Raw genomic sequence first — 57148 nt, 5'->3', positions numbered from 1 at the left:
AACTGCTGCAATGCAAACGCTTGCTGCCGGCCGAAGCACGGCTTCGGCTGGTGATCGGAAAAGGGGTGGCGGCATCGAGCGGCGTGGCGTCCACGCAGGCGCAGACTTTCGATTTCAAGGTGCGTCCACCGTTCCAGGTGTCGACCAGCTGCCAGCGGGAGAACGCCAATGCGCCCTGCACGCCGGTGCTGCCGATCGTGGTGCTGTTCAACGCGCCGGTGCCGGCCGAGCTGGCAAGCCGCGTGCGACTGCGCAGTGCAGGCAAGGAAATCGAACCCGATCGGCCGGACGAAGGAGACGCGCAAACCAGCACGCAGCGCCTGGTGTTTTCGGGCCCCTTCGAACCGGAGTCCGAATTGCAGCTCGTGCTGCCGGACGACCTTCGGGACGACGCCGGCCGGCCGCTGGGCAATACGGATCAATTGCCCTTGTCGCTGCGGACGGCCGCCTATCCCTCTTTGGTCAAGTTCTCGTCCGGCACCTTCGGCACCATCGAGCGTTTTGCCAACGTGCCGCCCGGTGTCGACGAAGACGATCATTCGCCCACGGTGCCGCTCACCGTCCGCAATGTCGAGCGGGAACTGCTGGCCAGGGACCTGTCCAGGCCGTTGGGAACGGTGCGGGACTATGTGCCGGGCGACGACGAGGAAGTCCTGCGCTGGTATGCCGGTCTTCAGCGCCTGGATGGGGGGCGATGGACCAGGCAGCAGATAGGCCGGATTCTGGACGGAGACGAACCGGGCGAGGGCGGCGACGATGCGCTGGACGTGCGAGGCTATTCGGTGCTGCGCGACCGCGACGGCGTGCGCGCCCTGACGCTGCCCGGCGCCCAGCAGGGCGATGACCGGCCGTTGGAAGTGATCGGCGTACCGGTCGCCGAGCCTGGCTTTCATGTGCTGGAGGTCGAGTCCGCGCGGCTGGGCGGGGCTCTGCTGGGCGACGAACGGCCCATGTACGTGCGCAGCGCGGTGCTGGTCACCAATCTGGGCGTGCATCTGAAGCAGGGGCGCGACGATGCACTGGTGTGGGTAAGCACCCTGGACGAAGGGCGGGTCGTGCGCGATGCCGAGATTCGCGTCCTGGATTGTTCGGGCCGGCTTCTGGCCGAGGGCCGTACCGACGCCGCCGGGCTCTGGCACCATGAAGGCGCGCTGGACAGTCCCGATTATTGCAGCGATACAGGCTTGAGCGGCCTGTATGTATCCGCCCGCATTCCGAAGGAGCACGAGCTGGCGCGCGGCAAGGACGACTTCGCCTTTGTGCTGTCCGACTGGAATGCAGGCATGGAGTCGTGGCGCTTCAATGTCCCGACCGACATGCAGCCGGCGCCCACGGTGGTCACCCATACGGTGTTCGACCGCAGTCTGTTCCGGGCGGGCGAAACGGTCTCGATGAAGCACTTCGCGCGGGTGCAGACGCGTGACGGCCTGGCATTGCCCGATCCGGACCAGCTGCCGGACAAGCTGGTCATCGTGCATGAGGGCTCGGGTCAAAGCCACGAAGAGAAACTCACTTGGGAGAAAACGCCCTCGGGCGGCCTGAGCGCCCGCAGCGAATTCCAATTGACGCGCTCAGCCAAGCTGGGCGACTACAGCGTCACCTTGCAAAAAGGCGATGACTACGCGATGCCCGACGGCAGCTTCCGGGTCGAGGAGTTCAAGCTGCCGGTATTGGCGGGCAGCCTGAAGATCAGCCGGGGAGATGGCGCTTCCCAGCTCGTGGCGCCGACAGTGCTGAACGCCGATCTGCAGATCGGCTACGTGTCGGGCGGTCCGGCGGCCAAGCTGCCCGTCAGCCTTTCGGCGGTGCGGCGGGACAAGTATCTGAGCTATGGCGACTACGACGACTACTCCTTCGCGCCTCCCTCCGGCGCGGAAGGCGGGACGTCCGATTCACCCGAGGACGCCGACCAGCGCCTGTTCCTCGACAAGCAGGCCGTGACGCTGGACGAACAGGGCGCGGCGCGCGTGAAGCTCGACGCCATACCCGAGATTTCGCGCGCCAGTGAATTGCGCTTCGAAGCCAGCTTTGCCGACCCGAACGGACAGGTCCAGACCCTCAGCCAGGCCGTCACGGCTTGGCCGGCGAGTATCGTGGCCGGCGTGCGCGGCGGAAGCTGGGCGCAGCAAGGCAAGCCGGTCTCGGTGGATGCGGTGGCGCTTTCTCCGGACGGACGGCCGCAGGCCGGCATGCCTGTCAGCATCCGCGCCGTGGCGCGCACCACTTACTCCACTCGCCAGCGCATGGTGGGCGGCTTCTACAGCTATGAGCATCACACGCGTTCGACCGATCTCGGCCAGGTGTGCGAAGGAAAGACGGACAAGCAGGGGCTCTTGCGATGCGAAACGAGCTTCGACCGGTCCGGGTCGATCGAACTGATCGCGAGCGTAGCAGACGACGAGGGCCGGCATAGCGAGGCCGCGACGACGGTCTGGGTCATGGGAGGCGAAGACCTGTGGTTCGACGCGGGCAACGACGACCGCATCGACGTCATTCCGGGCAAGAAAGTCTATGAACCGGGTGAAACGGCCGAGTTTCAGGTGCGCATGCCCTTCCGCCATGCAACCGCGCTGGTGGCCGTCGAGCGCGAAGGGGTGCTGTCGTCCAGCGTGGTGGAGCTGGAAGGCAGCGATCCGCGCATCCGCGTCCCGGTGCGCGCCGAGTGGAGGCCCAACGTCTATGTGTCGGTGCTGGTGTTGCGCGGCCGCTTGCACGAGGTGCCGTGGTATTCGTTTTTCTCGTGGGGCTGGAAGCAGCCCTCGGCCTGGTTCAGCGCCTTCCAGGAGGGCAGGGAGTATCAGGCCCCGTCGGCGCTGATCGACCTTTCCAAGCCCGCTTTCCGCTTCGGCCTGGCCGAGATCCGCGTCAATGACAGTGGCGGCGGCCTCAAGGTCGAGGTGAAGCCGGACAAGCGGCGCTATCAGGTCCGGGACGAGGCGAAGGTGGACATCCAGGTGACCACGGCCGACGGCATGCCGGCGGCGCATGGCCAAGTGGCTTTCGCCGCCGTGGACGAGGCTTTGCTCGAGCTGGCCGCCAACGACAGCTGGAAGCTGCTCGAGGCCATGCATCCGCGCCGCAGCTACGGTGTCCAGACCGCGACAGGCCAGAGCCAGGTGGTGGGCCGCCGCCATTACGGGCGCAAGGCGCTGCCCGCCGGCGGCGGGGGCGGCAAGAGCCCGACGCGCGAGCTGCTGGACACCTTGCTGCTGTGGCAGCCCGATGTGCAACTGGACGCCCAGGGCCGGGCCAGCCTCGTCGTGCCTCTGAACGACGCCATCACCTCTTTCCGGCTGGTGGCCCTGGCCGACGAAGGCGTCGCCCGCTTTGGCGAAGGCCAGGCCACGATTGCCACGACACAGGATGTGCAGGTGATTTCGGGCCTGCCCGCGCTGGTACGCGAAGGCGACCGCTATCGCGCCTCGGTCACCGTGCGCAACACCACCGAGCGCGACATGCGCCTGCGGGTGCAGGCCGGCTACGCGGGAAGCGGGCTGCCGGACGGTACGCTGGAGCCTCGCACGGTCCCCGTGGCGGCCGGCAAGGCCGAGACGCTGTTCTGGGAGCTGACCGCGCCGCAGGCCGAACAGCCCGATTCGGACGCCGAACTGACGTGGACGCTGGAAGCCAGCGAGGTGGAAGGTGAGGGCGCGGGCGACAGGCTGGTGGTGCATCAGGCGCTGGCGCCCAGCGTTCCCATTGCCGTGCATCAGGCGGCCCTGCAGGCCGTCGACGAGTCGAACCCGATGCATCTTTCGTTCGCGGCTCCGCAAGGGGCGCTGCGGCTGGGCGACGGGGCGCCGCGGGGCGGGCTGGAGGTCTACCTGCAATCGTCCCTGGGCGGCAGTCTGCCGGGCGTAGTGCAGTGGTTCAAGGACTACGAATACACCTGCCTGGAGCAGCTGGGTTCGCGCGCCATAGGCATGCGCAGCATGGAGCAGTGGCGCGATCTCATGCGCCGGCTGCCCGACTATCTCGATGGGGACGGCCTGGCGTCTTATTTCCCGGGGGCGCAGCAAGGCAGCGAAGTGCTTACGGCCTACCTGCTGGCGGCCAGCCATGAGGCCCGTTCCCTGGGCTTGGATTTCGCCTTGCCCGAGGGGGCGCGGGAAGCCATGCGGCAAGGCCTGCTGAATTTCGCGCAGGGCCGCATAGCGCGGCATCGATGGGCGCCCACGAACGATCTGCCGCTGCGCAAGCTGCTGGTCCTGGAGGCGCTGGCGCGCGAAGGCCTGATGCGTCCGTCGCTGCTGGACAGCATACAGATCGTCCCCGACCGCTGGCCGACCTCCTCCGTCATCGATTGGCTGTCCATTCTGACGCGAGTGCAAGACATACCGCGGCGCGCCGAACACATGAAACACGCCGAGCAGGTGCTGCGGGCGCGCATGCTCAATCGCGGCACCGAACTCGTCTTCGCGCAGAGCGACGATCAGTGGTGGTTGATGCGCAGTCCGCAGGTGGATGCGGCCCGGCTCTTGTCCCTCATGGCCGGAAGGCCGGAATGGGACGAAGCCATGCCGCGCCTTGCACAGGGCCTGATGGCGGCCCAGCGCAACGGCGCCTGGCGTACCACCACCGAGAACCTGATGGCCAGCCTGGCGATGGAAAAATTCGCCCGGACCTATGAGCAGGTTCCCGTATCGGGCCGTGTGCACGTCGGGATCGACGGCGCGGCCGGCCGCAGCTTCGACTGGGCCGCGCCGGACGCGGCCGCCGCCAAAGCCCCCGCCGAGGCCGACGGCGGGCTCCGCTCCCCGTCCGACGTGTCGGTGCACCGCCTGCTGCAGCCCTGGCCCGCGCGCGGATCGGGCGTGCTCGACGTAAAGCAGGAAGGGTTCGGCACGGTCTGGGTCTGGACCCGTTCGCTGGCGGCGGTGCCGATACGCGAACCGGTTGTGGCGGGTTTCGAGCTTCAGCGCAACATCACGCCGGTTTCGCAAGCCCGTCCCGACCGCTGGTCCCCCGGCGACGTCTACCGGGTGAGGCTTGTCATCAAGGCGCGCAGCGCGACCACCTGGGCCGTGGTGAGCGACCCGATCCCCGCCGGCGCGACCCTGCTCGGCAGCGGCCTGGGGCGCGACTCCAGCATCGAGACGCGCACCGAGGAGGCCACGCAGGGGCCGGCTCCCAGCTATGTCGAGAGAAGTTTCAGCGGCTATCGCGCCTACTACGAATATCTGCCCCGGGGCGAGACGCAAATCGACTATACGGTGCGCCTCAATACGGCCGGACGGTTCAACATGCCGCCCACCCGCATCGAGGCCCTTTACCAGCCCGACGTCCAAGGAATCCTGCCCCAGGCGGAGCCGATGGACATTCGTGCCGATTAGGGCCGAAGGGCCTGCTGACACTAAGGGGACAGCCGCATGAGAAGGGCGATCGCCGCAGCGGCAATGATGCTGGGATGGATGGCCGCCACCGCGGCGATGTCCACGTCCCTCCCAGGCTTCGAGTCGCTGCGGCGGGACTACCGGGCCTCCGATGTCCTGGTCCTCGACCGCAGCGGCATGCCGCTGCAGCGCGTGCGTGCCGATTTTCAGGGGCGGCGAGGCGACTGGCTGACGCTGGATGAAGTGTCTCCCGCCTTGCTTCAGGCCGTCATCGAGTCCGAAGACCGGCGGTTCCACTCACACAACGGCGTGGACCTGCGGGCCGTCGCGGCGGCGGCCTGGGACGGGATCTTCGGCGCAGGTCCGCGCGGCGCCTCCACGCTTACCATGCAGTTGGCCGGCCTCATCGAAGGGCGTCATCGGCGGCCCGCCCAAGGCCGCGGCTTGCTGCAGAAGCTGGACCAGGCGGTCTATGCGCAGGCGCTGGAGCGCCGCTGGAGCAAGGACCAGATTCTCGAAGCCTATCTCAACCTGGTGCCGTTTCGGGGGGAGCTCGTCGGCGTGGACGCCCTGGCAAGAGTGCTTTTTCAGAAACACGCCAGCGGCCTGGACGCCCGCGAATCTGCCATTGCGGCGGCGATGCTGCGCGGCCCCAATGTGTCGTCCGGCCTGCTGGCGCGGCGCGCCTGCGCCTTGCTGCAGCGTACCCGCGAGAAGGCCGACTGCTTCGATATGAAATTGTTCGTCGAGGCCAGGTTGAGAAATCGTGCTTCGCCCCGGTTCGACCGCGACGGGCTGGCGCCGCATTTCGCCCGCTGGGCGGTGGCGCAGGCTAAGCCCGGACCGGGCGAGGCGCTGCGCACTTCGATCGACGGCGCCTTGCAGCGCCAGGTGCTGCAGATCATGAACCGCCGCTTGCACGAGCTGGCCGGAAGCAATGTCAGGGACGCGGCAGTGGTGGTGCTGGACAATGCCAGCGGCCAGGTGCTGGCTTATGTGGGATCGTCGGGCGGATGGTCGGAGGCCGCCTGGGTCGACCATGCCAAGGCGCGCAGGCAGGCGGGCTCCACACTGAAGCCTTTCCTGTATCAGCAGGCGATCGAGCAGCAGCGGCTCACGGCGGTTTCCTTGCTGGACGACGGCCCTTTGAATCTTCCCACCGGCAATGGTCTCTACATTCCGCGCAATTACGACGAACGTTTTTCAGGCTGGGTCAGCGTGCGCACGGCGCTTGGGTCTTCGCTGAACATTCCGGCCGTGCGCGCCCTGACCATGGTGACGCCGGATGCCTTTCGACAGCGTCTCGCGAGACTGGGCCTGCCGCTGGAGCATGGCGGCGATTACTACGGCTACAGTCTTGCGCTGGGCAGCGCCGACGTGAGCCTGCTGACGCTGACCAACGCCTATCGCGCCTTGGCGAATCTGGGCCGCTATTCCGCTGTGCGGCTGGACCGGGGCGGCGCTGAAGAGGCGGCGCGGGTCATGGATGCCGAGGCATCCTGGATCGTCGGCGACATATTGTCCGACCGACAGGCGCGTGCGCGCACCTTCGGGCTGGACAGTCCGCTGACCACGCCGTTCTGGACGGCGGTAAAGACCGGCACCAGCAAGGACATGCGCGACAACTGGACGATAGGGTGGTCCGACCGCCACACCGTGGGCGTATGGGCCGGCAACAGCAGCGGCGACAGCATGCGCGACGTATCGGGCGTAACGGGCGCCGGCCCGATCTGGCATGACATCATGGTTTATCTGCATGGCAGGCAGGGCAGCCGCCAGCCGCCCATGCCCGAGGGGGTGCGTGGGGGCCGGGTGGGCTTCGAGGATGGCATCGAACCCCCGCGCATCGACTATTTCGTGGGCGACACGGCGCTTGCACAGGTCAGGCGCGCCCGCGGTTCGCAAGACGGATGGCAAGCGCCGATACGCATCGCGGCGCCGCAGGACGGAACCGTGCTGGCCCTCGATCCCGACATTCCGCCGCGCAACCAACGGGTGGTGTTTCGCGCGTCGGCTGCAGCGCCGCTCTCGAGGGAAGAGGTGGGCTGGCGCATAGACGGAGGGGAAGCCGTGCAAGGCCAGGAGATGCTATGGCTGCCCAGGCCGGGCAGGCATCGTGTGGAACTGCTGGGGAAAGAGGGAGAAGTGCTGGACAGCGTGACGCTGACGGTAAGGGGGGCCGTGCTGGCCGCCCCCGTGCGCGAAGGCGATTATTTGGACTGCGCGGCCTCGACGCCGTCGTGTTGATGGATGCCGTCCAGGCCGTGCAGGGTGACCAGGCCGAAGACGATCAGCCACGCCAGCGTGACGATGCCGGTGACCAGGCCCGCCGAAAAACGGGGCGAGTTTGAAGCGCTGTGGGTGGTGGAATGCGTATCAGCCACGAAAAGGTCTCCGTTGCGAAAAGAGGTTCTGCGAGAAAGCGGCCGCCAAGGGCGCCGCTGGGGTAACGTATTTTTGTAATTGAACCATAAATTGACAATTGTTGGCGTGCCCCGGGCAGGCTTCCTGTTAGAATTTTAGCCTTGTAACAACCAAAAGAAGGGGCATCTCATGAAAGCAGTACGCACGTTGGGTCGAATCCTGTTGCCGGCCAGTCTGGTTCTTTTGGCTGCTTGCCAATCCATGCCCGGCAAGCAGACTACCGAGGCCAAACCCGAGGCTCCGGCCGAGACTTCCATGCAGGCAAGCAGTCAGGGCGCCCCGGTCGCGGTGTTCCTGGCCGACACCGTCAACCAGCAGGGTTGGACGCCTGTGCAGATCCAGGCCGGCACGCTATATGTCAACCCGCAGCCGGTCATCACGCGCGACGACCTGGTCGGCGTCCAGGCCGGCACCAGCCAAGAAGGCACCGGGCTGCTTGCTCTGGCCTTGAACAACGTAGGCCAGAAGAAGATCACCGACATCACCACTCAAAACCCCAACAAGCGCCTGGCGCTGGTCGTGGGCCGCACCATGCTGGCCGCGCCCAGCTTCACCACCCCGGTCACCACCGACCAGCTCGTCTTTGCAGTGGGCACCGAGCAGAACGCCACGGCGGCTGCGCGCGCCATCGCCGGGGTCGACGAGAACGGCAATCCCGTCGCGGCGCCGGACGGCGCGCGGCAGAACGGCAGCGGCGCGGGGGCTCCCGGCACGCCGGCGCCGGGCACAACGGCCCCGTCGGCACCGTCGGGTAACTGAACCGGATGTGTCGCCCGGGTTTCTCGCGAACCCGGGTGCCGATCCATTTCGGGGCGACACCCTATGAGTGGACCGTTGGTCCGGCGTCATAGGGTGTCGTTTTTTCATGGGTACTGAATACAAGGCGGTCCACGAAATGTTGAACGAAGACCACCGCCCGCAGGCGGTGGATAGGACCTTGCCCGACGTCCTGACGCTGGGCTTCAGATTTCTGGCCTGGATCAATGGGGTGGGCGTACTGCTGGTGGTGCTGTGCGCGCTGGGTATCGTGCCCACCGAGGTACCGGCTTATTTCCTGCGCATGCCGCTGCTGGCCTTCCTGTGCGGACTGGCGTTGGCGGGGCTGGGCCTTTTGTGGGTCTATATGGCGCAAGCCAGCCTCGGCCTGCGCGCTCGCGACGGACGGCGGCGTCCTCACTGGATTCCGGTGCTTTGTGTGCTGGGCTCCTACTGTGTCAGCATGGTGACGTTTGCAGTGGGGTGCTGGCTGCTGGTCGGCATGGGCAGCCTGGCCAACGACGACTGGTCGTACGATGAAAGCTGGCCCGAAGGCCCGGCCGTGCCCCAGCATCAGTCGGCCGAACCGCCGCAGATGCCGCCTCAGCCTGCGCTGCTGCAAAAAAACACCCCCACGCCGCGCGGGCTCGCGCCCGCTTGCTGCCCCCCGGGGCGCTTTTTGCCTTGAGGCGGCCCGGCGGCTCGGCGCCCCCGGCAAAAAAACATTTCACCTTCATAGGCTCTTGAAATAAAATATACGCTTTGCGTATATTTATAGCGAGGCTGAGCCATGTCCGTTTCCCAGCAAGTGTTTCTGCGCGATGCCATGCGTCGGCTCAACCTGACGCGCGACGTTTTCGCAGCCCGCATCGGGGTCAAGCGACGTGCGCTGGATACATGGCTGTTGCCCGAGGGCTCGCAGGAAGCCCGCAACATGCCCGAAGTCGTGTCCCGTTTCGTCACTGAGATCGTCGAAAACGAAGCCCTGCTGCAGAAGTATGCGCAGAGCGCACAGTCCGGGCCGCTGCGTGACCGCATCTCGTATAACGGCAAGCATCAGTTGTTGTCGGTGGACCAGTTTTCGCGCGAATCGGTCGAAGAGCTGTTTCGCATCGCCGACCAGATGCAGCCCATCGCCCGGCGCCAGAAAGTGTCGCGGGTGCTCGAAGGGGCGGTGCTGGGCAATCTGTTCTTCGAGGCCAGCACGCGCACCCGCGTCAGCTTTGGCGCCGCCTTCTGCCGGCTGGGCGGTTCGGTGTGCGATACGACGGGGTTCACCTTCTCGTCCATGGCCAAGGGCGAGTCCATCTATGACACCAGCCGCGTCATGAGCGGCTACGTCGATGCGCTGGTGATCCGCCATCCCGAGCAAGGTTCGGTAGCCGAATTCGCCGAGGCGACGAACATTCCCGTGATCAACGGCGGCGACGGCGCCGGCGAGCATCCCAGCCAGGCTTTGCTGGACCTGTACACCATCCTTACCGAGTTTTCGCGCCTGGGCAAGCTGCTGGACGGCGCCCACATCGCCATGGTGGGAGACCTGAAATACGGTCGCACCGTGCATTCGCTGATCAAGCTGCTGGCCTTGTATCGCGACCTGAAGTTCACGCTGGTCGCGCCCAAGGGGCTGGAGATGCCCGACTATATCCTCGAGCAGGCGGGCAAGCGGGGCCATGTCATCGAGCAGACCAGCTCGCTCGCGGAGGGGCTGGCGGGCGCCGACGTCGTCTATGCGACCCGGGTGCAGAAAGAGCGCTTCGCCGATGAGCAGCTCGAGGGCTATACCGCCGACTTCCAGGTCAACAAGGCCATCGTCGATCGCTACGGCCGTTCCGACGCCATCATCATGCATCCCTTGCCGCGCGACAGCCGCGAAGGGGCGCACGATCTCAGCGTCGACCTGAACCACGACCCCCGCCTGGCCATCTTCCGCCAGGCCGACAACGGCATACCGGTACGCATGGCCATCTTCGCCGTGCTGCTTGGAGTCGAAGGCCTGGTGCAGCATTCCCTGCGCGACGTCACCTGGAATCCGCCCTCGCACATAGGGCCGGACGACAGCGTGTTCCACGGCATCGATTGATCCGTCGCCCGAGCCGGCCGGGGCGGGGGTGCGAGCGGGACAAACAGCGCCGCCGGACGGCGCGCCTCGGCAGGCAGAGGGCAATGAACTCGCGAAGCAGGGCGAAAAAGGCCCTGACGCGTGCGCGGATCAGGCCATTTTCTTCTCGCCGCCCAAGGCGCCGACCAGGTCGTCAAGAAGGCGCGACAGTTCGCCTGTCATCAGGGCCAGGTCGGAATCCAGCTGATCGGCCTCGTTGCGCGAGACCAGGTCCTGGTTTTCCTTCAATACGTCCAGGGGGGCGACGCGCTTGATGTCCAGGCCGTCGGTCAGCACGAAAGACACCCTGTCCGCCCAGGTCAGGGCCAGGCGCGTGCACTGCTTGCCGGCCTGAACGTGCTTGCGCACATCGTCGATGTCTATGCTCTGGCGCAGGTAGCGCACGGCGGCCCGGCTTTCGCTGGTCGAGCGCAGTTCGGTGTCCTGGTCCACTGAAAAGCCCGCCGGGGGTTCGTCCTGGATCAGCCAGTTCGTCATGCTGCTTGCCGGCGATTGCTCGACATAGAGCTGCAGGCCCGGAAAGGGATCGATGGACTTGGCCAGCATGCCGAGCACTTCGTCGCTCTTGGCCGCCGCCGCGGCGTCGACGACCAGCCAGCGGTTTTTCGTGTCGATCCAGACGCGCGTGTCGCGATAGACGCTGAAGGCTTTGGGCAGGAGCTCGTCGGTGATCTGTTCCTTGATCTCCTTCATTTGCTTGCGGCCGGGCTTGAAGCCCTGCTGCTCTTCGATCTCTTGCGCGCGGGCCCGGGCGAACTGATTGATGACGGTGGCGGGCAGCAGTTTCTTTTCGGCGCGCAGGCTCAGGAAGATCTGCCCTTGCAGCGCATAGGCCAATCCCGAATTCTCGAAGGGCGGAACCCAGCCCAGGTTCTGCATCTCGAGGCTGTTGCCGGGACGGTAGGCTTGTTTTTCAAGGGCGGACGCAAGGGAGTCTAGTGAGATCGACCACGAGGGGGCAAGGCGGAATACTTTAAGGTTCTTGAACCACATTGTTGATGCAACTTTGATTGAGGCGAGGCCTGGGCCCGCGCTGGATGAGACGGACCGACGATTGTAAACCGCCGCGTCCCGCCTTCGGAAAAAGGGGGCTTTTTTTGCCGGGGGCGCCGAGCCTTGGGGCGGCCCGGCGGCAAAAAATGCCCCCACGCTGCGCAGGCTGACGCCCGCTTGCTGCCCCCCGAGGGGGCTTTTTTCGCCTTGGGGCGGCCCGGCGGCAAAAAAAAGGCCCGGATGCGTATGCACCGGGCCGGTATAACACATCGGCTTGCGCTTACTACAGTTCGCGGGGCGCGCAATACCGATGAGATAGCAGCACTCGGGCGAATGAACCTTGGCGCGAAGCCTGGGGCTTCAGTCGCGGGAATGCTTTCTATGGATTCGATTGTAGGGAAACGACCTGACGTGGGCCTGAAAGATCATGTCAGGTCGGACCGGCCATGGCCGGGCTTGCCGCCCGGCCATGGCGCTAGGCGTTGATGTCGTTGTGGCGCGTCTCCTTGACGAACAGCATGCCGATGACCAGCGACATGGCGGCGATGATGATGGGGTACCAGAGCCCGTCATAGATGTTGCCCGTAGCCGCCACGATGGCGAAGGCCACCGGGGGCAGGAAGCCGCCGAACCAGCCGTTGCCGATGTGGTAGGGCAGGCTCATGGAGGTGTAGCGGATGCGCGTGGGGAACATCTCGACCAGCATGGCGGCGATGGGGCCGTACACCATGGTCACCAGGATGACGAGGAAAGTCAGCAGCACCACCACCATGACGTAGTTGATCTGTGTCGGGTCGGCCTTTGCGGGATAGCCGTGGGCCCGGATCGACTGGGTAAGGGCCTCGCGCAGCTCGGCCGACTTGGCGGTGAAGTCGGCCTTGCTCATGCCGGCTCCTTCGAATGCTGGAAACTCTTCGTCGCCGATGCGCGCCACGGCCAGGCTGCCCGCCGGTGCGGATTCATTGTTGTAGTTCACCGAGTTGCTGGCCATGAAGGCCTTGAGGATGTCGCATGAACTGGTGAACGATGCCGTGCCCACCGGATTGAATTGGAACGAGCACGTCGCAGGATCGGCCACGATGGTGACCGGCGCGGTGGCCTGTGCGTGTTCCAGGGCGGGGTTGGCGAAGTGGGTGATGCCCTTGAACACCGGGAAGTAGGTGAGGGCGGCGATCAGGCAGCCCGCCATGATGATGGGCTTGCGGCCTATCTTGTCGGACAGCGCGCCGAACACGATGAAGAACGGCGTGCCCAGCAGCAGGCCCAGGGCGATCATGATGTTGGCGGTGTTGGCTTCGATGCCCAGTGTCTTGGTCAGGAAGAACAGGGCATAGAACTGGCCCGTGTACCAGACCACGGCCTGGCCGGCGGTCAGGCCGAGCAGGGCCAGGATGACGATCTTCAGGTTTTTCCACTCGCCGAAGGATTCCTTGATGGGCGCCTTGGACTGGGTGCCTTCTTCCTTCATCTTCTTGAAGGCGGGCGATTCGTTCAGCCGCATGCGAATCCACACCGAGATGATCAGCAGCACGGCCGAGATCAGGAAGGGCACGCGCCACCCCCAGCTCAGGAAGGCTTCTTCTCCCAAGGCGCTGCGTATGCCCAGAATGAGCAGCAGGGAAAGGAACAGCCCCATGGTGGCGGTGGTCTGGATCCAGCTGGTGTAGAAGCCGCGCCGGTTCTGGGGCGCATGCTCGGCCACGTAGGTGGCCGCGCCCCCGTACTCGCCGCCCAGAGCCAGGCCTTGCAGCAGGCGCAGGATGATCAGGATGATGGGCGCGGCCATGCCGATGGAGGAATAGGACGGCAGGACGCCTACCAGGAAGGTGGACAGGCCCATGATCAGGATGGTGATCAGAAAAGTGTATTTGCGGCCCACCAGGTCGCCCAGGCGGCCGAACACCAGCGCGCCGAAGGGGCGCACGGCAAAGCCGGCCGCGAAGGCCAGCAGGGCGAAGATGAATCCCGCGGTGGGATTGACGCCCGAGAAGAAGTGGGTGGCGATGATGGCGGCCAGCGAGCCGTACAGATAGAAGTCGTACCACTCGAATACCGTGCCCAGCGACGAGGCGAAGATGACTCGCCTTTCTTCAGCCGTCATGGGGCGATTGGTGGCGGCGGGCGCTCCGGTGCTGCGGCTATGCCCCGGTGGCGGGGACGCTAGTGTGTCCGATGTACTCATGGTGTCTCCTTGAAGTGTAGGCCGGGCTCGGCTCTTGTTGTTGCCGCTACAGGAGCAGCGATTACGCGTAAGGTAGAAAACCAGTCTTACGTCAAACTTACGTGGAAACACCGGGAGGCCGGGTTTTGGTAAAAAAATGTAATTTTTGGGGAACTATGGGCGCGGGGCGGAAAGCGGCGCCTGAAAAAAGCGCTCTCAGGCCTGGGGAGGGGAAACCTTGCGGAAGGTGGCGCGAAAGCAGGTGCGGGCGCCGGGCCGCGACGAGGGCTCGGTCAGTTCGATGACGGCGCCATGCTGGTCGACGATCTCTTTGACGATGGACAGCCCCAGGCCGCTGCCGTCTGCGCTGTTGCCCCATATGCGGTAGAAGCGGTCGAAGATGCGCGTCCGGTGCTCGGGGGCGATGCCTTGTCCCGAATCCTCGACTTCGATGCTGGCGGTATCGGCCGCGCCCGTCAGCCGCACGGTGGCCCACCCGCCCGCCGGAGTGTACAGCAGTGCATTGTCGATGAGATTGGTCAGCAGTTCGGCCAGCATCAGGCCGTGGCCCTGTATCCACAACGGCTGTTCGAAGGGTTCGAAGCCCAGGTCGATGCCGTGGCGCATGGCCGCGTCGACGCACTGGCGCGTCTGCCGTTCGGCCAGGGCGTTGAGTTCTAGCTTTTCGGGCACGAAAAGGCCCGGGTTGCCTGAATGTTCGGCGCGGGTCAGGGCCAGCAGCTGATTGACGAGGCGGGTCGCCCGCTGGGTGCCCTTGACCAGTTGATGCAGGCTTTCGTCCATCTTGGCGGGGTCCCGCTCCCGCAAGGCCAGTTCGGCCTGGGTGCGCATGCCCGCCAGCGGCGTCTTCAGTTGGTGCGCCGCATTGGAGACGAAGCGCCGCTGCGATTCGGTGCTGGCCGACAACTGGGTGAGGAGCTCGTTCATGGCGGCCACCAGCGGCGCGATTTCCGCCGGCGCGAGGTCTTCGCTGATGGGCGACAGATCGTTGGGCCGGCGCGCGCGTATGCGCTCCTGCAGCAGGGTCAGCGGCTCCAGGCCCTGGGTCAGGCCCAGGCCGGCCAGCAGGGCGGCAAGCGGCAGCACGATGAGCTGAGGCGTCAGCATGCCGGTCAGGATTTCCTGCTGCAGTACGCCGCGGCGGTCGTTGGTCTCGGCCACCAGGGTCAGGAAGGATTCGCCCTGCTGGTCGCGCCCGCCCCATACGTAGGCGACCCGCACGCTCTGGCCGTCGATGGTGTCGTTGTGGAACTTGAACTTGTCTTTTTCGTAAGCCCAGTTGTCGGGCAGGGGAATCTTGGCGTTGCCCGCCAGCGAATCGCCGTTGGCGTCGCGGATCTGCCAGCGCGCCGGGCGTCCGTTCTCGCCGCCGAGTATGGTCAGCGCCGAGGGCGACAGCTCGACGCCCTGGCGCACGTTCTGCTGTTCGACTTCGTACTTGAGCAGGCGCAGATGGTCGGTAAGCGTGCGGTCGTAGGGCGCGTTGGCGATGTTCTGCGCAATGAAGTAGGTGATGACGATGCCGATCGACCACAGCAGGAACAGCGGCCCGAACATCCAGATCAGGATCTTGCCCAGCAAGGTCTTGTTTTTTTGCGAACGCGCCTTGCGGGACATGAGCCGGCGCAGGGGGCTCTCGCTGGCGGTGCGCAGGCTGGCGTCGGGCATGGGGTGTCAGGCCGCCGCGGATTCGCCGGTGTCGGGCTCGAGGCAGTAGCCCAGGCCGCGTATGGTGACGATGCGTGCGCCGCTGGGTTCGAGTTTTTTGCGCAGCCGGTAGACGTAGACTTCGATGGCGTTGGTGGTGACTTCTTCGCCCCACTCGCACAACAGGTCGACCAGCTGGTGCTTGCTGATCATGCGGCCGCAGCGGGAAAGAAAGATTTCCAGCAGGCTGGTCTCGCGCGCCGAGAGCTCGAGCGGCTGATCGTCGATGCGTGCGGTGCGGCCGTTGAGGTCGAAGGTGAGCCGCTTGTGGCGCAGCAGGGCCAGGCCCGTGCCGGCGCTGCGCCGCGTCAGGGCCCGCACCCGCGCTTCGAGTTCGGACAGGGCGAAGGGCTTGGCCATGTAGTCGTCGGCGCCCAGGTCAAGGCCCCGCACGCGCTGTTCAATGGTATCGGCCGCCGTTAAAATGAGCACCGGCAGGCTGCTTTGCCGCTGCCTTAACAGGCGCAGCACCGACAGGCCGTTCAGGGCGGGCAGGTCGAGATCCAGAATCAGCAGGTCGAAGCTTTGCAATTGCAGGGCCGAATCGGCGCTTGACCCATCGTGCACCACGTCGACGGCATAGCCTTCGTAGCGCAGTGAACGGGAAAGTCCATCGGCAAGAATACTATCGTCTTCGGCAATGAGGATGCGCATGAGCTCGTAAGGGGCCATAGGCGGGTCGGGCGGGAAAGATCATTCTGACACCGGCCCGTCGCCTTGCCACTACGGGTTAATACCGCATTTTCTGGATATCTGTATATTTGTACAGTATAATTTGATGCCATAATCGCCGTCAGCCAGCCATGGGTCGCCAAGGCTTCCAACGCCAACATGCCTTGGGCCCGGCTTTCAGGTCAATTTTCGTTTTCTTAGCCAAGGGGTCCCTATGGACGACAAACAAAGCAAAGCCGCAGCCGCCGAACGCAGCAAGGCGCTTGCCGCCGCCTTATCGCAAATCGACAAGCAGTTCGGCAAGGGCTCGGTAATGCGCTATGGCGACAACCAGGTCGAGCACAACATCCAGGTGGTTTCCACCGGCTCTCTGGGGCTGGACATCGCCCTGGGCGTCGGCGGGCTGCCGCGCGGCCGCGTCGTCGAAATCTACGGCCCCGAGTCGTCCGGCAAAACCACGCTTACCCTGCAGGTCATCGCCGAAATGCAAAAAATCGGCGGTACCTGCGCCTTCATCGACGCCGAGCACGCCCTCGACGTGCAGTACGCCTCCAAGCTGGGCGTCAATTTGTCCGACCTGCTCATCTCCCAGCCCGACACCGGCGAACAGGCGCTCGAAATCACCGATGCGCTGGTGCGTTCCGGTTCGGTCGACCTCATCGTCATCGACTCGGTCGCGGCGCTGGTGCCCAAGGCCGAAATCGAGGGCGACATGGGCGATTCGCTGCCAGGGCTGCAGGCCCGCCTCATGAGCCAGGCGCTGCGCAAGCTCACCGCCAACATCAAGCGCGCCAACTGCATGGTCATCTTCATCAACCAGATCCGCATGAAGATCGGCGTCATGTTCGGCAACCCCGAAACCACCACCGGCGGCAACGCCCTCAAGTTCTATTCCTCGGTGCGCCTCGACATCCGCCGCATCGGCTCCATCAAGAAGGGCGACGAAATCGTCGGCAACGAAACCCGCGTCAAGGTCGTCAAGAACAAGGTGGCGCCGCCGTTCAAGCAGGCCGAATTCGACATCATGTACGGCGCCGGCATCTCCCGCGAGGGCGAAATCATCGACCTCGGCGTCCAGGCCGGCATCGTCGACAAGGCGGGCGCCTGGTTCAGCTATTCGGGCACGCGCATCGGGCAAGGCAAGGACAACGTGCGCGAGTACCTCAAAGAGCATCCCGACATGGCGTTCGAAATCGAAAACAAGGTGCGCGAGCAACTCGGGGTGGCGGCTCACGTGGGTCGCGCGGCCGTACAGGCCGAAGGCCCGGACGACGAAGAAGAACCGCTCGACTGATCCCCGCCCGGCCGCTGTGCTTCTGTTCGGGCACGGCTGCCAGGTGGCTCCAGCATTCATGGCCGATTCCGATCACGACGATTTCGAGCAACTGGTTCCCAAGGCCAAGCGGCAGGGGCCCTCTCTCAAGGCCCGGGCCGTGGCCATGTTGTCGCGCCGCGAACACTCCCGTGTCGAACTGGCCCGCAAGCTGGCCCCCCACGTCGACCCCGACGATCCCTCCCAACTCGACCGCGTGCTCGATGAACTCCAGCGCGACAACTGGTTGTCCAACGAACGTTTCGCCCAGAACCTGGTGCACCGCCGCGCTTCCCGCAAGGGCGCGGCGCTGGTGCTTCAAGAGCTGCGCCAGCACGGTTTGTCCGACGATCAACTAGGCGAGATCCGCCGGCAACTGCAAGGCACCGAGGTCCAACGCGCCACCGAGGTCTGGCAAAAGAAATTCGGCCGGGCGCCGGTCGATGCCAAAGACTATGCGAGGCAATTCCGCTTCATGGCCTCACGGGGGTTTTCGCCGCAGTGCCTGCGGCAGATAATCGGCGAGCAAGAGTCGGGTGGCGCGGATTAGTTGATTGCTTTGGATGTTTTGTCTCGAAGAGTTCGATGTCATTGCCCTCGATCTCGGCGTGGCTTCGTCCTTTGTCGTTTTAAGCTTGGCTTGTGCGGCTTGATCTGTTGTATTGAATTTCCTAACTTTTACTGCACGAATTTATTGCGACGCTGTTCATTGAGTCCTTAAACGCCGCTGGAGGCGGCAGAGCTTGTACCGGGCGGTCGGGCGGTCCGAGGCAGCGCCCTCCAACGCCCGGTACAAGCTCTGCCGCCTCCAGCGGCTAGGGCTTGGGCAAGCTCTACAAGCAGCGTTCTGTTGTCGGTCGTGATCAGCCGCCAATGCAAGCCGTCGGGGGGGATGCCCTTTTGGCCGGGCGTTGGAGGGCGCTGCCTCGGACCGCCCGACCGCCCGGCCAAAAGGGCATCCCCCCCGACGGCGGTTAAGAACCCAGATCTGCGAGACTAAAGAAGAACCAGCCCGACGACACTAAAAACCAGGCCGGCGACACCAAAGAACCCAAGTAGCACTAAAAAACCAAAAGAACGCAGCATCGACAGAAAAACTCACATCATCCAAGGCAACAACGATCACACTTTATGAGCACGAGCGGCCTTGATGCCGCTCAGGGTCTTGAAGCAGATTTCCTGCGCCTTGTCGACAAAGGCTTTCAGATAGTGCGTGTCCGCATCCTCGATACGCACCGCCGCGTACAACGTTCGCCAGACGCCATGCTCGCCCAAATGGCAGACCCGCAGCCATCCCTGTCCCAGATATTCGGTCAGAGCCCAGTTGGGCAGGGCAGCCACGCCGCGCTGGCTGGCCACCAATTGCGCGATGATGGGCGTGAGTTCGGCCGTGCGCAGCGCCGCCGGCTCGACGTCGGCCGGATCCAGAAAAGCCGTAAAGACATCCAGCCGCTGCCTCTCGACCGGGTAGGTAATAAGCACCTGGTCTTCGAGCTGCTGCGCTTCAATGTAGCGATATTGCGCCAGCGGGTTGGCCGCCGCCACCGCCAGCACCAGTTCGTAGCGGAACAGCGGCAGATAGCAGACCGCGTCCAGTTCCTGGGGATCAGAGGTGATGACCACGTCCAGGTCGCCGCGTACCAGCGCGGGCAGGGGGGCGAAAGAGAATGCCGCCGACAGGTCCAGGGTGACGTCGGGCCATTCCTGCCTGAAGGCGTCCATGGCCGGCATCAGCCATTGAAAGCAGGAATGGCATTCGATGGCCAGGTGCAGGCGTCCCGTGCGGCCGGCGGCCAGGCGCTGCAGTTCGCGTTCTGTGGCCTTGAGCCGGGGCAGCACCTCGTCGGCCAGCGCCAGCACGCGCAGGCCGGCGGTCGTCAGCCGGGCGGGGCGGGTGCGCCGGTTCAGCAGGGGCGTCTTCAAGCGGGTTTCGAGGTCGCGCAATTGATGCGACAGCGCGGACTGCGTCACATGCAGTCTTTCAGCGGCTTCCTGCAGGCTGCCGGCTTCCTGGATGGCGGCAATGGTTTCGAGGTGGCGGATTTCCAGCATATCGGGTCCTGGCGAAGGGCGTCACAGCGCCGAAAGGAACGGGTCGGACGGCAACTTCATTAGCATGAGATTGACTCATATTAATGTTGTCGCATTTGATTTTGTCTCATGAAATTGTAGCGTCATAATTCATTCCGGGCGGCGCGCGCCCTGTGCGTTTTTGCACATCCGCGCCTCGATGATTTTGGTTTCACCGTTACGAGAGAAGACATGACCGTTTTTCATAGCCTGGGTTTTTCGCGCATGGGAGCCCGGCGCGAACTCAAATTCGCCCTGGAGGCCTATTGGGCCGGCAAGGGCGACCTGAACACATTGCTCGAGACGGGCCGCGAGTTGCGTCGCCGCCATTGGGCCTTGCAGGCGGGCGGCGCGCGCAAGGCCATGGTGCCGGTGGGCGATTTTGCCTGGTACGACCATATCCTGGAATGGACCACTCTGCTGGGCGCGGTGCCGGCCCGCTTCGGCCAACCTTCGGACGAGCCCGTGGGCCTGGACACCCTGTTTCGCATGGGCCGCGGGCGCGCGCCGTCGGGAACGCCCGCCGCCGCCTGCGAAATGACCAAGTGGTTCGATACGAATTACCACTACATCGTGCCTGAACTGACGCCCAAACAGACCTTCCGCATTGCGCGCAGCGATCTGTTCGATCAGGTCGCCGAGGCCCAGTCCCTGGGCCACGTCGCCAAGCCCGTGATACCCGGCCCCTTGACCTGGCTGTGGCTCGGCAAGGGCGACGCCTTCGTCCAGGGCGCGCATGACGAGGGCAAGCTGGAGCTGCTCGATGCGCTTCTGCCGGTCTATGCGCAGGTGCTGCGGCGCCTGGCCGAACAGGGTGCGGAGTGGGTGCAAATAGACGAACCCATCCTGGCGCTGGACCTGCCCCCCGCCTGGCAGGAGGCCTTCAGGCGCGTCTATGGCGAGCTTGCCGACGGCGGTCCGCGCGTCCTCCTGGCAAGTTATTTTGGCCGCGTTACCCAGAACCTGGACGTGCTTCGAGGCCTTCCTGTGCACGGCGTTCACGTGGACCTGGTGCGGGCGCCGGAACAGGCTCTGGAAGTGGCCGCCGTACTGGGAGACGACCAAGTCCTGTCGGCCGGCGTGATAGACGGGCGCAATATATGGCGCACCGACCTGGACGACCGCTTGGCGCTGCTCGAGCCGCTGCGCGAACGGCTCGGCGAACGCCTGTGGCTGGCGCCCTCGTGCTCGCTGCTGCACGTGCCGGTCGACCTGGGCGCGGAAACGCAGCTCGACCCTGAACTGAAGTCCTGGCTGTCCTTCGCCGCGCAGAAGCTGGAAGAACTGCGCTGGCTGGCCCGCCTGCTCGACGAGGACGTCGATGAAGCCACCGCCGCCGCGCTGCAGGCACAGCGCGCGGCCCTGCAATCGCGCCGTACTTCCACCCGCACGCACAACGAGGCGGTGCGCGGGCAGATTGCCGAATCGCAGGCCTTGTCGCGCAGCCGCGCGCCCTTTGCCGACCGGATCGCCAGGCAGCGCAAGGAGCTCGGCCTGCCCGACTTTCCCACGACCACCATCGGCTCCTTCCCGCAGACCACCGAAATCCGCCGGCTGCGCCGCGACTGGCGCCAGGGCTCCCTGTCCGATGCGGCCTACGAAAAAGAGGTCCGGGCCGAGATCGAGGCCGCCATCCGCTTCCAGGAGGAAGTGGGCCTGGATGTCCTGGTGCACGGCGAGCCCGAGCGCAACGACATGGTCGAATACTTCGGTGAACTGCTGGCCGGGTTCGCCTTCACCCAGAACGGCTGGGTGCAGAGCTATGGCTCGCGCTGCGTCAAGCCGCCGCTCATCTATGGCGACGTGCTGCGGCCGGCGCCCATGACGGTGGGCTGGAGCAGCTACGCGCAGTCGCTCACCGACAAGCCCGTGAAGGGCATGCTGACCGGGCCGGTCACGCTGCTGCAATGGTCTTTCGTGCGCGACGACCAGCCCAGGGAAGACACCTGCCGCCAATTGGCGCTCGCCCTGCGCGACGAGGTCACCGATCTCGAGCGCGCCGGCATCCGCATCATCCAGATCGACGAACCGGCCTTCCGCGAGGGATTGCCGCTGCGCCGCGGCGACTGGCAGGCCTACCTGGACTGGGCCGTGGACTGCTTCCGCCTGGCCACTTCCAGCGTCGAGGACGGCACGCAGATCCACACCCACATGTGCTATTCGGAGTTCAACGACATCATCGAGGCCATCGCCGCCATGGATGCCGACGTCATCACCATCGAGACATCGCGTTCGAACATGGAGCTGCTGGGCGCCTTCGAGGACTTCGCTTATCCGAACGACATCGGTCCGGGCGTATATGACATCCACTCGCCCAATCTGCCCGAGGTGGACGCCATGGTGTCGCTGATGCGCAAGGCGGCCTCCCGCCTGCCCACCGAAAGGCTGTGGGTCAACCCGGACTGCGGCCTGAAGACCCGCGCCTGGCCCGAAACCCGGGGCGCGCTCGAAGCCATGGTGCAGGCGGCGCGGACGTTGCGCGCGGCGGCCTAGGCGCCGCATGGCGGCGCTACGGCGCGGGCGGCACCGGTTTTCGCCGGCCTGCGCCCGCTCGCGCTCAGGGGCCGTCCGGCCCGCCCGGCCGCCCGGCGCTGTCGGCCCGGCCAGGGCGGGCGCGAGAGGGGGACGGCTTCGCTCGCTCCGACGGCCTGCGTTATACTTCTTCAGTTTATCGTCATCGTCCGTCCCGCTTTTCAATGCCGCTGCCACCGCCAGACGTTTCCCGCGAATTGCTGCACACGCGCACCCTGCGCGTGGACGCCTATGCACGCGACGACGGCTTGTGGGACCTTGACGCCGAACTCGTCGACGTCAAGGGCTACGACTTCCCGCGCGAGAACGGCACCGTCCATAAAATGGGCGATCCGGTCCACCGCATGCATCTGCGGGTCACCATCGACAACGACTTCACCATTACGGCCGCTCAGGCGGCCTACGATGCGGCGCCCTTCAACGAAAACTGCTTCAGTATCGCCCCGGCCTACCAGCAACTGGTGGGCCTTAATCTTTTGCGTCGCTTCCGCAACGCCGTCAAAGAACGGTTCGGCCGCGCCGCGGGCTGTACGCACTTGACCGAGCTGTCCCATCTGCTGCCCACGGTGGCCGTGCAGTGCATGGCGGGCCGCATGCGCGAAGAGCGGGCGCGCGGCGGCGAGCAGTCCGATAAAAAGCCCTTCGAGCTGGACGGCTGCCACGCCTTGCGCGTGGACGGTCCGGTGGCCGCGAAGCATTACCCGAAGTGGTATGTGGCCCCCGAGGGCCGGGCCAAGCGGGAGTAGGGCGTGGCATTTCCGGCAAGTGGGCGTGTTGCAAGACACCAAGCAAGCTTTCTTCTCATTTTTACGTTCTGACAGGTAAGCAATGAAAATTCACGAGTATCAAGGCAAGGAACTGCTGAAGAAATTTGGCGTGACGGTGCCGCGCGGTATCCCCGCGTTTTCCGTAGACGAAGCCGTCGCCGCGGCCGAGAAGCTGGGCGGTCCGGTGTGGGTCGTCAAGGCCCAGATCCACGCCGGCGGGCGCGGCAAGGGCGGCGGCGTCAAGCTGGCCCGTTCGCTCGACGAAGTGCGCCAGCTGGCTTCGCAGATCCTGGGCATGCAGCTCGTGACCCACCAGACCGGGCCCGAAGGCCAGAAGGTGCGCCGCCTGTACATCGAAGAAGGCGCCGACATCCAGAAGGAATACTACGTTTCCGTCGTGACCGACCGCGCCACCCAGAAAGTGGCCTTCATCGCTTCCAGCGAAGGCGGCATGGACATCGAGGAAGTGGCCGCGTCCACCCCCGAAAAAATCATCACCGAATACATCGACCCCCTGGTGGGCTTCACCAAAGAGCAAGCCACCAAGGTCGCCAAGCAGATCGAGCTGCCCGCCGAATCGATCGACCAGGCCGTGGACATCTTCCAGAAGCTGTACCAGTGCTACATGGAAACCGATGCCTCGCTGGTCGAAATCAACCCCTTGAACCGCGACAGCAAGAACAACATCATCGCGCTGGACGCCAAGTTCAACTTCGACTCCAACGCGCTGTTCCGTCATCCCGAGATCGTCGAATACCGCGACCTGGACGAAGAAGACCCGGCCGAGGTCGAGGCCAGCAAGTTCGATCTGGCCTACATCCAGCTGGACGGCAACATCGGCTGCCTGGTCAACGGCGCCGGCCTGGCCATGGCCACCATGGACACCATCAAGCTGTTCGGCGGCGAGCCGGCCAACTTCCTGGACGTCGGCGGCGGCGCCACGGCCGAGAAGGTCACCGAAGCCTTCAAGATCATGCTCAAGAACGAAGGCGTGCAGGCCATTCTGGTCAACATCTTCGGCGGCATCATGCGTTGCGACATCATCGCCGAAGGCGTGATTGCAGCGTGCAAGGCCGTCAACCTCAAGGTTCCTCTGGTCGTGCGCATGAAGGGCACCAACGAAGAGCTGGGCAAGAAGCTGCTGGCCGAATCGGGCCTGCCCATCATCAGCGCTGACACCATGGCCGAAGCCGCGCAAAAAGTCGTGGCCGCCGCCAAATAAGAATTTGCCGAGGATTTGTAAATGTCGATCTTGATCAACAAAGACACCAAAGTCATCACCCAGGGAATCACCGGCAAAACCGGTCAGTTCCACACCCACTATTGCCGCGAATACGCCAATGGTAAAGAGGCGTTCGTCGCCGGCGTGCACCCCAAGAAGGCCGGCCAGGACTTCGAAGGCGTGCCCATCTACGCCTCCGTCAAGGAAGCCAAGGCTGAAACCGGCGCCACGGTCTCCGTCATCTACGTGCCGCCCGCGGGCGCGGCCGACGCCATCTGGGAAGCCGTCGACGCCGACCTGGACCTGGTCATCTGCATCACCGAGGGCATTCCCGTTCGCGACATGCTGATGGTGCGCAACCGCATGCGCGCTGAAAACAGGAAGACCCTGCTGCTGGGCCCCAACTGCCCCGGCCTCATCACGCCCGACGAGCTCAAGATCGGCATCATGCCCGGCCACATCTCGCGCAAGGGCCGCATCGGCGTGGTCAGCCGCTCGGGCACGCTCACTTACGAAGCCGTGGCCCAGCTCACCGAGCTCGGCCTGGGCCAGTCCTCGGCGGTGGGCATCGGCGGCGACCCCATCAACGGCTTGAAGCACGTCGACGTCCTGAAGATGTTCAACGACGATCCGGATACCGATGCGGTCGTCATGATCGGTGAAATCGGCGGCCCCGACGAGGTCAACGCCGCTGAATGGGCCAAGGACAACATGAAGAAACCCGTGGTCGGCTTCATCGCCGGCGTCACGGCGCCTCCGGGCAAGCGCATGGGCCATGCCGGCGCCCTGATCTCCGGCGGGGCCGATACGGCCGATGCCAAGCTCGAGATCATGGAAGCCTGCGGCATCCGCACCACGCGCGATCCGTCCGAAATGGGCAAGCTGCTGAAGTCGGTGCTGTAAGCGGATGCTCATCTTCTAGCTTCACCAGAAAAGGCCCGCTTCGGCGGGCCTTTTTCACCTACTGTTCCACGCCTTTTCCCGGTCACCAGGAGACCCGATGGCAGAATTTCTGAGTACCCTTCATTGGGGCGCGCTGTTCCAGATCGTCATGATCGACATCCTGCTCGGCGGCGACAATGCGGTCGTCATCGCGCTGGCCTGCCGCAAGCTCGAGCGCAGGCAGCGTATCCGGGGCATACTCTGGGGCACGGTGGGCGCCATCGCCATGCGGGTCGTCCTGATCGCCTTCGCGCTCACGCTGCTCGGCATTCCCTTCCTCAAAGTGGCCGGCGGCCTGCTGCTGCTATGGATAGGCGTGAAGCTGCTGCTGCCCGACGACGGCCACCACGGCGACGTGACGGCGGGCTCGTCCGTGTGGGCGGCGGTCAAGACCATACTCATCGCCGACTTCGTCATGAGCCTGGACAACGTCATCGCCATCGCGGGCGCCGCGCAAAACGCGCATTCCGACCACCAGCTCGGCTATGTGGTGTTCGGTCTGCTCCTGAGCGTGCCCATCATCATCTGGGGCAGCACCCTGGTGCTCAAGCTGATCGACCGCTTCCCCGTCGTGGTGATGTTCGGCGCCGCGCTGCTCGGCTGGATCGCGGGCGGCATGCTCATTACCGACGTCTTTGTCGTGAATCAATTCGCCGAACCCAACGCCGCCGCTAAAATAGCTGCGGAAGTGGCCGGGGCCGTCCTGGTCGTGGCGGGCGGCAAATGGCTGGCCGCGCGCAAGAACGCAAAAAAGGTGGATATCCATGGGTCTGTTTAAACCTTCCTCGGGCGACAAGAAGGACGCCGATTCGGGCATGTCGCTGCTCAAGGGGCTGTTCGTGCTGGCCCTCATCGGCATCGCCGCCTACCTCATCGTCAACTACTATGCAGGCTGAGCCCATGTCGTCTCCCTCGCGCCTGGTCATCGCCACCCGCGCCAGCCGCCTGGCCCTGTGGCAGGCCGAGCACGTTCGCGACCGGCTGACCGAGCTGTATCCGGAGTGCGAGGTGAGCCTGCTTGAAATGACCACCCGCGGCGATCAGATACTCGATCGCACGCTCTCCAAGGTGGGCGGCAAGGGGCTGTTCGTCAAAGAGCTCGAAACCGCCCTGCTGGACGGCCGGGCCGACCTGGCGGTGCATTCGCTCAAGGACGTGCCCGTCGACCTGACGCTGCCCTTCGCCTTGACGGCCGTGATGCGGCGCGAAGATCCGCGCGACGCGCTGGTTTCCAATCAGGTCGACGACCTGTCCGAACTGCCCGCCGGGGCGGTGGTCGGAACCTCCAGCCTGCGGCGCGAGGCCCAGATCAGGGCGCTGTACCCGCAGCTCGAGGTGAAGCCCTTGCGCGGCAACCTCGATACCCGTCTCGGCAAGCTCGATCGAGGCGAATATGCAGCCATCATTCTGGCCGCGGCGGGCCTGCAGCGGCTGGGCCTGGCGTCGCGCATCCGCGCCTATCTCAGTCCGGAGCAAAGCCTGCCGTCGGCCGGGCAGGGCGCATTGGGCATCGAGGTCATGGCCGAGCGGGCCGAGCTGCGCAAGTGGCTGGCGCCGCTGGAATGCCGGGAGTCGTCCTTGTGCGCCCTGGCCGAGCGCACCGTGTCGGCCGAACTGGGCGGATCCTGCCAGGTGCCCCTGGCCGCATACGCGCAATTGCGGGACGGTGTCCTGACTCTGCGCGGGCTGGTGGCCCGGCCCGACGGCAGAACCCTCATACGCGCCCAGGCCTCGGGGGACCCCGGGCAGGCCCAGGCGTTGGGCAAGCAGGTGGCGGCCGAGCTGCTCGATCAGGGCGCCCGCGAGATCCTCGCCGCCTTGCTGCCGGGCCATCCGTCGTCGGCACCGTCCGGCCACGATCCGGCCGCGAGCTAGGGCCTGTCAACACTAAACGGGCGGTCGCATGAGCAAGCAATTGACTGGCCATATAACCCGTACGGGACTGCCGGCATGAAGGGCCGGCTGGCCGATGCGCTGGTCGTGCTGACGCGTCCGCCGGGGCGCAACGAGCCGCTGGAGCGGCGCCTGGCCGACCGTGGCTTCGAACCCCTCGCCATGCCCGTGCTGAGCATTTCTCCGCTTTCCGGCGTACAAGCGCTTCCGCGTCCCGCCGATCACGATCTGATCGTGTTCGTGTCGGGCAATGCGGTCTCGGCCTATTTCCAGCAATTGGCCGCGGCGGACGAGTTGCCCGGGACATGGCCCTCCGGCACTCTGGTGGCCGCGGTGGGCGCCGCCACGGCCGGAGCGATCGCCCGCACGGGCCGTGTGCCGGCCGATCTTGTGCTGCATCCGGACGAGGCCGACGCGCAGGACTCCGAGTCGCTCTGGAAAGTGCTGCAGCCGCGGCTCGCCCCCTTGCGCGCGGCGTTGATCGTGCGCGGCCAGAATGGACGCGAATGGCTGGGCCAACGGCTCGAGCAGGCCGGCTTGCGGGTTACCCGTCACGCCGCCTACGAGCGGTGCGCGGTCGACTGGCCGCGTCAGCAGGTAGAGCGCCTGCGCGCGGGCCTGGAGGCGGGCCGCGGGGTCATCTGTCTTCTTACCAGCGTCCACGGCGTCCAGGCCTTCATCGACAACGCGGCCCGTCATGGTTTGCTCTCTGCGTGCAGGGGTTTTCATTACGTGGTGATACACCCGCGCATTGCGGGGCGTTTACAATCTTCGCTCGATGTCCCTTCTGGCACGGCGGGGCGCCTGGCGGTTACCATATGTGCGCCAAGGGACGACGCCATTCTCCAGGCCGTCACATCGCTCGCTTCCCTCTGAAAGGGTGCTAAGGATTACAATTTCGCCATGACAGACAATAAACCAGACAACACGTCCGGCAGCGGCAGCGCCACCCCACACGATAAACCCGCCAACAAGCAGGCCGCGGCAGGGCCTCGTCCGGCCAAGCCATCCCGGCGATCGGCTCTCGTCATTGCCATCCTGGTGCTGATCCTGATCATCGCGGCGCTTGCGGGCACGGTCTGGTATCAGCACCGCGCCATGCAAGAACGCGGCGACGCTTTGCTGAGCCAGGCGCAGCAAAGCGCCCAGACGGCCCGGACGGCCTCCAGCGAGGCCGCGCAGGCTCTGGCTCTGGCGCAACAGCAGGCCGAGCGCATCGAGCGGATGCAGGCTTCCCTGGGCGAGGCGCAGCAGCATCTGCAAAGCCTGGAGCAGGCGCTGCAGATGCTGACCGACAGCGGCGCCGACATCGCGCTCGTCAACGACGTCGACCATCTGGTCTCCATCGCCCACCAGCAACTGCTGCTGGGCGGCAACGTCAGCAATGCCATCATCGCGCTTGAAACCGCCCAGGCCCAGCTCGCGCGCGCCAACCGGCCCGGCCTGGCGTCGCTGCAGCAGGCCATCAACGGCGACGTCGAAAGGCTGCGCGCCGTGTCGACGATAGACATCAATCGCCTGTCCAGCCGTATCGACGAACTGGGCCGTCTCGTCGAGACGGCGCCGCTGCTGATTCCCGACGACGCGGCTCCCGCCGTGGCGTCGTCGTCCAGGCCGGCGCGGCCATCCGCTCCGCCGCCGGCGGCGCGCGCATCCGATCCCGCCGCCCCCTGGTGGAAGCAGGGCATGGCGTCGGTGGCCGACTGGTCGCGCCAAACCTGGTGGACCATCAAGCAGGATCTGGGCAACTTCATCAATGTGCGCCGGGTCGATGACGCCGCGGCGCTGCTGATGTCTCCCGAGCAGGCGGGCAGCCTGCGCGACAAACTGCGCCTGCGGCTGATGACGGCCCAGCTTGCCCTTCTCATGAAGCAGCCCGACGTCTGGAATACCGAGACCCGCGCCGTCGTGCAGCTGCTGCAGGCGCGCTACGACATCAATTCGGTCGAGGGCCATCGCGCTCTCAGGCTGGCCCTGCAGCTGGCCGATACCTCGATCCAGGTCGAGCTGCCCACGGTGGCCAATAGCCAGAACGCCATCCAGACCTTGCGCGAAGAGCATGCGAAGTCGTCGCAGGACGGCGCCGGCGACGCCGATGATGCGGGCACGTCTTCCCAAGGCGGCGGCGCGTCGACGCAAGAAGGCGCCTCGCCGCAAGGCGGGGACGCATCCCAGGGCGGCGAAACGAACGGACAGGACGGGGCCGCCCAGGACGGGGCCGCCCAGGAAGGAGCTCCTCAGGACGCGGCGCCGAATGGCTCTTCGCCCGCGGGGGGCGAGGGTGCGGATGCGCCTGCCAATGGCGGAAGCAGTCCCTCCAATGGCGGAAGCGAGTCCGGCAACGGTGCTGATTCCGGCGATGCCGGTACGCCGGCCGACGACGGTGAGTCGCCGGCCACCGCCAGCGCCCGGCGGAGCGTCTCGGGCGCTTCGGTCCGGCAGGTCCGCCTCGTCGGCGGATCATGGTTTGATGCTTCCACGCCCGCCGCCTCGGCGCGCATCGACCAGGCGGGAGTGTAGCGATGAGGACATGGTTGTGGATGTGCGTATTGCTGGTCCTGGCCGTGGCACTGGCCCTGGTTCTGCGCGAGCACAGCGGCAATGTGCTGATCATCGCCCAGCCCTGGCGGATCGAGCTGTCCCTGACTTTTGCGGTGTTGCTGCTGCTGGCGTCTTTCGTGGTGCTGTACGTGGCGCTGCGGCTGATAGCCTGGCTGGTTTCGGGGCCCGAGCGCTTCCGCTCCTGGCGCGGCCTGCGCGCCCGCAAGAAAGAGCACGAGCTGCTGGAGTCGGGCTGGATCAGCGTGCTGGAAGGCCGCTATAACGATGCCGAACAGCGCCTTTCCAAGCTATTGGGCCGCAGCAAGTCGCCCAATACGCGGGTGCTGGCCGGGCTGGCGCTGGCCCGGGCCTCCCACCACTTGGGCGAGTATGCGCGCCGCGACGATGCGCTGCGGCTGGCCCGCCAGGCCGCCGGCAACGACACCCGCCTGAAGGAAGCGCATGCGGCCGCCACAGCCGAAATGATGCTCGACCAGAATCGCCCCCAGGAAGCGCTGGCCTTGCTTCAGCCGCTGCACGAAAGCAACCCGCGCCATTCGCATGCGGCCGTGCTGCTCCTGAGGGCGTATCGCCAATTGGGCGAGCACGAGCGAGTGTTCGATCTGGCGCGCACGCTTTTGCGGCGCGGCGTCATCGACAAGTCCGAGGCCATGCCCCTGATCGAAACCGCGGCCGCCGTGCGGCTGGGCTCGGTCGACCCGGAGGGCTTCAAGGCCGTCTGGGGCGAACTCAAGGCCGAGGAAAGGACCCTGCCCGAAGTGGCGCTGGCGGCGGCCGCCTTCCACGAGCGGCAAGGCGACTTCGAAGCGGCCGGCAAGGTGCTCGAGGCGGCCCTCAACGTCGGGCTGGAATCGCGCCTGCTGAACGCCTATTCGCAGTGCCCCCCCGAGCACGTGGCGCGCCGCCTGGCCAAGGCCGAGGTCTGGCTCAAGGGCGATCCGCAAAACTCCGACCTGCTGGCGGCCCTGGGCAACCTGTGCCTGACGGGCCAGCTGTGGGGGCCGGGCGAGCGCTATCTGCTGCGCAGCATGAAGATACGCAGCGACGTGCGCATCCACGCCTTATTGGGCAATTTGTATGATCGCCTCGGCCGCGAAGCCGACGCCATGAAGCACTGGCGGCTCGCCTCCGGCGTGGCGGGCGTGCTGCCCGTGCTGGAGATGAGCAAGGTGCTGCCCGCCGCCGACACGCGGGCCGACCCCACCTTGATCGACGTCGAGAGCATGCCCATGTCGGCGCCCATCGACGCCGAGCCGTTTTCGCCCGTCGCGGCCAGCGCCGCCGACTATCTGGACGACCCCCTGCAATCCGCCTCGCCGAATGCCGCCCGCGTGCCGCCCGAGGCCGCGTCCGTGCCGGCATCGAGCGAATCGGACATGGACGACTATTTCGACAGCGCCCCGATTCCGGGCGTGGACCTGAGCAAGACCTCCGACCGGCCCCGCAGCCGTGCGCAAGATCCGTCGCAGGCGCCCGAGTCCAATCATCGAGACTGATTTTCCCGACCATTCAATTTTTCCGAGGTAGTGCAAGCATGAGCCTAGACCGCGTCACCGCCGGCGCCAAGTTGCCCGACGAATTCAACGTCATCATCGAGATCCCGATGAACTCCGATCCCGTCAAGTACGAGGTCGACAAAGAGTCGGGCGCCGTTTTCGTCGACCGTTTCATGCTGGCCGCCATGCACTATCCGGCCAACTACGGCTACATCCCGCAAACCGTTTCCGACGACGGCGACCCGGCCGACGTGCTGGTGGTGGCGCCTTTCCCGATCCAGATCGGCGCTGTCGTGCGCTGCCGCGCCATCGGCGTGCTGAACATGGACGACGAGGCCGGCGGCGATGCGAAACTGCTCGCCGTGCCGGTGGACAAGCTGTATCCTCCCTATCGCCACATTCAGTCGCCCCAGGACCTGCCCGAGGAAGACCTCGCCCGCATCCAGCACTTCTTCGAGCACTACAAAGACCTTGAAAAAGGCAAGTGGGTCAAGGTCAAGGGCTGGGACAACGCCGAGGTCGCGCGCAAAGAAATCCAGGAAAGCGCCAAGCGCTACGCCGATTCGAACAAATAGCCATTTCGCGTTTTTCGTGTAGAGCAGTCGTTCCTTTGAAGGAGTTCACCATGCTTATAAATAAAATCGTGTCGTCCTTGCTGATTCTGGGCTGCCTGGCGGCGGCGGGCTGCACCAACACCGTGCGCGGCGCCGGCGAAGACATTTCCGCGGCCGGAGACGCCGTGCAAAGGTCGACCAAGTAAGCCATTCGGGTTCTATAAAGCCCGTCGAACATCCCGCCGCCGGTGCAAGCCGGCGGCGGGATTGTTTTTTCTTCGACGGCTCCGCCCGCGAATAGCGGTCCCCTCGAACGCTTCAGTTCAGCCGCAACGCGTTGGGTCCGCCAAGCAGATGGCTGACGATGCTATAGGCGGTGCTTGCCGAAGTCTTGGGATTGGACGCAAGCGGCTTGGCTTCGGTGTCAAAACTGAAGCGCCCCAGCATGCTTTCGCCTTCTACAAGGTGACGGTTGACGGTGGAGTGCGGGTCGGCCACCAGGCGCACCCGGGTGTCCTCCATGCCCAGTCCCGCCAGCGCCAGCGTCGCCGCTACGTTGGCATTCTTGGGATAGGCGGCGGCTACTTGCCGGGCGCTGCCTTCGAATATCACTGTCCGGCTTCGCAAGGCCGCCAGGTCGAATTGTTCGGCCGCCGGCGTGCCGGCCCATGCCTCGGGCGGTTTGATGCCCGTGTAGCAGAGCGATTTCAGGCCGGCGGCGCGTGCGCTGCATATAGCGTCCAGCGCCGCCACGGCGCCGTTGAAAACCAAGAGCCGGCGGCCGTGACGCTCCGCGGTTTCCCGAAGTGTCGCCAGCAGCTTGCGATCAGCCAGGGCGCCGGAGGAGATCAGGCCGAAATCCCGACCGAGGGCAAGAACATTCGCGCCGTATTCCGATACCGCCTGGTGTCCTGCGGTTTCTATGACGAGCGAGACTTCCGGTGCCAGGTCTTCCAGCTTGTCGATGGGCTGGACTCCGGATGGAAGCGTGCGGGCCGCTTCCGCGGTCCTGCCGGGACGGACGACGACCTGCGCTATCCGGGCCGCAGCGCCGGATTGCAGGGTGTCGATAACGGTGCGCGCTATGCCCCCCAGGCCGATCAGCGCGACATGTCGGATTGTCATCATGTTTCCACGTTGAGTTGGCGGGCGTAAATGGAAGAAAGCCGGGAAGCCGCTGTCTGCAGGGCCTGCGTGATCGCCGCTTCGTCGTGCTGCTTCATGCGTTCCGAGGGGCCGACCAAAGAAACGGAAAAGATGACGCCCAGTTGAGCCAGGGGGATGGGAGCTGCCACGGCCACCAAACCGAGGTCTATTTCTTCGCGGCACCAGGCAATGCCGGTGCGTCGGACGGTGGCCAGTTCGCGGCGGAGGGCGTCCTGCGTCGTCAGTGTCTTCGGCGTCAAGGCCGGAATGGGATCCGTGTATATCTGACGCAGGAAGTCTTCATCCTGAAAGGCCAGAATGGCTTTTGCCGAGGCCGCGGCCTGCGGCGGCATGACATGGCCGGGGTTGACGTAGCCGTACCAATCCTTGGGAGGGGTGGCCATCATGATGCTTTCAATGCGAGTCCCGCGCAGCATGCCCAGAAATGCGGTTTCGTGAAACTGGTCGACCAGTTCGTGCAGGACGCCCTGAGAGAGGGTCGCCATGCGGTCGGGCGATACGGCGGCTGCGAGCATGCCGCGAATGCGGGGACCCAGCCAGTAGATGCGCCGGGAGGTCGCGATGGAGTCGTCGGCATCGTGCAGCGGCGGGTCGGCGTCCAGGCAGCGGGCATAGGCCAGGCCGCTGAGCAATCTGTGCAAGGTGGCCTTGGGCAGGCCCAGCTTCCTGTGAATTTCTCCGAAAGCCAGGCCCGCCGGATGTTGCGCCAGCAATTCGAGAATGCGTAGCTGGCGTTCAAGGACGGCGGGCGTCTTTGTATTAATAGTGTTCATGTTCGTCGCGTAGTGGAGAGGTCGCTGAGCCATGGAAGTATGCCAAAGGACTTGACTACTACGGGTCATTATAGGCAGAATGTTCCGTAAATTAGTAGATATCTATCGTTTTTCGATAGATAAAGATTGTTCGGTTCAACAGCCGCATCAGGCCCAATCACAGTGAGATGGCATGCATTTCACATTCAGAAGGAGACGACACATGAACAGGAAGCGTATGGCAGCCCGATGGGCTACGGCGTTATTTGCGGGCAGCCTGCTGGCCGCCTCGACGGGCTGGGCGCAAGACAAGCCGGTGCGTCTGCGCTTGTCGCACAATCTGCCCACGACCAATGCCCTGCATTTCGGGGTATTGGAACCTTGGGCCAAGTCGATAGAAGAGGCGTCGAACGGCAACCTCACGGTGCAGATTTTTCCGGCGCAGCAAATGGGGCCGGCCAAAGAACACTACAACCTGGCGCGCGACGGCATCGTCGACCTGTCGTTCTACCTGGTCGGAATCGAGCCCGGGCGCTTTCCCATCGTTTCTGCCGCTGAAATGCCCTTTCTCGTTTCCGACAACGGAAAAGGTTCTCGCGCTTTCTACGAGTGGTACCAGCCCTACGCCGAGAAAGAAATGAGGGACGTCAAGGTCTGCACCATGTTCTACGATGGCGGCGGCACGATTCATTCAAAGAAGAAGATAGAGGTGCCCGCCGACCTGCAAGGGCTGAAGATCCGTTCGCCCAATGTCCTGGCGGCGGACTTCTATCGGAAGGCGGGCGCTTCGCCATTGCAGCTTTCGGCGTCGGACGCGGCCGAGGCGGTGGAGCGGGGCGTCGTCGACGCCATTTCCTTCCCGTGGAATCTGCTCAAAGCCTTGGGAGCGGATCGCGCGCTCAAATACCACCTCGACATGGACTTCTACTCTCTGGGCACCGCCATCCTGATGAACAAGGCCGCCTACGCCCGCCTGTCCGACAATCAGAAGGCGGTAATCGACGCGCATTGCAACGCCGATTGGGCCGAGAAGCTGCCCAAGGCCTGGTATGACTGGGAGCAAGAGGGGCGCAAGGTCCTGCTCGCGGATCCCTCTCACACCGTGTACAAAGTGGCCGACGAAAACATCGGCGAATGGCGGGCGATGGCCGAGCGCGTGCGCGAAGACTGGGAGAAGGGCGCTTCGAAGAACGGGGTCGATGCCAAGGAAGCTTTTGAATCCCTCCAGGCGAAGTTGCGTGAATACGATGCGGCTTATTGATCAATGCGCGCCGACAGCCGCCCCCGCAGGCCGGGGCGGCCGCTTTTCTGTCCCGGAGAGGGGCGCAGGCCCTCGTCCCCATGACGCAAGCGTTTATTTCGAGGTGGATGGATGATGCGAAGATTCTACGCCTTCCTGGAATTCGTTCCCTCGCTCCTCCTGCTGTTCATGGCCTTCCTGACATCGTTGTCGGCCATCACGCGGTGGCTGTTTTCCTGGCCCATACCCGACGAATACGAAATCTCCAGGCTGCTGCTGAGCGTGGTCATCTGCTGGGGCATCGCGCTGGCTTTCCGCCGCGACGACCACATCCAGCTGGACGTGTTCTGGGATTTCCTGTCGGACGGCTGGAAGCGCATTCTGACGCGCATCGGTTCGACCCTGAGCATGCTGCTGGTCGGCGGCTTCTGCCTAGCGCTGGGCCTGAAAACCCTGGACACGCGCCTTGGAGGCATCACAACGGTGGATCTGGGGCTTTCCGTCTGGCTGTTCTACGCCAGCGCCTGGCTGGGCACGCTGGCGGCATTCCTGACGCTGCTGCGCCGGGTGATTTTCCCCGAAGATCCGCCCGTGGCGGACCCGGCAGCATCCAACGAGGAGCGAACCGATGGTCAGTACTGAATTTGCCATTTTCGCCGGGTTCGGCAGCCTCCTGCTGCTGTGTCTGCTGCGCGTGCCCATCGGCCTTGCCATGGGCGCGTCGGGGATTCTGGGCTTCGGCCTGCTCAGCGGCTTCGAGCCCGCCTTCCGCATGCTGTCGCATTCGGTCATCGCGACCCTGTCCGACTACACCATGGGGCTCATCCCCCTGTTCATCCTCATGGGGGCCGTGGCGGTCGCGTCCGGTTTGAGCCGCGACCTGTTCCATGCAGCCCAGCTCTGGCTGGGGCAGCGGCGCGGCGGCCTGGCCATGGCGACTTTGGCGTCCTGCGGCGGGTTTTCCGCCATTTGCGGCTCGTCCGCCGCGACGGCCGCCACCATGACGCGCGTGGCGCTGCCGGAGATGCTGCGCCAGGGCTACTCCGAACGACTGACCACCGGAAGCATCGCCGCCGGCGGAACGTTGGGCGTCCTGATTCCGCCTTCCATCGCTTTGGCCGTATATGGATTGCTGACGCAGCAGAGCGTCGGCCTGCTGTTCATGGCCGGCGTACTGCCCGGCTTGCTCGCCATCGGCTTCTATATGCTGACCGTGGCGATATGGCTGAAGATAAGGCCCGACGATGCGCCCAAAGGAAGTCGCGCCGGCTGGCGCGATCGCTTCCTCAGCTTGCGGCGTCTCGGCCCTATCCTTTTGCTGAGCGTATTCGTCATCGGCGGCATCTATGGCGGCCTGTTCACCCCCACCGAGGCAGGGGCACTGGGTGCGGCGGGCGCAATCGTCTTGACGGCCCTGATGGGGGCCATGTCCTGGTCACGCCTGTTCCAGTCCCTGGCCGAAAGCGTGCGCACCGCGGCGGCCATTCTGCTGATCATGGCGGGCGCCGTGCTGTTCGGCTACTTCCTGGCGGCGACCGGCACCCCGCAACGCGTGGCGGAGCTGTTGACGGCATCGCAACTTGGCCCGTACGGCACCTTGCTGCTGATTATCCTGGTCCTGCTGGTCCTGGGCTGCCTGATCGACGCCCTGGCGGTCGTCATCCTGGTCGTTCCCATCGTGTATCCCATCGTCATGCAGATGGGGTTCGATCCGATCTGGTTCGGCGTCATCGTGACGATGTGCGTCGAAGTGGGCTTGATCACGCCTCCCTTCGGCCTGAACGTATTCGTCATCAAGGGCCTGTCGAAGCGGACATCGATCTGGACCATCTATCGCGGTGTGACGCCATTCATCGTCAGCGATCTCGTGCGCATCGGGCTGCTCATTCTGTTCCCTTCTTTGGTTTTGTTCCTGCCCAATCTGATGCGATGAAAAAGGTTGAATGATGAATGTAGTATCGAGAAGTAGCAGTGCGGCGCTGGGCCGGCCCGGCCATCTGGTCCGTGTGGTGTCCTCGAAGGGCGTGGAGTTAAGCGGCTTTCACGCCACGGCAAAACCCGATGCGCCCTTATTGTTGTGCCTGCATGGCCTGAGCGGGGGCCTGGACACCAGTTTTGTGTTTGATTTCCTGGCGGGGTCCGCCCTGGACGATTGCCATATCCTCACCATCACCTGTTCGGGGCATGGCAATATCGCGATGTCCCGGGCGGGAGACCCGCTGATGTACCGGCTGGACGGCTCCGCCTTCGAGCGTTTCGAAGATTGCGTGCCCGATCTGCATGCCTGGGTGGACTACGCCGCGCGTCATACGCAAGGTCCCATCATATTGCTGGGACACTCGCTGGGGGCGTCCAAAGTCCTGCATTATCTGGCGCAGACCGCGGACGAACGCGTCAAGGGTCTGGTGCTGGCTTCGGCGCCCGATCTGAAGGGAGCGTTCATCGCCTTGCACGGCGCGGAGCGGTTCCAGGCGTTCATGGACGAGGCGCGCGCCCGCGTCGAAGCGGGCAAGGGACGCAGCCTGATGGACGAAGAATGCGTCATCGGCCTGTTGCGCCAACGCGTATCGGCGAAGACCCTGCTGGACCGCTTTGATGAAGGGCGGGTGGCCGACACCTTCGATTTCTATGACAGAAAGTCGGCTTCCGCGTTCGAGGACCTGCGCCGGATCACGTCGCCCGTGCTGTCCATCTACGGAAGCCAGGGCGAGATAGTCGGGCCGGGCGGGGTCCCGGCGGCCATCCAGCTTTTGCGTACGCATGCGGCGCGGGCGGCCGCGTTCGACAGCCTGGTCGTCGATGGCAACCATTGGTATATGGGGGCCGAGCGGGAAGTGGCCGACGGCATCGTCCGCTGGATGAAAGTGCGCTGTATGGCCGAAGCGCAATAGGAACGTATCATGAACATGCGAATCGTCGACTTCCACCATGCATTTGAGCGCGGGGAGCGCACGCCTTTAGAAGTATTGGAGGCCGTGTTTGCCTCGATAGAAAAGGACGGCGCGCCCGAGCACGTCTTCACGGCCTTGACGCGAGAGCGAGCCGAGCGGGCCGCCCGGGCCAGCACCGAGCGCTGGCGAAGCAACAAGCCGCTGGGGCCGCTGGACGGCGTCCCCATCGTCTGGAAAGACGTTTTCGACGTGGCGGGCACGGTCACCACCTGCGGCTCCCGCGTCAGGGCCCAGGCGGCGCCGGCCACTGCCGATGCCGAACTGGTGCGCCAGCTCGAAGCACAGGGCATGGTCAGCATAGGCAAGACGACGCTCAGCGAATTCGCCTATTCCGGCCTGGGCATCAACCCCTATCCCGGCACGCCCCGCAACCCGGTCGACCAGGCGGTGGCGCGCATCCCGGGCGGGTCCTCGTCCGGAAGCGCGGCGGCGGTCGCCCTGGGATGGGTGCCCTGCGGCATGGGTTCGGATACGTCGGGCTCCATCCGCGTGCCGGCCGCATTCCAAGCGCTGGTCGGTTTCAAGCCCAGCCATGGGCGTTATTCAACGCAAGGCATGTATCCGCTGGCGCCGTCATTGGATACCGCGGGCCCGCTCGTGCGCGAGGTGGCGGACGCCTGCTTGCTGGACGAAATGCTGACGGGCCAGACCTGCGAGCCGGCGGGGCCCCTGTCGAACTGGCGCTTCATCGTCCCGGCGGGACGGGCGCTGGCGCAGGCCTCGCCGGCGGTTCAAGCGGTCTTCGAGGACGTCTTGGCCAGGCTGTCGCGCGCGGGCGCCGGAATCGAACATCGGGAGTTCGCCTCCTTCGAATTGACGCGGCGGATCTTCGAGGAGCACGGCACGCTGGTCGCGGTCGAGGCGACCCGCGTGCATGAAGCCTTGATGGCCTCGCCCGAGTTCCTGAAGGTCGATCCGCGCATCGCCGCCCGGATGAGGCGCGGGGCGTCGCTGGCCCAGGCCGACCGGGACGTCATCGAAACCCGCCGCGCTCCGCTTGCGGCCATGGCGGGCAAGGATCTGGCCGAGCGGGAAGTATTGCTGTACCCCACCGTATCCATGACGGCGCCCGCCATGGCGCCGTTGGAAAAGGACGACGAGTGGTTCGCTCAATGCAATCTGCAGGTGTTGCACAACACGATGCTGGGCAGCTATCTGGACATGCCGACCTTGAGCCTGCCGGCCGGGCCGGCGGACGACGGCCTGCCCGTGGGAGTGTCTTTATCCACCGCTTCGGGACGGGATGCCCGCTTGCTGGGTTTGGGTGAAGCCGTGCAAGAGCTCCTGCTGCGGTAAAACGATCCGTATCGGCACGCCCCCCTGTGCCTGGTATGACTGAGTAGGCGGCGGGGCTACCTCCTGCCGTGTCAGGCACGGGCGTCCGGCAAGGCCAAGAGAGCCGGTAAAACGTCGGGGTCCGAGACTGGAGGCAGGCAGGTAGCGCCTCGACACACCCAGGCAGCCGAGGCGGGCTCACTTGGCATCCTCAGTACGGCGGGCAGGGCTTGGCGCTGGGCAGGAAGTCGGATCGTCATGACGTGCGGCAGATACCGGCCTGCCAGTTGCTCGTGACAGCCGGAGGTTTCGGCAAACATCCCGGTCAGAGCCAATAGGTATGGGGGCGTCACCCATTCGGCCAGGGCCACCGACAGCGTTCCGAACGCTTGGGGAAGGCGGCGAGCTTGGCTGGCAAAGGACGACATGGCGCGCTGCGCCGCTTCTAGGTATCGGGGTTCGCCCACCAGATGTCCGAGGCGCTGCAACTGCACAGCCGCGACGGCATTGCCGGACGCCAGCGCGCCATCGTCACCGGACTTGGGCCGCACCACCAGGGCTTCGTGGTCGTTGCTCGTGAAAAAAAAGCCGCCGGCTGTTCGATCTTCGAAGTGCGTCAGCAGGGTGTCGGCCAACGCCCGCGCGAACTGCAAATCGTCGCCATCCAGCGTATCGCCCTGCAGCACTTCCAAAGAGGCGCCAAGCAGGAATGCGTAGTCGTCCAAGTAGGCATTCGAATGTGCGCGGCCATCCTTGTAGGTAACCAGTAGCCGCCCATCTCGCCATAGCGTTGCACGCAGGAAGTCATAAGCCCGACGGGCTGAAGCCGCCCACGCTGGGCGGCTGAAGACCCGGGCAGCGAACGCCATGCCGTCGATGGCAAGCGCGTTCCAGCTTGTCAGGATTTTTTCATCGCGAGCGGGACGGACACGCCGCTCGCGCCGCGCAAGCAGCCGGGGCCGGGCCTGCGCAATTTGCGCAGCACACGTCATTTCCGGGCGGCCCAGATCCCTGGCGACCTGGGCCAAGGGCCGTACGACGCGTAGATGCCAGGCTTGATCCTCAAAGTTCGGCGATGTGTCAAAGCCGTAATAGGCGGCAACGACCGGCCACGACGAGGCGTCGAGCGCCTGAGCCGCTTCCTCGCGCTGCCACACGTAGAATTTGCCTTCCTCGCCTTCCGAGTCGGCATCGATGCTGGAGAAGAATCCGCCTTCGGCGGCCTGCATCTCGCGCATCAACCAGGCCGCTGTTTCCTCGCATACCAGCGCAAATATCGGGTCGCCGCTGACTTGCCATGCCTCGGCGTACAAGCGCAGCAGTGGGCCGTTGTCGTACAGCATCTTCTCGAAATGCGGGATTTCCCAGCGCTCGTCCGTGCTATAGCGGAAGAAACCGCCGCCCAAGTGGTCATAGAGGCCGCCTTCCGCCATTTGCCGCAAGGTCGTCAGCACCGCATCGCGCGCCTGATCGTCCCTTTGGGCTACGGCGTGGCGCAGCAGAGCGGACAGGATGGCCGGCTGCGGGAATTTGGGCGCTACACCAAAGCCTCCGTGAACGGCGTCGAATGCCTGCATCATGACGTCGCGCAAGCCCTGGGCCGACGCTGTCGCTGTTTCCGCCAACATCGCTTCCGAGGACACGTCGGCAGCTTCGCCCTGCGCGAACCCTCGAGCCAGTTCGGCCAGGCGGCGGGTACGCTGCGCACCTTCGGCCAATACCTGATCGCGCTGCGTGGACCAAACCTCGGTCACGCGCTTCAAGACCTCATCGAAGCCCGGACGTCCGTAGCGTGCATGCTTCGGAAAATAAGTGCCGCCAAAGAACGGCTCGCCCGTGGGGGTCAGAAACATCGTCAGAGGCCAGCCGCCGCCGCGGCCGACAATGAGCTGGTGTGCCAATTGGTAGATGTGATCGATGTCGGGCCGTTCTTCCCGGTCGACCTTGACATTGACGAACCCACGGTTCATCAGTTCGGCGGTTTCCTCGTTCTCGAAGCATTCATGCGCCATGACGTGGCACCAGTGGCAAGCCGAGTAGCCCACGGACAGCAGAATCGGCCGATTCGTGCTGCGCGCGAGGGCAAGCGCCTCCGCGTTCCAGGGGTGCCAATCCACCGGGTTGTCGGCATGCTGCAGCAGGTAGGGGCTGGTTTGGTCGCTCAGGTGATTGGGCATGGCTCTTTCTCTCAATGAAAAATGCGGCCTATGGCGTCAGTCTGGAGCACGCCTTTATGCCGAGGGCTGTGCTCTACAGGATAGTGGGATTGGGCGCATCGCCATAGACCTTGGTCGGGTCGAAAGTTCTCTCAGCCTCGGTGAAGACCAAGCTATCGCCTTGCCCGCGCTCCTCGCCGACGGCGCCTTTGTGCCATACCGTCTGGCGCGATCGGCTCCAATAGTGGGCTTCGCCCGTCTGGACGGTCAAGCTCAGGGCTTCGGCGTTCATGTAGCCCAGCATCAGCACGTCGCCGGTCCGGGCATCGGTCGTGACGCAAGGGATCAACCCGCCGCGATCGAACTTCGGTGCCAGCTCATGGCCTTCCTCGACCTGTTCGACCGAAGTACGGGCAGCGAAATGCAGGGGCTGAGGTGTGCAGTGCACTCTCCGCGACCCGTTGCGCCGTCCAGGGGCCTATCTGAAGTGTTCATGCTTGCATCCTTGTCGTGATTCCATGTGGTGCCGATGTTCGCAATCGACCTTCGTACAGCGTCCATAAAGGACGAGGGTGTGATCCCCGAGCTCGAATCCCAGTCGCTTTGCGACGCGGCGTTGGTGTGCTTCGATGACCTCGTCGTGAAATTCCTCTACCCAGCCGCACTCTGTGCAGACCAGATGATCGTGGTGGGAGCCATCATCCAGTTCGTACATCGCCTTGCCGGCATCAAAACGTGCGAGCCTTAGCAAACCGGCCTGCTGAAGCTGGGCGAGGACGCGGTATACCGTTGCCAGGCCCACTTCGATATTCCTGCTCAGCAGTTGGCGGTAGACGTCTTCGGGCGAGAGATGGCGCGGCATCGCCTGTTCGAAGACTTCCAGAATCCTGAGCCGCGGCAGTGTCGCTTTCAGCCCGGCGCGCTTCAAATCACTGGACTCGCTCATTCGACTCTCCAGGTAATGATGGTTTTGTCTCCAAAAACTCGATGGGTTGGCCAAGGGGCCGGCCGACCAACACCTCATGCGTCCCTTGACGGCCATACCGAAGAGACGGGCTGGCCCCGCGCTGCTCAGATCGACCAGTCGGTCAGGCTGAGCCGGCGGGCGTGCATGCGTTTCTACAGGGTTCATCGTCATATTGTTCATAGGGCGTCCACCACCTCGGGATTCGCGCGCATGCCGCCTGTTGCGCCGGCGGCGACTCGCAAGACCGCTTCGATCACGGCGTCCGGCGTCGCCTTGTTCTTACCGGCGATATCAAGCGCGCTGCCATGCCCGACCGATGCAAACAGAATGGGCGTGCCAATGGTCAGGCCCGCGATCCGGTTGGTGGCCAGCAGCTTGGCGGCCAAATGGCCCTGGTCGTGGTACATCACCACGAAGGCGTCGTATCCGGGCTTCTTGAACAGCGTGTCGACACCGAAAGGGCCGTCGACGTCGATGCCCTGTGATCGCGCCGTCGCCAGCGCCGGCTCGATGATGCGGGCTTCCTCAAAACCGAACAGCCCGCCTTCGCTCGCATGCGGATTGATGCCGGCAACGGCGATGCGAGGGGAACGGCCATCGTGAGACAACACGGCATGGGTGGCCGAGATCACGCGCAGCACACGCGCTTCGGTAACGAGATCCAGGGCTTCGCGCAGGCTTACGTGCAGCGTGGCATGAACGATCCGAACGGCATCGAAGCACATCATCAGATAGGCATCTTCGACCGGGACGCCGGTACAACGCGCCACAAACGACGGATAGCCATCGAACTCGATGCCCGCGGCGTGAATGGCGGACTCGGTCTGCGGGCAGGCGACCACCGCGCCGACCTGTCCGGCCAGCGCCGCCTCAATGGCGGCACGCGCGGCATCGACGGCGGCCCGACCGTGCGCTGCCGTGATCAGTCCCAACTGCAGCGGTTCGGTTGAGAAATGGTCACGATGCAGAATGGTCACCTGATCAGTGCCTGGGGCGACGTCCTCGGCGGCGGATTCGACCGGATCGATCCGAACGTCGATTCCACACAGCCCGGCATGCCGCGCCACCGCGCTTCGGTCACCGACCAAGAGCGGCCGGCACACCGCCAGGACGCGAGGATCGAGCGCGGCTTTTAACGCGATTTCGGGACCGATGCCGGCCGGATCGCCCAGCGTGATGGCCAACTTGGGCAGGCTCGTAACACCTCCATCACGGCCGGAGTTGTTTCTGTTGATCATGCTTGGAGTCCCTCTTGTCGGTATGAATGCTGCATAGTCATGTCCGCTTCAGAGCGTGCACCTCGCGGCAGCCTGCCTCCGCGATCCGGATCGGCAAGTCCATGTCCTGCATTCCCACTCATTGCAAGGCGCTCAGTTTGGGCGAGCGTTCGGTAAGTGAAACGTCGGGAAGGCGGTCAGTACGGTATCCAATTTATGCTCGATACCACCTAGAATGCGGGTTGACGTTCGGGCCACGCTTCAAAGGGCGTCGGCCACTGCTGCCAGGCATCCGGACCCAGGCCCATTTCCTCGTCGGTCAGCAGACAGGCGTCAAGCCCTGCGCACAGCGCGCTCTCGTCCATATCCATGCCGATCAGCACGAGCTCCTGGCGAGCATCGCCTACGTTCTCATCCCATTTGGCGCGGATCAGGCGGACGGTTTCCGGATCCTGCGGCCAGCGCTCCGGCGGCATGGCCGCCCACCAGTAGCCGGCCGGACCGTGACGCACCACGGCACCCGCCTGCGACCAGGAGCCCGCCATCGTCGGGTGGCTGGCCAGCCAGTAAAAGCCCTTGGAACGGACCACGCCCGGCCATTCGTCTTGCAACAACGCTTGGAAACGCTGTGGATGGAAGGGCCGGCGCGCCCGGTAGACGAAGCTGCGGATGCCGTACTCCTCGGTTTCGGGGGTGTGGGTGCCGCGCAGCTCCTGCAGCCACCCTGGTGCCTTGGACGCTTCCTGGAAATCGAACAGGCCCGTGGCCAGCACACGATCCAGCGGTACTTTGCCGAATTCGGCGACTTCAATCCGTGCCCGGGGGTTCAGTTTGTGCAGAATCGCCATCAACCGTTCGCGTTCCTGCTCATTGATAAGATCCACCTTGTTGAGCACGAGGACGTCGCAAAACTCGATTTGCTCGATCAGTAGGTCTACCACGGTGCGCTCGTCTTCTTCGCCCATCGACTCGCCACGTTCCTGCAGGCTGTCGCGCGAACCATAGTCGCGCAGGAAGTTGTAGGCATCGACGACCGTTACCATGGTGTCCAGGCGGGCGACCTCGCCCAAACTGCGGCCGTCCTCGCCTTCGAAGGTGAAGGTTTCCGCCACCGGCAGAGGTTCGGAAATGCCGGTGGATTCGATGACGAGCTGGTCGAACCGGCCTTCTTTGGCCAAGCGGTCCACTTCGAGCAGAAGATCCTCGCGCAGCGTGCAGCAGATGCAGCCGTTGCTCATCTCCACCAGCTTCTCGTCGGTGCGGGACAGTTCGGCGCCGCCCTCGCGCACCAGCGCGGCGTCGATGTTGACCTCGCTCATGTCGTTGACGATGACCGCCACGCGGCGGCCCTCGCGATTGTTGAGGATGTGGTTGAGCAGGGTTGTCTTGCCGGCTCCAAGAAAGCCGGACAAGACGGTGACGGGCAAGCGCGGATCAAGGTGGGAAGCTGCTGAATTCATGGTTCGATATCTCGTGTCATAAAAAAGGATCTGCCGGCGTCCATGCGCGTCAACCGTGTCCTGCCTGCTCGATGGCGCAGCATGCGGAGCACTTGCCATGCACCTCGATGACAGCATGGCGGAAGCGCACGATAGACCTGGGTCGCTCCGCTGAATCCGACACGCTCCAGCAAGGCATAGGCGCCCAGCGGTCCGTTGGCCCGCGCAGCGCCTGCAGTATCCGCCGCTGATTGCCTGTCAGCTCTGCTTGCCTGTTCATGTTGTGCCCGTATCAGCGTAGGGTTCATGGACTACAAATCGTTATGTTATAACATAACTTTATTGGATAAAGAATGGCGCTGGTAATGGTCGCCAAAGTAGGAAGCGAAATGCCATGATTCCCCAGTCGTATGAGCAATGGCGCCACTGCATCATTGTCGAATGCGGTATTGCGCTCACCTCGCAGTATGTGGAACAGCGCTTGAGCGTCTGGCGCAACGAGGCGCTGGAGGAAACCCAGCGGTTTCGCCGCCGGTATGGCGATCGCCACTGGCGGGCGGTGCAGGAATGGTTCGAGCGCGCATCGCGTGAACTGGCCGACACGTGACCATTGCCACTGGAGAATCGAATATGTCTATGGCAAGCACCCAGGACCACTTCGACGTGATCGTGATTGGCGGCAGCTATGCCGGCCAGGCGGCGGCCATGCAGCTCGCCCGCGCGAGGCGGCGCGTGCTGGTGATCGATGCCGGCGTCCGTCGCAACCGCTTTGCGGCGACGTCGCACGGCCTTCTGGGCCAGGATGGACGGTCGCCGGACGCGATCGCTGCGGTTGGCCGTGAGCAGGTTCAAGCCTATCCAACGGTTCAGTGGCTTGAAGGCACGGCAGCTCTTGCACGACGGACGGAAGATGTGTTCGCCGTGCAGGACGACCAAGGCCGGGATTTCCATGCGCGGGGTTTGGTTCTTGCCTTGGGCGTAGTCGACGATCTGCCGGAAATCGATGGTCTGTCGGACAGATGGGGCCGGAGCATATTTCATTGCCCGTACTGCCACGGTTATGAGTTGGCGCAGGGCCGCATCGGCGTGATCGGCGTCGGCGACGTTTCATTGCATCAGGCGATGATGCTGCCCGACTGGGGAAGGGTGACGCTGCTCATCAATGGCAGCGTTATTCCTGATGAGGCCCAGCGGGGCGATCTGCAGCGTCGTGGCGTGATCCTCGAACCCACGGCCATTCGGCGCATCACTGAAGCGGCGACGGTTGAACTTGTGGACGCCAGGCTTCTCGCGTTCGATGGCTTGTTTGTCGCTAGCCGAACGCGTGTGGCCAGCCCGATCGCCGAGCAACTGGGGTGCGCCATGGAGGAGGGACCAATCGGTCGGTACATTCGGACGAACGAATTCAAGGAAACGTCTGTGCCGGGGGTGTTTGCTTGCGGCGATGCCGCGCGCATGGCCGGCAGCGTGTCGTTTGCCATTGGCGATGGCGCGCAGGCGGGCACGGCGGCCCACCAGATGCTGATCTTCCGCTAATCCCGTTCAATCGTGCTGGTACAGCGCCCGAGAGCGCTCATGGCCAGCCAGTTTCCTGGATACTTGCGCGATGTCGAGGCGCCATGATCTAAGCCATCCGCCATTTCTTCGCGCAGGGCACGGTGGATTTAGGCCGCTGCGCAATTCGATCCGTATCGGCATCTGCGGATTGTGCCTTCTTCCGGCGGAAGCGAGACTTCCCATAAGACCGGATCAAGGAGGCGACCATGCAGCAAGCCCACCCGCGCCAGCGCGGCCAAGGCATGACCGAATACATCATCATCGTGGCCCTGGTCGCGGTGGCGGCCATCGCGGTGTATCAATTGTTCGGCCAGGTCGTGCGTTCTCAGACCGCGGCCATGGCGCGCGAACTGGCAGGCGAAGACGGCTCCGCGCAGAGCCAGGCGGCGCAGGCCGCATCTGAAGCGGCGGCCGGGCAAACCGCCGCCAAAAGCCTGAAGTCGTTCACCGGCAACGCCGGCGCCGGTCAATGAACCCGCATCCGCAAGGCGGCCAGGCCCTGGTCTGGGGCATGTTGCTCGCCGCCGTCGCCTCCCTGGTGCTGGTGCGCTACTTTGCCACGGGGCAGATGGTGGCGGCCAAGGCGCGCCAGCTTCACGGCCTCGATGCCGCCGCGTACAGCGGCGCTCTGGTCCAGGCGCGCGCCTTGAACATGCTGGCCTTCCTCAACCGTTCCCAGGTGGGGCATCAGGTGGCCATGGCCCACCTCGTCACTTTGGGCACCTGGGCGTTTCTGGGCGGCGCCGAATCCCGCCAGGCCACGATAGGCAATCCACCCGTCTATCTGATCGCCATGCTGTTCGGCGCGGCGCATGGGTCCGCCTATGCGGCCGCCATGGGTGCGGGCGGACTCGAATCGCTGGCGCAAACCCCGGGGCAGCTGGCGGCGGCCCATGCCGCGCACGACAGGCTTGTTCATCAGGTGCTGGGCGCGGTCCAGCACGACATCGTCGACGATCTGCCGCAGGCCCGCCACGAAGCGATGACGCAAGTGCTGGGGCGTCACTACCCCGGCGAGCCGTCCGTGCTGGAGATCGAGCACGACGACTGGCCCGGCGCCGTCCGGCTGCATGCCGGACGCAGGCACTTGGCGTCGTTTGCGCGCGATGCGGCCGGGCATTATGGTTTTCTATCACCCCGCAACCATACCGCGCGCAATCCCTGGCCGGTGCAGGCGCGTTGTCCCGCTCGCCGGCATGAGCTTCGTCGCCGAGGGCAGACCCAACTCGACGACTCGGGCGTGTGGCAGTCCATCGATACGCAATCCTTCCATGCCTTGCGCTCCAATCGCTGGATAGGCTGCTACTTCCGCGAATACGCCATGGGCTGGGGCTGGATTCCCACCGCTGGCCGGCAGCGTACAGACTCTCCCCATGTCGAGAACCCTCCGGACGATTTCTCCGCTCAGGATTTCTGGCGCTGGGTGCGGGAAGCCACCGATTGGGACATCTTCTCGGGCGATGCCAATCCGCTGGCCAATTCCCGCGCGGTCGCGGCTCGGCCGCAATGGCAGTCGTCGGGCCTGCCCGACTATTTCGACGTGGCGGGGGAGGGCTCCGCACCCCGCCTGGGCTTCGGTGTACTGCTGCGCCGCCAAGGGCCGGAAGACATTTCCATCATCACACGCAGCGCGGCCGAAACCTTCTTTTCCCGTCCTCACGGCAGGCCCGACGGCTATTTCGAGCGGCCGAATCTCTTTCATCCCTTCTGGCAGGCCCGGCTGCGCTCCGGCGATTTTTCATCTTCTCCGGGGGCGCCATGACGATCCCACCCTTTATCGCGCCGCCGGCAGCTGGGAAATCGCCAAGGCTTTGCTTGGCGCCGCGAGGCCGGCAAGCGTATGCGGGGCAAGCGCTGGCCGAGGCTTTGGTCGTTTTCTCGGCATTGCTGCTGGTATGGGCGGCGATCGCCTGGCTCGGGCGCTTTCAGGACGTGGCCTTGCAGGCCTCGCATGCCAGCCGCTATCTGGCCTTCGCCGAGGCGCGCGGCGCGCCCGTATCGGTCGAGGCGGCTCGACGGCACTTCTTCGGCATGCCGCTTCATCGCTGGGCAGACCGGAAGGGCCGGCTGCTCTTCAGCGCCGAGGGCGACGAGGTCCGTCTGGATGTCGAGCGCGGGCCGCAACTTGACGACATGGCCCAGGCCGGCCAAGGCGAACCTTACGCGCGGACGCTGCGCCAACAATGGCATGTGGCCGATGCAGGCATCGTCGATGCGCGCATTACGGTCGAATTTCCTTTTGCGCCGGACCAAGCCGGAAGTGTGGCGAGGGGCTTCATGTCGGGACTGCGCGACTTCGATCAGGCCTATCCCAAGTTGACGCGCCATACGTCCATCGCGACGGGCGCCGGCCATGCATCGGACGACGCCGCCGCGCAGCGGCGCGTGGCGGACTCGGCCCTGGCCTGGGGCGATGCGGCGCAGCGCTCTTATGGCCTTGGCCAGCACATTCGTTCCTCGATGAGTCCCGTCGATGCCGGCTGGCGCCGCCCCGGCCCCACGTCCGACTGGCTCAGCGCCTGGGCGGGCCAGGTCCCTCAACGGCATCGCTTCATGGGAAATCAGCCATGAGTCTTTACTTTGCAGGAGGTCGACCGTGAACCATCGTTCCCACGCCATGCTTCCATATCGCCGATTCTGGGCTGTCGGCGCAAACGTCCGTTCTGCGCTGCGCCGGCCCGCCTGCATTCTGGCCGCGGCACTGTGCCTTCTCGCGCCGTCCCCGGCGTCTGCGTCCATCCCGGGCGGCATGTCTTTTCCACATGCCTCGGCGCCGGTCTTCAACTGGGCTGAACCGATGGAAGTGCAGTTATCCGGCGTGCCGGTCATCGTACGCGGTTTCGTGGCGACGCTAAGCCTCGAGCAGGCGGCCAAGGCCATGGCGCGCCACGAGAATCGATTCCAGAGAGTCACCACCCTGCCGGGCTCTATCCTGTTGTCGGGCGTTCACGCGGGGCGCCATTGGGTCGCGCAGATCGAGGCGGCGCAAGGACGGGTCAGGGGCATGGTCTCGGCGCTTCCCCTGGACCTTGCCGCTGCGCCGCGCGGGCCCGGGCCGGGTTTCCTGGCGCCCTGGCTGACGCAGAATGCGCGCTTGGTGTTCAGCCAGTCGTCATCGGCAAGAGGGCAAACCGAGGTGCAAAGCATTCACATACCCAGTCGTTCCCTCGATGGCTTCATGGACGATCTCAACCGGCGGATGGCCGAGACGGGATGGCGGCGCGCAGGCGTGCACAGCTGGACGGCAGGCGCCGCGGGCAAGCGGCCAGGCAGTCGACGGGTCGACGTGTTCCCGGTGCCCGCTTCGGGCGGCGGCCGGGATGCCGTCCTGGTCAGTGAGCTCCAATGAGGCCCCAGGGTCCGTCAACGCTAAAAGGACTAGCCATGCGACTGCCTTTCGATCGACGGTCCGGCATCATGCTGGGCATTGCCCTGGGAGCGGGGCTGCTTGCCGTATGGGCGGCCCGCCAGCACATCCAGGGCCGCATCCTCCAGATCGAAGCCGAGGGCAGGGTGCCCACCGTGCAGCGGGTCGTGGCGGCATACGACCTGCCGGCCGGCATTCGCCTCGGCAGCGATCATCTGGCGGTGCGCAGCTTTCCGGCTGGGCTGGCGGCCAGCGACAGCATTGCGCCCGAATCTTACGGGATGCTCGAGGGGCGACTTCTGAAAACACCGCTTCGCGCAGGCGATGCCGTCCTGGCGGCCCATGCCGCTTCCGACAGAAGCCAGCCTTTTTCGGCCCGGCTGGGCGAGGGCCGCCGCGCCATCACCATGCCTATCGACGCCATCAATTCCGCTTCAGGGCTGCTCGAACCCGGCGATCTCATCGACTTGTACGTCTCCTTCGACCATCAGCACAAGCGCATTACCGCCCCGTTGCTGCAAGGCGTGCTGGTGCTCGCCACGGGCGTGGCCACCGATGGCGCCGAACAGGGCGGGGCGTTCGGCTATTCGACGGTCACCCTCGACACCGCGCCCGAAGACGCCATCAAGCTCGTGGCGGCGCGGCAGGGAGGCACCATCACAGCGTTGCTGCGACGCTCGGACGATGCCCTGTCGACGCAGCGCGCTTCACGGGGAGACCTGGCCAGCCTGCTTGGTGTCGTCCAGGCGCCTGCCGGGCCGCCGACGCCTCTGCGGGCGCCGGTCATTTATGGAGACAAGCCGGTGGACCGGCTGGCTGAACTGCGTCCATCCACCGAGGCGCCGCCCGCCGCGGGCATGTTCGATCTGCCCCAGGCTCCGGAACTGGTCAGTGCCTGGCTGAACGCCCGGCACGAGGCCGGCCTGCTCGGATCTGACCTGTTCGAAGCGGGCCCGGCCGCTGACAACCCATAGGCCCCGCCATGTCGCCTGTTTTCTGCCGCTTTCTGATGAATGCCTGCGGGCCGCTGCGCCGGCCAAGCGGTGCGCTGCTTCTTGCGCTGGCTTGTCTGTCGGCTATACCGGCGCGGGCCGCGACGGATCAGCTTCTGAGCCTGCAGGTGGGCGAGCTGCGTGTGCTGGCGGTGCCGGACGTGGCGAGAGTGGCGGTGGGAGACGGGCAGGTGGTCAATGCCGTCACGACCGAAGAGAAAGAGGTCATTGTCTTTGCCAGGCGCGAGGGCTCGACGGTGTTGCAGGTATGGTCCGAGGACGGGACGCGCCGCCGTTTCGACGTCGAAGTCGCTCCCGAAGGGGCGCGTCGTGTGCAGCAGGAATTGCGTGCCGTGCTCGAGCGCATTCCCAATGCGCGCATCTCCAACGTCGGCGACAAGCTCATTGTCGAGGGCGACGACCTGTCCGACGCCGACCGCGAGCGCCTGGCCCAGCTCGGCCAGCGCTATCCGCAATTGGTCGACTTCACCGGCCAGATCGGGTGGGACCGCATGGTGCTGCTCGACGTTCAGGTGGTCGAGGTGCCCCGCAGCCAGTTGCAGGAGCTGGGCGTGCGATGGAACAGCGAAAGCGACGGCGGCGTGGTGGCCGGCCTGGCCTGGGACGCCGGTACGCGGCGCTGGGACGAGCGGCCCGGCTCGGCCGGCCAGCCTTCGCCCATGCCCATCCCCGGCCCGGCCGCCTCCATGGCCGGCTACTTCGGGGTGAATGCGTTGCTGTCGGCCCGGATCAACGCCATGGCGCAGACCGGCACCGCCGTGGTGCTGGCCCAGCCCCAGTTGCTGGCGCGCAGCGGAGCGACGGCCGAGTTCCTTGCCGGCGGAGAAGTCCCTTATTCAACCGTGGACGCCAACGGCAATACCAATACGGCGTTCAAGCCTTACGGCGTGTCTTTGCGCATTACTCCCCAGATCGAACGCAACGGCGCCGTGCGTTCCCACATCGAAGTCGAGGTCAGCTCCATCGACAGCGCATTGTCCGTGCCCAATGGGCCGTCGCTCAAGACGCGGCGGGCTTCGACGGAATTCAATGTCAGGTCCGGGCAGACGCTGGTGATGGCGGGCTTTCTGTCGCGCGACGAGTCGCGCAACGTCAGCAAGGTGCCGGGCTTGGGAGACGTGCCGGTGCTGGGACGCTTGTTCAGTTCGACGCGCTTTCAACATAGCGAGACCGAACTGGCCATATTCGTCACGCCCATCGTCGTGGGGGCCGACCATCCCGACCTTCAGGCCCGCGTGGCCAGGGGTCGCGAAATCCTGCGTTCCACCTTCAGCGCGCCCGAGGCCTTGAACGTTCCGATCCGTTCTCTCGACGACCTGCCCGCGCCGATCACAGGCGATGGCGGCTGGAGCCCTTACTTCGGCCCGGGGTCGCAATGGGCTGGCGGCAGCCGGGACGTCGAAGGTACGGGGCATTCCCCGGCGCCGGCTCAGCAGCCCGCCGGCGGACAAGGCGCAGTCCGAAGCGGAGTCAACGTCCAAGCCTATCAGGAGTGAATCCCATGCTGGAACTGGAACTCAGGTTCGAGGATGGCACCGTCGAGCAACGCAGCGTGTCGCTGCCGGTGGACATCGGGCGCTCTCCGCGCTGCGGGCTGCAGATCGCGGCGTGGCGGGTCGGCAAGCGGCATGCATGCATCGAGCAGGGCTCGGACGGAGTGTTCATCGACGATCTGGGCACATTGAGCGGTACGCTGGTCAATGGCCGGCGCATCACGCATCATGGGCCTTTGCTGGCCGGCGATGAAATCCTGGTGGGGCCTTGCCTGATACGGGTGCGCCGCTGCGCGGTCGACGATGCGCCCATGCCTCGCACAGGGCGGGGCGACGACGAAGCGCCATCCGACAAAACCGGGCGAACGCCTCAAGATGACTCCCCCGGCATGGACAACGGCGAGTCAACGGCGTGCGAGGCGAAGCCAAGGCCGCATGCTCTTGGCAAAGCCAGTCGGTGCGTCGACGATGCCGCCGCGACGGCCTTGGCCCAGCGCCTGCAGCATCGCCGAAGGTTGCACAGGGCGCTGCTCAAGGCGCTGGATCTGCGCCGCCGCGATGTCGTGACGCTGAGCGACTCGGCCCTGCGCGACGAAGCGCGCCAGGTGCTGACAGCCATCATCGATGATGACGCCGCGCTGCCCGCGGCCATCGATCGCGAATCATTGCTGGCCGAAGTGGTGGATGAAGCCATCGGCCTGGGTCCCCTGGAGCCATTATTGGCCGACCCGGCCATCACCGAGATCATGGTCAATCGGCACGATGAGATATTCGTCGAAACGGCGGGCCGGCTTCGGCGCCATGCGTCCGGATTCAGCAGCGAGCAGGCGGTGCTGGGCGTCATAGAGCGCATCGTGTCGCCCCTGGGCCGGCGCATAGACGAAAGCTCACCCATGGTCGACGCGCGCCTTCGGGACGGCTCGCGGGTCAATGCGGTGATTCCGCCCATTGCGCTGCGCGGGGCCAGCCTGACGATACGCAAGTTTCCGGTCCAGCGGCCCGGTATGGACGATCTGCTGCGGGTCGGCGCTCTGGACGCGGCCATGCGCGACTTCCTGGTGGCCTGCGTAAGGCATCGCAAGAACATCGTGGTCTCCGGAGGCACGGGCTCGGGCAAGACGACACTGCTCAACGTGCTTTCCAATTGCATACCCGAGGCGGAGCGCATCGTCACCATCGAGGACGCGGCCGAACTCAAGCTCGAGCACGACCACCTCGTGACGCTGGAGGCGCGGCCGCCCAATCTGGAGGGGCGGGGCGCCATAGAGATACGCGACCTGGTGCGCAACGCGCTGCGCATGCGGCCCGACCGCATCGTGGTGGGCGAGTGCCGCGGCGGCGAGGCGTTCGACATGCTGGCGGCGATGAATACCGGCCACGAGGGCTCGCTGACCACGCTGCACGCCAACAGCCCCCGCGACGCGCTTGCCCGTCTCGAGACCATGATACTCATGGCGGGCATGGACCTGCCGCTGGCCGCCGTGCGCGAGCACATCAGCGCCAGCATCGACCTGATCGTTCAGCAGGTGCGTGCCGGCGACGGCCGGCGCTATATCGATTCCATCGTCGAGGTAAGCGGCATCGAAAGCGGCCGTATCCAGTTGCAGCCCTTGTTCAACTACGAGGCCGGGCCTCCGGCGGTGTTCGCCGGCTGCGGGGTCGTGCCCGACTTCATGGCGCGCGAGCGCGGACGATTCGAGGGCCTGGATGCATCGCTGTTCACGCAGCGCTGTGTCATTGCCCAGGCAGCGGCAAGCTTCCGGCCGGCCTCGGCCGCCGCGCACGGCGGGTTCGAGACGGACCATGCGGCGACCGGCGACGGGCGCCATGTTGATGGCGATATCGGCATGGAAGCTGCCGACAAGCGCTTCAATGGTGTGCGCCCATGATTTTCATTTTCCTTGCCAGCGTCCTGGTTGCGGGGGTGGCGGCCGCCTGGCTGATGCAGCGCTGGCTGCCGCATGGCTTTGTCCAGTACCGCGACGCCTTCACGCGCACGGCACAGAACCGGCTGGGGGAGTTCTTTCTGTTCCTGGATCCGGCCAGCTTATGGCAGGCGAATCTTCTGGTCTGCGCCGCAGTCTTCATCGTCATCACGGTGCTCAGCGCGTCGCCGGGGCTGGCCCTGGCGGCCGCGGCCGTCATGCTGGCGGCTCCCCGCTGGGCGCTGGTTTATTTGCGCAAGCGGCGCCAGACCCGTTTCGACGAGCAACTGCCCGATCTCCTGTTGGCGCTTTCGGGCGCATTGCGGGCCGGTTCGGGCGTGCAGGCCGCCCTGCGCCACATCGTTCCCCAGGCGCCGGTGCCGCTTTCACAGGAGTTCGGCCTGGTGCTGCGCGAGCAGCGCATGGGCGTGTCGTTTGAACAGGCTTTATCCAATCTTTATGCGCGCATGCCCAGCGAAGGCGCGGGACTGGTCGTCTCCTCATTGAAAATCGCCCTGCACAACGGCGGCAATCTGGCCGAGACGCTGGAACGCATCGCCGCGACGCTGCGGTCGCGCATACAACTGCACGCGCGCGTCGGCGCACTCACATCCCAGGGCCGGCTGCAGGCCTGGATCATGGCCTGCCTGCCGCTGGCGCTGGCTTTGGTGCTCGACCGCCTCGATCCGCAGACCATGGCCCTGCTATGGCATACGCCCGCCGGTTGGGCGGTGCTGGCGATCGTGGGCGTGCTCGAGCTCGTCGGCGTCCTGCTTATACGCCGCATCGTCGACATACAAGTGTAGGGGGCGCGATGCTGTTCTGGTTGAGCTGTGTGTTGGCGGGCCTGTCGCTGCATTGCCTGGCATGGGTGGCGATGAGGCCCGTCGGTCGAGCCCGTCCTGCTCCCGATCACGTCCGGCATCTTCTGCTGCGTCTCGCCTGGCCCTGGCTCGACGTCCTGGCAACGGCTTTGGGGCCATGGCTTTCCTGGCGCGCCAGAAGCGCCGCCGGCAAGCTTATCCAACAGGCGGGGCTGGATACAGCCTGGCGGCCCGAGCACGTCGCCGCGATCCAACTGATGTCGGGCTTGCTCGTGGCCGCCGCCATCGCCGGCGGCATGGTGATGCTCTCTTTCGAGTCGGGCCGGCTGGCGGCTCCAGCCCTGGGCGCGGGCTTGGCGGCGTGGATGCCCTGGCATACGCTGGCACGCCGGGGCGTCCAACGGCGGCGCCTCATGCAAAAAGAGTTTCCTTTTCTGCTGGACATGGCCACCTTGTGCGTCGAGGCCGGCCTGAGCCTGCAGGGCGCCTTGCAGGAGGCGGCTCGACATGGTCCTCCCGGGCCCTTGCGCGACGAACTGCGGCGCAGCCTGGCCGACATGCGGGCCGGCGTGGTGCGTCATGAGGCGTTGCAGCAATTGGCCGGGCGCACCGGCCTGAACGCCGTGCAGCAATTGGTCACGGCGCTGGGACAGGCCGATCAGTTGGGCATGAGCCTGGGCCCCTTGCTGCGAGCGCAGTCGGAGCAGCGGCGCAGCGAGCGCTTTCTGCGAGCCGAGAAACTGGCGCTGGAGGCGCCGGTGAAGATGCTGTTTCCTCTGGTGTGCTGCATATTTCCCTGCACCTTTCTGATCATCGGCTTTCCGATAGCCGTCAAGCTGCTGGAGGCCATGTAGTCATGGCTCGTCTTTCTTTCGGCTTCTTCAGACAATGGGTGGCAAGAAGGTATAAGGGCGGCGACGCTCACTCTGAGTACGGTTCCGGAAGCGAAGCGCCGGTCGGCGCCACCGGTCGCTGCGGCAGACGCGCCGTACATCACTATTTCGGTCGCCGGCATGGGTCGGTTCCGCCGTTGCGACTCCGGCTTGCGGCATCTTTCTGGAGGCGCGCCGCGGGGCTTTTCCTGTTGCGCGATATGGGGCCGCACGAGGGCTTATGGCTTCGGCCCTGTAGCGCCGTCCATACGTTCGGCATGCGGCGGGCCATCGATGTCGTCTTCATGGACAGGCGGGGGCGCATATTGAAGACAGTGCATGCTCTGCGCCCAAATCGCGCGGCTTGGTGTGCGAGGGCGTATTCGGTCGTGGAATTGCCGGCCTTCTATTGCCGCAGGCATGGCCGCTACGATGCGGCATTGCGGCGAGCCATGCGGGCCGGCCGTTGATAGAATAGGACTGTACGCCGGCATGGGCCGGCGGTGTCTGTTTCATATCGCGCCATGAACAAAGCTTTTGTCAAAGAGTCGGACAACGACGACGATGACGACCTGGCCCCCGAGGCGGCTCCCTTGCCGCCGGGCACCAAGAACTACATCACCACCCAGGGCTATGCGCGGCTGCGCGCCGAGCTCGAGCAGCTCATGAACGAAGAGCGGCCGTCCGTGGTGCAGGTCGTTTCATGGGCGGCGTCCAATGGCGATCGCTCGGAAAACGGCGATTATCTCTATGGCAAGAAGCGCCTGCGCGAAATCGACCGCCGCATCCGGTTCCTGACCAAGCGGCTGGAAATGGCCGAGGTGGTCGATCCTTCCTTGCAGCCCAATAAAGACCAGGTCTTTTTCGGCGCCACGGTGGTTTATTCGGACAAGGCGGGCGAAGAGTTCCGCGTCACCATCGTCGGCGTGGACGAGGCCGAGCCGCTGCAGGGACGCATCAGCTGGATCTCGCCGGTGGCGCGGGCGCTGACCAAGGCGCGCGAGGGCGACACCGTGGTGCTGCGTACGCCTGCGGGTGTCGATGAACTGGACATACTCGAGGTTCATTATCCGGAAGCGGGTGGGCAGGGCGGGGTCTAGGTCTAGCGCTTTGCATGGTGGCTTCGCCTGACATGTCCTGTCGGGGCGGTTTGAGGGGCGGCTACGGTAGAGCGGTCGTTACGTCATCGGGCTCTCTCTTATTGTGACGGTTTTGTTGAGTAATGAGATGGTCAGCCCGCCCCTCGGCGAGGGCGGGTACGCTGTAGGGGGATTTCCCCCTGGAGATAAGGAGACCATCATGGCGACGATCAAGCTGATAGGCATTGACCTGGGTAAGCGCTGTTTTCATCTTCACGGTCAAGATGAGAGCGGCCGGCAAGTACTGCGCAAGAA

General features: G+C 65.0%; 50 protein-coding genes (1 of these 50 cut by a window edge). 37 read left to right on the top strand and 13 right to left on the bottom strand.

Features of this window, described 5'->3' with window-relative positions; translation table 11 throughout:
- Window positions 1-5333 carry the 3' portion of an alpha-2-macroglobulin family protein gene (locus CSC67_RS17575; RefSeq protein ID WP_245220278.1) on the top strand. It extends 592 nt beyond the left edge of the window, so the window shows 5333 of its 5925 coding nt (coding positions 593-5925); its start codon lies beyond the left edge, outside the window; its stop codon occupies window positions 5331-5333.
- A 36-nt stretch (window positions 5334-5369) separates the two neighbouring features.
- Complete coding sequence (gene pbpC / locus CSC67_RS17570; protein WP_118995759.1) at window positions 5370-7580, top strand: penicillin-binding protein 1C; 2211 nt, start codon at window positions 5370-5372, stop codon at window positions 7578-7580.
- Here the strand turns inward: pbpC and CSC67_RS21390 are convergent.
- A complete protein-coding gene (locus CSC67_RS21390; RefSeq protein WP_167752946.1) occupies window positions 7544-7717 on the bottom strand; it encodes a hypothetical protein in 174 nt (57 codons plus the stop codon). The two genes, pbpC and CSC67_RS21390, sit on opposite strands and share 37 nt — an antisense overlap.
- Window positions 7718-7886: 169 nt before the next feature.
- Here CSC67_RS21390 and CSC67_RS17565 point away from each other — a divergent pair, with 169 nt between their 5' ends.
- The 3 genes from CSC67_RS17565 (at window position 7887) to CSC67_RS17555 (ending at window position 10596) form a co-directional block, all read left to right on the top strand.
- Window positions 7887-8516, top strand: coding sequence for a SecDF P1 head subdomain-containing protein (locus tag CSC67_RS17565; RefSeq protein ID WP_245220277.1), 630 nt, complete (start codon window positions 7887-7889; stop codon window positions 8514-8516).
- A 136-nt stretch (window positions 8517-8652) separates the two neighbouring features.
- Entirely contained in the window at window positions 8653-9201 is a 549-nt protein-coding gene (locus CSC67_RS17560) for a hypothetical protein (protein ID WP_118995757.1), read from the top strand.
- Between the two features lie 102 nt (window positions 9202-9303).
- Window positions 9304-10596: an aspartate carbamoyltransferase gene (locus tag CSC67_RS17555; RefSeq protein WP_118995756.1), complete on the top strand. Its 1293-nt coding sequence runs from the start codon at window positions 9304-9306 to the stop codon at window positions 10594-10596.
- Window positions 10597-10725: 129 nt separating this feature from the next.
- Here the strand turns inward: CSC67_RS17555 and CSC67_RS17550 are convergent, their stop codons facing one another.
- The 4 genes from CSC67_RS17550 to CSC67_RS17535 all read right to left on the bottom strand — a co-directional run bounded on the left by CSC67_RS17550 (window position 10726) and on the right by CSC67_RS17535 (window position 16171).
- Complete coding sequence (locus tag CSC67_RS17550; protein ID WP_118995755.1) at window positions 10726-11628, bottom strand: recombination-associated protein RdgC; 903 nt, start codon at window positions 11626-11628, stop codon at window positions 10726-10728.
- A gap of 475 nt (window positions 11629-12103) precedes the next feature.
- Window positions 12104-13729, bottom strand: coding sequence for an MFS transporter (locus CSC67_RS17545; protein WP_167752951.1), 1626 nt, complete (start codon window positions 13727-13729; stop codon window positions 12104-12106).
- A gap of 276 nt (window positions 13730-14005) precedes the next feature.
- Window positions 14006-15478: a sensor histidine kinase gene (locus CSC67_RS17540; RefSeq protein WP_118995753.1), complete on the bottom strand. Its 1473-nt coding sequence runs from the start codon at window positions 15476-15478 to the stop codon at window positions 14006-14008.
- Window positions 15479-15484: 6 nt separating this feature from the next.
- Complete coding sequence (locus CSC67_RS17535; RefSeq protein WP_118995864.1) at window positions 15485-16171, bottom strand: response regulator; 687 nt, start codon at window positions 16169-16171, stop codon at window positions 15485-15487.
- A gap of 232 nt (window positions 16172-16403) precedes the next feature.
- Here CSC67_RS17535 and recA point away from each other — a divergent pair, with 232 nt between their 5' ends.
- Together recA and recX are read left to right on the top strand one after the other, a co-directional pair.
- Complete coding sequence (gene recA / locus CSC67_RS17530) at window positions 16404-17483, top strand: recombinase RecA (RefSeq protein ID WP_118995752.1); 1080 nt, start codon at window positions 16404-16406, stop codon at window positions 17481-17483.
- 58 nt (window positions 17484-17541) lie between these two features.
- Complete coding sequence (gene recX, locus CSC67_RS17525) at window positions 17542-18051, top strand: recombination regulator RecX (protein ID WP_118995751.1); 510 nt, start codon at window positions 17542-17544, stop codon at window positions 18049-18051.
- A gap of 572 nt (window positions 18052-18623) precedes the next feature.
- On the opposite strand, the gene CSC67_RS17520 is transcribed toward recX, so the two are convergent.
- Entirely contained in the window at window positions 18624-19553 is a 930-nt protein-coding gene (locus CSC67_RS17520) for a LysR family transcriptional regulator (RefSeq protein ID WP_118995750.1), read from the bottom strand.
- A 210-nt stretch (window positions 19554-19763) separates the two neighbouring features.
- On the opposite strand from CSC67_RS17520, the gene metE reads away from it, so the two are divergent.
- The 12 genes from metE (at window position 19764) to CSC67_RS17465 (ending at window position 31745) form a co-directional block, all read left to right on the top strand.
- Window positions 19764-22064, top strand: coding sequence for a 5-methyltetrahydropteroyltriglutamate--homocysteine S-methyltransferase (gene metE / locus CSC67_RS17515; RefSeq protein ID WP_118995749.1), 2301 nt, complete (start codon window positions 19764-19766; stop codon window positions 22062-22064).
- Between the two features lie 203 nt (window positions 22065-22267).
- Entirely contained in the window at window positions 22268-22849 is a 582-nt protein-coding gene (locus tag CSC67_RS17510; protein ID WP_118995748.1) for a DUF2889 domain-containing protein, read from the top strand.
- 82 nt (window positions 22850-22931) lie between these two features.
- Complete coding sequence (gene sucC, locus CSC67_RS17505; protein WP_118995747.1) at window positions 22932-24092, top strand: ADP-forming succinate--CoA ligase subunit beta; 1161 nt, start codon at window positions 22932-22934, stop codon at window positions 24090-24092.
- 21 nt (window positions 24093-24113) lie between these two features.
- Complete coding sequence (gene sucD, locus CSC67_RS17500; protein ID WP_118995746.1) at window positions 24114-24995, top strand: succinate--CoA ligase subunit alpha; 882 nt, start codon at window positions 24114-24116, stop codon at window positions 24993-24995.
- A 97-nt stretch (window positions 24996-25092) separates the two neighbouring features.
- A complete protein-coding gene (locus tag CSC67_RS17495) occupies window positions 25093-25812 on the top strand; it encodes a TerC family protein (protein ID WP_118995745.1) in 720 nt (239 codons plus the stop codon).
- The gene (locus tag CSC67_RS21690; RefSeq protein ID WP_280813871.1) at window positions 25799-25930 is read left to right on the top strand and encodes a hypothetical protein; all 132 of its coding nucleotides are present in this window, start codon (window positions 25799-25801) and stop codon (window positions 25928-25930) included. Before CSC67_RS17495 ends, CSC67_RS21690 begins: the two co-directional genes overlap by 14 nt.
- Window positions 25931-25934: 4 nt before the next feature.
- The gene (gene hemC, locus CSC67_RS17490; RefSeq protein ID WP_118995744.1) at window positions 25935-26909 is read left to right on the top strand and encodes a hydroxymethylbilane synthase; all 975 of its coding nucleotides are present in this window, start codon (window positions 25935-25937) and stop codon (window positions 26907-26909) included.
- A gap of 75 nt (window positions 26910-26984) precedes the next feature.
- Complete coding sequence (locus CSC67_RS17485; RefSeq protein WP_118995743.1) at window positions 26985-27803, top strand: uroporphyrinogen-III synthase; 819 nt, start codon at window positions 26985-26987, stop codon at window positions 27801-27803.
- A 27-nt stretch (window positions 27804-27830) separates the two neighbouring features.
- Complete coding sequence (locus tag CSC67_RS17480; protein WP_118995742.1) at window positions 27831-29447, top strand: uroporphyrinogen-III C-methyltransferase; 1617 nt, start codon at window positions 27831-27833, stop codon at window positions 29445-29447.
- A 2-nt stretch (window positions 29448-29449) separates the two neighbouring features.
- A complete protein-coding gene (locus CSC67_RS17475) occupies window positions 29450-30985 on the top strand; it encodes a heme biosynthesis HemY N-terminal domain-containing protein (protein WP_118995741.1) in 1536 nt (511 codons plus the stop codon).
- A gap of 38 nt (window positions 30986-31023) precedes the next feature.
- On the top strand, window positions 31024-31560 hold the full coding sequence (ppa, locus tag CSC67_RS17470) for an inorganic diphosphatase (protein ID WP_118995740.1): 537 nt from the start codon (window positions 31024-31026) through the stop codon (window positions 31558-31560).
- Between the two features lie 50 nt (window positions 31561-31610).
- Window positions 31611-31745, top strand: a complete 135-nt coding sequence (locus CSC67_RS17465) for an entericidin A/B family lipoprotein (protein WP_118995739.1) — start codon at window positions 31611-31613, stop codon at window positions 31743-31745.
- A 112-nt stretch (window positions 31746-31857) separates the two neighbouring features.
- On the opposite strand, the gene CSC67_RS17460 is transcribed toward CSC67_RS17465, so the two are convergent.
- Window positions 31858-32667, bottom strand: a complete 810-nt coding sequence (locus tag CSC67_RS17460; protein ID WP_118995738.1) for an aspartate dehydrogenase — start codon at window positions 32665-32667, stop codon at window positions 31858-31860.
- Complete coding sequence (locus tag CSC67_RS17455; RefSeq protein ID WP_118995737.1) at window positions 32664-33479, bottom strand: IclR family transcriptional regulator; 816 nt, start codon at window positions 33477-33479, stop codon at window positions 32664-32666. Before CSC67_RS17455 ends, CSC67_RS17460 begins: the two co-directional genes overlap by 4 nt.
- A gap of 202 nt (window positions 33480-33681) precedes the next feature.
- On the opposite strand from CSC67_RS17455, the gene CSC67_RS17450 reads away from it, so the two are divergent.
- From CSC67_RS17450 to CSC67_RS17430, 5 genes are all read left to right on the top strand, one after another.
- Window positions 33682-34719: a TRAP transporter substrate-binding protein gene (locus tag CSC67_RS17450; RefSeq protein WP_209304349.1), complete on the top strand. Its 1038-nt coding sequence runs from the start codon at window positions 33682-33684 to the stop codon at window positions 34717-34719.
- A 111-nt stretch (window positions 34720-34830) separates the two neighbouring features.
- On the top strand, window positions 34831-35340 hold the full coding sequence (locus CSC67_RS17445) for a TRAP transporter small permease (protein WP_209304348.1): 510 nt from the start codon (window positions 34831-34833) through the stop codon (window positions 35338-35340).
- The gene (locus CSC67_RS17440) at window positions 35327-36631 is read left to right on the top strand and encodes a TRAP transporter large permease (protein ID WP_118995735.1); all 1305 of its coding nucleotides are present in this window, start codon (window positions 35327-35329) and stop codon (window positions 36629-36631) included. Before CSC67_RS17445 ends, CSC67_RS17440 begins: the two co-directional genes overlap by 14 nt.
- Before the next feature lie 10 nt (window positions 36632-36641).
- On the top strand, window positions 36642-37589 hold the full coding sequence (locus CSC67_RS17435; protein WP_118995734.1) for an alpha/beta fold hydrolase: 948 nt from the start codon (window positions 36642-36644) through the stop codon (window positions 37587-37589).
- Window positions 37590-37598: 9 nt separating this feature from the next.
- A complete protein-coding gene (locus CSC67_RS17430; RefSeq protein ID WP_118995733.1) occupies window positions 37599-38945 on the top strand; it encodes an amidase family protein in 1347 nt (448 codons plus the stop codon).
- 71 nt (window positions 38946-39016) lie between these two features.
- Here CSC67_RS17430 and CSC67_RS17425 read toward each other — a convergent pair whose 3' ends face one another.
- From CSC67_RS17425 to zigA, 5 genes are all read right to left on the bottom strand, one after another.
- A complete protein-coding gene (locus CSC67_RS17425; RefSeq protein ID WP_118995732.1) occupies window positions 39017-41101 on the bottom strand; it encodes a thioredoxin domain-containing protein in 2085 nt (694 codons plus the stop codon).
- 73 nt (window positions 41102-41174) lie between these two features.
- Entirely contained in the window at window positions 41175-41528 is a 354-nt protein-coding gene (locus CSC67_RS17420; protein WP_118995731.1) for a phosphoribosyl-AMP cyclohydrolase, read from the bottom strand.
- A gap of 30 nt (window positions 41529-41558) precedes the next feature.
- A complete protein-coding gene (gene fur, locus CSC67_RS17415; RefSeq protein WP_118995730.1) occupies window positions 41559-42026 on the bottom strand; it encodes a ferric iron uptake transcriptional regulator in 468 nt (155 codons plus the stop codon).
- 197 nt (window positions 42027-42223) lie between these two features.
- A complete protein-coding gene (locus tag CSC67_RS17410; RefSeq protein ID WP_118995729.1) occupies window positions 42224-43285 on the bottom strand; it encodes a PdxA family dehydrogenase in 1062 nt (353 codons plus the stop codon).
- Between the two features lie 209 nt (window positions 43286-43494).
- Complete coding sequence (zigA, locus tag CSC67_RS17405) at window positions 43495-44724, bottom strand: zinc metallochaperone GTPase ZigA (RefSeq protein ID WP_118995728.1); 1230 nt, start codon at window positions 44722-44724, stop codon at window positions 43495-43497.
- A gap of 373 nt (window positions 44725-45097) precedes the next feature.
- On the opposite strand from zigA, the gene CSC67_RS17400 reads away from it, so the two are divergent.
- From CSC67_RS17400 to greB, 13 genes are all read left to right on the top strand, one after another.
- Entirely contained in the window at window positions 45098-45310 is a 213-nt protein-coding gene (locus CSC67_RS17400; protein WP_118995727.1) for a hypothetical protein, read from the top strand.
- Window positions 45311-45333: 23 nt separating this feature from the next.
- A complete protein-coding gene (locus CSC67_RS17395; RefSeq protein WP_118995726.1) occupies window positions 45334-46239 on the top strand; it encodes an NAD(P)/FAD-dependent oxidoreductase in 906 nt (301 codons plus the stop codon).
- 227 nt (window positions 46240-46466) lie between these two features.
- A complete protein-coding gene (locus CSC67_RS17390) occupies window positions 46467-46733 on the top strand; it encodes a hypothetical protein (RefSeq protein ID WP_118995725.1) in 267 nt (88 codons plus the stop codon).
- Complete coding sequence (locus tag CSC67_RS17385; RefSeq protein WP_118995724.1) at window positions 46730-48022, top strand: hypothetical protein; 1293 nt, start codon at window positions 46730-46732, stop codon at window positions 48020-48022. The genes CSC67_RS17390 and CSC67_RS17385 overlap by 4 nt, the downstream gene beginning before the upstream one ends.
- A gap of 53 nt (window positions 48023-48075) precedes the next feature.
- Window positions 48076-48831 (top strand): hypothetical protein, encoded by a 756-nt coding sequence (locus tag CSC67_RS17380; RefSeq protein WP_118995723.1) that lies wholly within the window; start codon window positions 48076-48078, stop codon window positions 48829-48831.
- Window positions 48832-48856: 25 nt separating this feature from the next.
- Window positions 48857-49609 (top strand): hypothetical protein, encoded by a 753-nt coding sequence (locus CSC67_RS17375; protein ID WP_135227476.1) that lies wholly within the window; start codon window positions 48857-48859, stop codon window positions 49607-49609.
- A 35-nt stretch (window positions 49610-49644) separates the two neighbouring features.
- A complete protein-coding gene (gene cpaB, locus CSC67_RS17370) occupies window positions 49645-50601 on the top strand; it encodes a Flp pilus assembly protein CpaB (RefSeq protein WP_118995721.1) in 957 nt (318 codons plus the stop codon).
- 8 nt (window positions 50602-50609) lie between these two features.
- Window positions 50610-52136 (top strand): type II and III secretion system protein family protein, encoded by a 1527-nt coding sequence (locus tag CSC67_RS17365; RefSeq protein ID WP_245220275.1) that lies wholly within the window; start codon window positions 50610-50612, stop codon window positions 52134-52136.
- Between the two features lie 5 nt (window positions 52137-52141).
- Window positions 52142-54022 (top strand): TadA family conjugal transfer-associated ATPase, encoded by a 1881-nt coding sequence (locus CSC67_RS17360; RefSeq protein ID WP_118995720.1) that lies wholly within the window; start codon window positions 52142-52144, stop codon window positions 54020-54022.
- Window positions 54019-54864, top strand: coding sequence for a type II secretion system F family protein (locus tag CSC67_RS17355; RefSeq protein ID WP_118995719.1), 846 nt, complete (start codon window positions 54019-54021; stop codon window positions 54862-54864). The genes CSC67_RS17360 and CSC67_RS17355 overlap by 4 nt, the downstream gene beginning before the upstream one ends.
- 8 nt (window positions 54865-54872) lie before the next feature.
- Window positions 54873-55736, top strand: a complete 864-nt coding sequence (locus CSC67_RS17350) for a type II secretion system F family protein (protein ID WP_118995718.1) — start codon at window positions 54873-54875, stop codon at window positions 55734-55736.
- Window positions 55737-55738: 2 nt separating this feature from the next.
- A complete protein-coding gene (locus tag CSC67_RS21685; protein ID WP_118995717.1) occupies window positions 55739-56224 on the top strand; it encodes a DUF192 domain-containing protein in 486 nt (161 codons plus the stop codon).
- A gap of 54 nt (window positions 56225-56278) precedes the next feature.
- Complete coding sequence (gene greB / locus CSC67_RS17340) at window positions 56279-56854, top strand: transcription elongation factor GreB (protein ID WP_118995716.1); 576 nt, start codon at window positions 56279-56281, stop codon at window positions 56852-56854.
- Window positions 56855-57148: the final 294 nt, after the last annotated feature.

Origin of the sequence: Pusillimonas caeni, assembly GCF_003545815.1 — a bacterium.
Taxonomy (GTDB): Bacteria; Pseudomonadota; Gammaproteobacteria; order Burkholderiales; family Burkholderiaceae_B; genus Pusillimonas; species Pusillimonas caeni.
This window is presented reverse-complemented; position numbering and strand designations above follow the sequence as displayed.

Bases quoted from the DNA above. Each gene is read 5' to 3' on its own strand.
- pbpC (WP_118995759.1), top strand. From the start codon at position 5,370: ATGAGAAGGGCGATCGCCGCAGCGGCAATGATGCTGGGATGGATGGCC.
- CSC67_RS17565 (WP_245220277.1), top strand. From the start codon at position 7,887: ATGAAAGCAGTACGCACGTTGGGTCGAATCCTGTTGCCGGCCAGTCTG.
- CSC67_RS17560 (WP_118995757.1), top strand. From the start codon at position 8,653: ATGTTGAACGAAGACCACCGCCCGCAGGCGGTGGATAGGACCTTGCCC.
- CSC67_RS17555 (WP_118995756.1), top strand. From the start codon at position 9,304: ATGTCCGTTTCCCAGCAAGTGTTTCTGCGCGATGCCATGCGTCGGCTC.
- CSC67_RS17550 (WP_118995755.1), bottom strand. From the start codon at position 11,628: ATGTGGTTCAAGAACCTTAAAGTATTCCGCCTTGCCCCCTCGTGGTCG.
- CSC67_RS17545 (WP_167752951.1), bottom strand. From the start codon at position 13,729: ATGACGGCTGAAGAAAGGCGAGTCATCTTCGCCTCGTCGCTGGGCACG.
- CSC67_RS17540 (WP_118995753.1), bottom strand. From the start codon at position 15,478: ATGCCCGACGCCAGCCTGCGCACCGCCAGCGAGAGCCCCCTGCGCCGG.
- CSC67_RS17535 (WP_118995864.1), bottom strand. From the start codon at position 16,171: ATGCGCATCCTCATTGCCGAAGACGATAGTATTCTTGCCGATGGACTT.
- recA (WP_118995752.1), top strand. From the start codon at position 16,404: ATGGACGACAAACAAAGCAAAGCCGCAGCCGCCGAACGCAGCAAGGCG.
- recX (WP_118995751.1), top strand. From the start codon at position 17,542: ATGGCCGATTCCGATCACGACGATTTCGAGCAACTGGTTCCCAAGGCC.
- CSC67_RS17520 (WP_118995750.1), bottom strand. From the start codon at position 19,553: ATGCTGGAAATCCGCCACCTCGAAACCATTGCCGCCATCCAGGAAGCC.
- metE (WP_118995749.1), top strand. From the start codon at position 19,764: ATGACCGTTTTTCATAGCCTGGGTTTTTCGCGCATGGGAGCCCGGCGC.
- CSC67_RS17510 (WP_118995748.1), top strand. From the start codon at position 22,268: ATGCCGCTGCCACCGCCAGACGTTTCCCGCGAATTGCTGCACACGCGC.
- sucC (WP_118995747.1), top strand. From the start codon at position 22,932: ATGAAAATTCACGAGTATCAAGGCAAGGAACTGCTGAAGAAATTTGGC.
- sucD (WP_118995746.1), top strand. From the start codon at position 24,114: ATGTCGATCTTGATCAACAAAGACACCAAAGTCATCACCCAGGGAATC.
- CSC67_RS17495 (WP_118995745.1), top strand. From the start codon at position 25,093: ATGGCAGAATTTCTGAGTACCCTTCATTGGGGCGCGCTGTTCCAGATC.
- CSC67_RS21690 (WP_280813871.1), top strand. From the start codon at position 25,799: ATGGGTCTGTTTAAACCTTCCTCGGGCGACAAGAAGGACGCCGATTCG.
- hemC (WP_118995744.1), top strand. From the start codon at position 25,935: ATGTCGTCTCCCTCGCGCCTGGTCATCGCCACCCGCGCCAGCCGCCTG.
- CSC67_RS17485 (WP_118995743.1), top strand. From the start codon at position 26,985: ATGAAGGGCCGGCTGGCCGATGCGCTGGTCGTGCTGACGCGTCCGCCG.
- CSC67_RS17480 (WP_118995742.1), top strand. From the start codon at position 27,831: ATGACAGACAATAAACCAGACAACACGTCCGGCAGCGGCAGCGCCACC.
- CSC67_RS17475 (WP_118995741.1), top strand. From the start codon at position 29,450: ATGAGGACATGGTTGTGGATGTGCGTATTGCTGGTCCTGGCCGTGGCA.
- ppa (WP_118995740.1), top strand. From the start codon at position 31,024: ATGAGCCTAGACCGCGTCACCGCCGGCGCCAAGTTGCCCGACGAATTC.
- CSC67_RS17465 (WP_118995739.1), top strand. From the start codon at position 31,611: ATGCTTATAAATAAAATCGTGTCGTCCTTGCTGATTCTGGGCTGCCTG.
- CSC67_RS17460 (WP_118995738.1), bottom strand. From the start codon at position 32,667: ATGATGACAATCCGACATGTCGCGCTGATCGGCCTGGGGGGCATAGCG.
- CSC67_RS17455 (WP_118995737.1), bottom strand. From the start codon at position 33,479: ATGAACACTATTAATACAAAGACGCCCGCCGTCCTTGAACGCCAGCTA.
- CSC67_RS17450 (WP_209304349.1), top strand. From the start codon at position 33,682: ATGAACAGGAAGCGTATGGCAGCCCGATGGGCTACGGCGTTATTTGCG.
- CSC67_RS17445 (WP_209304348.1), top strand. From the start codon at position 34,831: ATGATGCGAAGATTCTACGCCTTCCTGGAATTCGTTCCCTCGCTCCTC.
- CSC67_RS17440 (WP_118995735.1), top strand. From the start codon at position 35,327: ATGGTCAGTACTGAATTTGCCATTTTCGCCGGGTTCGGCAGCCTCCTG.
- CSC67_RS17435 (WP_118995734.1), top strand. From the start codon at position 36,642: ATGATGAATGTAGTATCGAGAAGTAGCAGTGCGGCGCTGGGCCGGCCC.
- CSC67_RS17430 (WP_118995733.1), top strand. From the start codon at position 37,599: ATGAACATGCGAATCGTCGACTTCCACCATGCATTTGAGCGCGGGGAG.
- CSC67_RS17425 (WP_118995732.1), bottom strand. From the start codon at position 41,101: ATGCCCAATCACCTGAGCGACCAAACCAGCCCCTACCTGCTGCAGCAT.
- fur (WP_118995730.1), bottom strand. From the start codon at position 42,026: ATGAGCGAGTCCAGTGATTTGAAGCGCGCCGGGCTGAAAGCGACACTG.
- CSC67_RS17410 (WP_118995729.1), bottom strand. From the start codon at position 43,285: ATGATCAACAGAAACAACTCCGGCCGTGATGGAGGTGTTACGAGCCTG.
- zigA (WP_118995728.1), bottom strand. From the start codon at position 44,724: ATGAATTCAGCAGCTTCCCACCTTGATCCGCGCTTGCCCGTCACCGTC.
- CSC67_RS17400 (WP_118995727.1), top strand. From the start codon at position 45,098: ATGATTCCCCAGTCGTATGAGCAATGGCGCCACTGCATCATTGTCGAA.
- CSC67_RS17395 (WP_118995726.1), top strand. From the start codon at position 45,334: ATGTCTATGGCAAGCACCCAGGACCACTTCGACGTGATCGTGATTGGC.
- CSC67_RS17390 (WP_118995725.1), top strand. From the start codon at position 46,467: ATGCAGCAAGCCCACCCGCGCCAGCGCGGCCAAGGCATGACCGAATAC.
- CSC67_RS17385 (WP_118995724.1), top strand. From the start codon at position 46,730: ATGAACCCGCATCCGCAAGGCGGCCAGGCCCTGGTCTGGGGCATGTTG.
- cpaB (WP_118995721.1), top strand. From the start codon at position 49,645: ATGCGACTGCCTTTCGATCGACGGTCCGGCATCATGCTGGGCATTGCC.
- CSC67_RS17365 (WP_245220275.1), top strand. From the start codon at position 50,610: ATGTCGCCTGTTTTCTGCCGCTTTCTGATGAATGCCTGCGGGCCGCTG.
- CSC67_RS17360 (WP_118995720.1), top strand. From the start codon at position 52,142: ATGCTGGAACTGGAACTCAGGTTCGAGGATGGCACCGTCGAGCAACGC.
- CSC67_RS17355 (WP_118995719.1), top strand. From the start codon at position 54,019: ATGATTTTCATTTTCCTTGCCAGCGTCCTGGTTGCGGGGGTGGCGGCC.
- CSC67_RS17350 (WP_118995718.1), top strand. From the start codon at position 54,873: ATGCTGTTCTGGTTGAGCTGTGTGTTGGCGGGCCTGTCGCTGCATTGC.
- CSC67_RS21685 (WP_118995717.1), top strand. From the start codon at position 55,739: ATGGCTCGTCTTTCTTTCGGCTTCTTCAGACAATGGGTGGCAAGAAGG.
- greB (WP_118995716.1), top strand. From the start codon at position 56,279: ATGAACAAAGCTTTTGTCAAAGAGTCGGACAACGACGACGATGACGAC.